General features: G+C 59.2%; 53 protein-coding genes (1 of these 53 running past the window's edge). 29 read left to right on the top strand and 24 right to left on the bottom strand.

All coding sequences use genetic code 11. The features are described 5' to 3' along the window. Positions 1-1030 carry the beginning of an alanine--tRNA ligase gene (alaS, locus tag WC811_RS18210; protein ID WP_372646805.1) on the bottom strand. Its footprint begins 1658 nt before the window's first position, so 1030 of the gene's 2688 nt are visible here — the first part of the coding sequence; the start codon lies at positions 1028-1030; its stop codon lies beyond the left edge, outside the window. A gap of 178 nt (positions 1031-1208) precedes the next feature. Further along, a complete protein-coding gene (gene recA, locus WC811_RS18205) occupies positions 1209-2342 on the bottom strand; it encodes a recombinase RecA (RefSeq protein WP_372647130.1) in 1134 nt (377 codons plus the stop codon). Between the two features lie 212 nt (positions 2343-2554). Between recA and WC811_RS18200 the strand changes: the two genes are divergently transcribed. The 4 genes from WC811_RS18200 to WC811_RS18185 all read left to right on the top strand — a co-directional run bounded on the left by WC811_RS18200 (position 2555) and on the right by WC811_RS18185 (position 5166). Next, the gene (locus WC811_RS18200; protein WP_372646804.1) at positions 2555-3082 is read left to right on the top strand and encodes a hypothetical protein; all 528 of its coding nucleotides are present in this window, start codon (positions 2555-2557) and stop codon (positions 3080-3082) included. A 171-nt stretch (positions 3083-3253) separates the two neighbouring features. Further along, a complete protein-coding gene (locus WC811_RS18195; RefSeq protein ID WP_372646803.1) occupies positions 3254-3772 on the top strand; it encodes a hypothetical protein in 519 nt (172 codons plus the stop codon). A gap of 133 nt (positions 3773-3905) precedes the next feature. Beyond that, on the top strand, positions 3906-4451 hold the full coding sequence (locus WC811_RS18190) for a hypothetical protein (RefSeq protein WP_372646802.1): 546 nt from the start codon (positions 3906-3908) through the stop codon (positions 4449-4451). A gap of 148 nt (positions 4452-4599) precedes the next feature. Next, positions 4600-5166, top strand: a complete 567-nt coding sequence (locus tag WC811_RS18185) for a formaldehyde-activating enzyme (protein ID WP_372646800.1) — start codon at positions 4600-4602, stop codon at positions 5164-5166. 148 nt (positions 5167-5314) lie between these two features. On the opposite strand, the gene WC811_RS18180 is transcribed toward WC811_RS18185, so the two are convergent. Beyond that, positions 5315-7873, bottom strand: a complete 2559-nt coding sequence (locus tag WC811_RS18180; RefSeq protein ID WP_372646799.1) for a response regulator — start codon at positions 7871-7873, stop codon at positions 5315-5317. A gap of 217 nt (positions 7874-8090) precedes the next feature. On the opposite strand from WC811_RS18180, the gene WC811_RS18175 reads away from it, so the two are divergent. Beyond that, a complete protein-coding gene (locus tag WC811_RS18175) occupies positions 8091-8474 on the top strand; it encodes a hypothetical protein (RefSeq protein ID WP_372646798.1) in 384 nt (127 codons plus the stop codon). A gap of 22 nt (positions 8475-8496) precedes the next feature. Here WC811_RS18175 and WC811_RS18170 read toward each other — a convergent pair whose 3' ends face one another. Continuing rightward, on the bottom strand, positions 8497-8682 hold the full coding sequence (locus WC811_RS18170; protein ID WP_372646796.1) for a hypothetical protein: 186 nt from the start codon (positions 8680-8682) through the stop codon (positions 8497-8499). A gap of 215 nt (positions 8683-8897) precedes the next feature. Further along, on the bottom strand, positions 8898-9317 hold the full coding sequence (gene dksA / locus WC811_RS18165) for an RNA polymerase-binding protein DksA (RefSeq protein ID WP_372647129.1): 420 nt from the start codon (positions 9315-9317) through the stop codon (positions 8898-8900). Positions 9318-10013: 696 nt separating this feature from the next. On the opposite strand from dksA, the gene WC811_RS18160 reads away from it, so the two are divergent. Together WC811_RS18160 and asnB are read left to right on the top strand one after the other, a co-directional pair. Beyond that, entirely contained in the window at positions 10014-10859 is an 846-nt protein-coding gene (locus WC811_RS18160) for an AAA family ATPase (protein WP_372646795.1), read from the top strand. A 427-nt stretch (positions 10860-11286) separates the two neighbouring features. Further along, complete coding sequence (asnB, locus tag WC811_RS18155; protein WP_372646794.1) at positions 11287-13326, top strand: asparagine synthase (glutamine-hydrolyzing); 2040 nt, start codon at positions 11287-11289, stop codon at positions 13324-13326. Positions 13327-13360: 34 nt separating this feature from the next. On the opposite strand, the gene WC811_RS18150 is transcribed toward asnB, so the two are convergent. Beyond that, positions 13361-14026 carry a TetR/AcrR family transcriptional regulator gene (locus WC811_RS18150; protein WP_372646793.1) on the bottom strand — a complete coding sequence of 222 codons (666 nt, stop codon included), beginning with the start codon at positions 14024-14026 and terminating at the stop codon, positions 13361-13363. Between the two features lie 263 nt (positions 14027-14289). Here WC811_RS18150 and WC811_RS18145 point away from each other — a divergent pair, with 263 nt between their 5' ends. The 5 genes from WC811_RS18145 (at position 14290) to WC811_RS18125 (ending at position 20017) form a co-directional block, all read left to right on the top strand. Further along, positions 14290-15510, top strand: coding sequence for an HlyD family secretion protein (locus tag WC811_RS18145; protein WP_372646792.1), 1221 nt, complete (start codon positions 14290-14292; stop codon positions 15508-15510). Between the two features lie 43 nt (positions 15511-15553). After that, the gene (locus tag WC811_RS18140; protein WP_372646791.1) at positions 15554-17104 is read left to right on the top strand and encodes a DHA2 family efflux MFS transporter permease subunit; all 1551 of its coding nucleotides are present in this window, start codon (positions 15554-15556) and stop codon (positions 17102-17104) included. Positions 17105-17322: 218 nt separating this feature from the next. After that, the gene (locus WC811_RS18135; protein WP_372646790.1) at positions 17323-18486 is read left to right on the top strand and encodes a DUF3734 domain-containing protein; all 1164 of its coding nucleotides are present in this window, start codon (positions 17323-17325) and stop codon (positions 18484-18486) included. Then, positions 18483-19226 (top strand): acetoacetate decarboxylase, encoded by a 744-nt coding sequence (locus WC811_RS18130; RefSeq protein ID WP_372646789.1) that lies wholly within the window; start codon positions 18483-18485, stop codon positions 19224-19226. The genes WC811_RS18135 and WC811_RS18130 overlap by 4 nt, the downstream gene beginning before the upstream one ends. Positions 19227-19240: 14 nt before the next feature. Further along, positions 19241-20017 (top strand): 3-hydroxybutyrate dehydrogenase, encoded by a 777-nt coding sequence (locus WC811_RS18125; RefSeq protein ID WP_372646788.1) that lies wholly within the window; start codon positions 19241-19243, stop codon positions 20015-20017. 163 nt (positions 20018-20180) lie between these two features. Here WC811_RS18125 and WC811_RS18120 read toward each other — a convergent pair whose 3' ends face one another. Continuing rightward, complete coding sequence (locus WC811_RS18120) at positions 20181-21428, bottom strand: MFS transporter (RefSeq protein WP_372646787.1); 1248 nt, start codon at positions 21426-21428, stop codon at positions 20181-20183. Positions 21429-21883: 455 nt separating this feature from the next. Between WC811_RS18120 and WC811_RS18115 the strand changes: the two genes are divergently transcribed. After that, the gene (locus WC811_RS18115) at positions 21884-23005 is read left to right on the top strand and encodes a type III polyketide synthase (protein WP_372646786.1); all 1122 of its coding nucleotides are present in this window, start codon (positions 21884-21886) and stop codon (positions 23003-23005) included. Between the two features lie 55 nt (positions 23006-23060). On the opposite strand, the gene WC811_RS18110 is transcribed toward WC811_RS18115, so the two are convergent. Further along, a complete protein-coding gene (locus WC811_RS18110; protein WP_372646785.1) occupies positions 23061-23606 on the bottom strand; it encodes an isoprenylcysteine carboxyl methyltransferase family protein in 546 nt (181 codons plus the stop codon). 368 nt (positions 23607-23974) lie between these two features. Between WC811_RS18110 and WC811_RS18105 the strand changes: the two genes are divergently transcribed. Together WC811_RS18105 and WC811_RS18100 are read left to right on the top strand one after the other, a co-directional pair. Next, complete coding sequence (locus WC811_RS18105; RefSeq protein ID WP_372646784.1) at positions 23975-27019, top strand: EAL domain-containing protein; 3045 nt, start codon at positions 23975-23977, stop codon at positions 27017-27019. 253 nt (positions 27020-27272) lie between these two features. Next, positions 27273-28250, top strand: coding sequence for a PAS domain-containing protein (locus WC811_RS18100; RefSeq protein ID WP_372646783.1), 978 nt, complete (start codon positions 27273-27275; stop codon positions 28248-28250). A 67-nt stretch (positions 28251-28317) separates the two neighbouring features. Here the strand turns inward: WC811_RS18100 and WC811_RS18095 are convergent, their stop codons facing one another. The 4 genes from WC811_RS18095 to WC811_RS18080 all read right to left on the bottom strand — a co-directional run bounded on the left by WC811_RS18095 (position 28318) and on the right by WC811_RS18080 (position 30719). Then, the gene (locus WC811_RS18095) at positions 28318-28677 is read right to left on the bottom strand and encodes a hypothetical protein (protein WP_372646782.1); all 360 of its coding nucleotides are present in this window, start codon (positions 28675-28677) and stop codon (positions 28318-28320) included. A 229-nt stretch (positions 28678-28906) separates the two neighbouring features. Further along, positions 28907-29182 (bottom strand): hypothetical protein, encoded by a 276-nt coding sequence (locus WC811_RS18090; RefSeq protein WP_372646780.1) that lies wholly within the window; start codon positions 29180-29182, stop codon positions 28907-28909. Between the two features lie 365 nt (positions 29183-29547). Next, positions 29548-29973 (bottom strand): GFA family protein, encoded by a 426-nt coding sequence (locus WC811_RS18085; protein WP_372646779.1) that lies wholly within the window; start codon positions 29971-29973, stop codon positions 29548-29550. A gap of 410 nt (positions 29974-30383) precedes the next feature. Continuing rightward, positions 30384-30719: a hypothetical protein gene (locus WC811_RS18080; RefSeq protein WP_372646778.1), complete on the bottom strand. Its 336-nt coding sequence runs from the start codon at positions 30717-30719 to the stop codon at positions 30384-30386. A 302-nt stretch (positions 30720-31021) separates the two neighbouring features. On the opposite strand from WC811_RS18080, the gene WC811_RS18075 reads away from it, so the two are divergent. Both WC811_RS18075 and WC811_RS18070 read left to right on the top strand, forming a co-directional pair. After that, entirely contained in the window at positions 31022-31291 is a 270-nt protein-coding gene (locus WC811_RS18075) for a hypothetical protein (protein ID WP_372646777.1), read from the top strand. A gap of 446 nt (positions 31292-31737) precedes the next feature. Continuing rightward, entirely contained in the window at positions 31738-32223 is a 486-nt protein-coding gene (locus WC811_RS18070; protein ID WP_372646775.1) for a hypothetical protein, read from the top strand. A 44-nt stretch (positions 32224-32267) separates the two neighbouring features. Here WC811_RS18070 and WC811_RS18065 read toward each other — a convergent pair whose 3' ends face one another. The 9 genes from WC811_RS18065 to WC811_RS18025 all read right to left on the bottom strand — a co-directional run bounded on the left by WC811_RS18065 (position 32268) and on the right by WC811_RS18025 (position 41185). After that, a complete protein-coding gene (locus WC811_RS18065; RefSeq protein ID WP_372646773.1) occupies positions 32268-33851 on the bottom strand; it encodes a DHA2 family efflux MFS transporter permease subunit in 1584 nt (527 codons plus the stop codon). Next, entirely contained in the window at positions 33823-35004 is a 1182-nt protein-coding gene (locus tag WC811_RS18060; protein ID WP_372646772.1) for an HlyD family secretion protein, read from the bottom strand. The genes WC811_RS18065 and WC811_RS18060 overlap by 29 nt, the downstream gene beginning before the upstream one ends. 47 nt (positions 35005-35051) lie before the next feature. Continuing rightward, positions 35052-35840 carry an alpha/beta hydrolase gene (locus WC811_RS18055; protein WP_372646771.1) on the bottom strand — a complete coding sequence of 263 codons (789 nt, stop codon included), beginning with the start codon at positions 35838-35840 and terminating at the stop codon, positions 35052-35054. 268 nt (positions 35841-36108) lie between these two features. Next, a complete protein-coding gene (locus WC811_RS18050) occupies positions 36109-36732 on the bottom strand; it encodes a hypothetical protein (protein WP_372646769.1) in 624 nt (207 codons plus the stop codon). Positions 36733-36810: 78 nt separating this feature from the next. Next, positions 36811-37134, bottom strand: a complete 324-nt coding sequence (csgH, locus tag WC811_RS18045; RefSeq protein WP_372646768.1) for a curli-like amyloid fiber formation chaperone CsgH — start codon at positions 37132-37134, stop codon at positions 36811-36813. A gap of 164 nt (positions 37135-37298) precedes the next feature. After that, positions 37299-39104 (bottom strand): beta strand repeat-containing protein, encoded by a 1806-nt coding sequence (locus tag WC811_RS18040; RefSeq protein ID WP_372646767.1) that lies wholly within the window; start codon positions 39102-39104, stop codon positions 37299-37301. Between the two features lie 224 nt (positions 39105-39328). Beyond that, complete coding sequence (locus WC811_RS18035) at positions 39329-40198, bottom strand: CsgG/HfaB family protein (RefSeq protein WP_372647128.1); 870 nt, start codon at positions 40196-40198, stop codon at positions 39329-39331. A gap of 56 nt (positions 40199-40254) precedes the next feature. Next, a complete protein-coding gene (locus tag WC811_RS18030; RefSeq protein ID WP_372646766.1) occupies positions 40255-40674 on the bottom strand; it encodes a curli production assembly/transport component CsgF in 420 nt (139 codons plus the stop codon). Positions 40675-40699: 25 nt separating this feature from the next. Next, positions 40700-41185 (bottom strand): hypothetical protein, encoded by a 486-nt coding sequence (locus tag WC811_RS18025; protein WP_372646765.1) that lies wholly within the window; start codon positions 41183-41185, stop codon positions 40700-40702. A 408-nt stretch (positions 41186-41593) separates the two neighbouring features. On the opposite strand from WC811_RS18025, the gene WC811_RS18020 reads away from it, so the two are divergent. Both WC811_RS18020 and WC811_RS18015 read left to right on the top strand, forming a co-directional pair. Continuing rightward, complete coding sequence (locus tag WC811_RS18020; protein ID WP_372646764.1) at positions 41594-42010, top strand: hypothetical protein; 417 nt, start codon at positions 41594-41596, stop codon at positions 42008-42010. 885 nt (positions 42011-42895) lie between these two features. Further along, positions 42896-43486 carry a hypothetical protein gene (locus tag WC811_RS18015; protein ID WP_372646763.1) on the top strand — a complete coding sequence of 197 codons (591 nt, stop codon included), beginning with the start codon at positions 42896-42898 and terminating at the stop codon, positions 43484-43486. A gap of 85 nt (positions 43487-43571) precedes the next feature. Here WC811_RS18015 and WC811_RS18010 read toward each other — a convergent pair whose 3' ends face one another. Next, complete coding sequence (locus tag WC811_RS18010) at positions 43572-43799, bottom strand: hypothetical protein (protein WP_372646762.1); 228 nt, start codon at positions 43797-43799, stop codon at positions 43572-43574. Between the two features lie 1131 nt (positions 43800-44930). Between WC811_RS18010 and WC811_RS18005 the strand changes: the two genes are divergently transcribed. Next, on the top strand, positions 44931-46052 hold the full coding sequence (locus WC811_RS18005; protein WP_372646761.1) for a class I SAM-dependent methyltransferase: 1122 nt from the start codon (positions 44931-44933) through the stop codon (positions 46050-46052). 232 nt (positions 46053-46284) lie between these two features. Here WC811_RS18005 and murJ read toward each other — a convergent pair whose 3' ends face one another. Both murJ and WC811_RS17995 read right to left on the bottom strand, forming a co-directional pair. Beyond that, a complete protein-coding gene (gene murJ, locus WC811_RS18000; RefSeq protein ID WP_372646760.1) occupies positions 46285-47805 on the bottom strand; it encodes a murein biosynthesis integral membrane protein MurJ in 1521 nt (506 codons plus the stop codon). Between the two features lie 117 nt (positions 47806-47922). Continuing rightward, a complete protein-coding gene (locus tag WC811_RS17995; protein ID WP_372646759.1) occupies positions 47923-48165 on the bottom strand; it encodes a DUF6632 domain-containing protein in 243 nt (80 codons plus the stop codon). Between the two features lie 810 nt (positions 48166-48975). Here WC811_RS17995 and ccoN point away from each other — a divergent pair. From ccoN to WC811_RS17950, 9 genes are read left to right on the top strand one after another with little or no spacing between them, the layout of a single operon-like run. Beyond that, positions 48976-50601: a cytochrome-c oxidase, cbb3-type subunit I gene (gene ccoN / locus WC811_RS17990; protein WP_372647127.1), complete on the top strand. Its 1626-nt coding sequence runs from the start codon at positions 48976-48978 to the stop codon at positions 50599-50601. 8 nt (positions 50602-50609) lie between these two features. After that, positions 50610-51344 carry a cytochrome-c oxidase, cbb3-type subunit II gene (gene ccoO / locus WC811_RS17985; protein WP_372646758.1) on the top strand — a complete coding sequence of 245 codons (735 nt, stop codon included), beginning with the start codon at positions 50610-50612 and terminating at the stop codon, positions 51342-51344. A gap of 4 nt (positions 51345-51348) precedes the next feature. Then, positions 51349-51516: a cbb3-type cytochrome c oxidase subunit 3 gene (locus tag WC811_RS17980; RefSeq protein WP_372646757.1), complete on the top strand. Its 168-nt coding sequence runs from the start codon at positions 51349-51351 to the stop codon at positions 51514-51516. A gap of 6 nt (positions 51517-51522) precedes the next feature. Continuing rightward, entirely contained in the window at positions 51523-52434 is a 912-nt protein-coding gene (gene ccoP / locus WC811_RS17975) for a cytochrome-c oxidase, cbb3-type subunit III (RefSeq protein WP_372646756.1), read from the top strand. Further along, entirely contained in the window at positions 52431-53918 is a 1488-nt protein-coding gene (gene ccoG / locus WC811_RS17970; protein WP_372646755.1) for a cytochrome c oxidase accessory protein CcoG, read from the top strand. Before ccoP ends, ccoG begins: the two co-directional genes overlap by 4 nt. After that, positions 53915-54418: a FixH family protein gene (locus tag WC811_RS17965; RefSeq protein ID WP_372646754.1), complete on the top strand. Its 504-nt coding sequence runs from the start codon at positions 53915-53917 to the stop codon at positions 54416-54418. The genes ccoG and WC811_RS17965 overlap by 4 nt, the downstream gene beginning before the upstream one ends. Continuing rightward, complete coding sequence (locus tag WC811_RS17960) at positions 54403-56637, top strand: heavy metal translocating P-type ATPase (protein ID WP_372646753.1); 2235 nt, start codon at positions 54403-54405, stop codon at positions 56635-56637. Before WC811_RS17965 ends, WC811_RS17960 begins: the two co-directional genes overlap by 16 nt. Next, positions 56634-56819, top strand: a complete 186-nt coding sequence (gene ccoS, locus WC811_RS17955; RefSeq protein ID WP_372646752.1) for a cbb3-type cytochrome oxidase assembly protein CcoS — start codon at positions 56634-56636, stop codon at positions 56817-56819. The genes WC811_RS17960 and ccoS overlap by 4 nt, the downstream gene beginning before the upstream one ends. After that, positions 56791-57501: a sulfite exporter TauE/SafE family protein gene (locus tag WC811_RS17950; RefSeq protein WP_372646750.1), complete on the top strand. Its 711-nt coding sequence runs from the start codon at positions 56791-56793 to the stop codon at positions 57499-57501. Before ccoS ends, WC811_RS17950 begins: the two co-directional genes overlap by 29 nt. Positions 57502-57671 lie beyond the last annotated feature (170 nt).

Below are 57671 nucleotides of genomic sequence, written 5' to 3'. Positions count from 1 at the left end.
CATCACCCATCTCGCGGACAAGCGCGGGAACAAGCAGGTACATTAGCGGTTCGACGCAACCGATCTGCGCGGCATAACGCATGGCGCGGCGCATGATGCGGCGCAGGACGTATCCGCGCCCTTCGTTCGACGGCAGCACGCCGTCAGCGATCAGGAAACTCGTCGATCGCAGATGGTCGGCGATGACACGGCGGGCGACGTGCACAAAATCATCGGTCGCGCTTGTCTCCTTCGCGCCGACTTTCGCCGCTTCCTGGCGAATGGCCTGAATGAGATGCACGAACAGGTCGATGTCGTAATTGTCGTGCTTGCCCTGCAGCACGGCCGCGACGCGTTCGAGACCCATGCCGGTATCGATCGACGGACGCGGCAGCGGCACGCGGTCGCCGGGAGAGCGCTGTTCAAACTGCATAAACACGAGATTCCAGATCTCGATGAAACGATCGCCGTTCTCGTCAGCCGAGCCCGGAGGCCCCCCGGCGATCTTGTCGCCGTGATCGAAGAAGATTTCCGATGACGGCCCGCATGGACCCGTGTCGCCCATCTGCCAGAAGTTATCGCTCGTCGCTATACGGATGATCTTGCTGTCGGAAAGTCCGGCTATTTTCTTCCAGAGCGCATAGGCCTCGTCATCGTTATGATAGATCGTGACCAGCAGACGCTTCTTGTCGAGACCGAAGTCTTTGGTCAGCAGGTTCCAGGCAAGCTCAATCGCGCGCTCCTTGAAGTAGTCGCCGAACGAGAAGTTGCCGAGCATTTCGAAAAAGGTGTGATGCCGCGCCGTATAGCCCACGTTGTCGAGGTCGTTGTGCTTGCCGCCGGCCCGGACGCACTTCTGTGATGTCGTCGCACGCGGCACGGCCCGCGTCTCCTGACCGGTGAAGACGTTCTTGAACTGCACCATGCCCGCATTCGTGAACATCAGCGTCGGGTCGTTGCGCGGGACGAGCGGCGACGACGGCACGATCTCGTGGCCGTTCTTACCGAAGAAGTCGAGAAACGAAGCGCGGATTTCGCTGACACCGGCCATATGCTGTTTCGTGCCTGATCTTGAGAGAAACGGTGTTCCGGACGAAGCTCCGAAACGGCTTGAGGCCGCCGTTGTAGCGGCGGCCCCGAGGCATGTCTAGGAACGGGCGCGTCTCGGAGCCGTCCTCCCGGCTGCGGCGGAACGACAGCACTCAGTCGCCGGGAACTGATAGAGAAACCTACCGCTTCGCCTTGGCGACCTTCTTGCCCGCTTCGTCGGGGAGAACGCCGTCCTCGTCGGGCTCTTCGCCGTCGTCTTCGCCCGCATCCGGATTGGCCAGCATCTTCTCGACGATAAGACCCGCGTTGGCCCGGATGGCCCGCTCGAGTTCCGCCGCGACACGCTGGTTTTCCTTGAGGTACGTCTTGGCGTTTTCGCGGCCTTGGCCGATGCGGTCGCCATTGTAGGAAAGCCACGCGCCCGATTTCTCGACAAGACCGGCCTTTACTCCAAGATCGATCAACTCACCGACCTTCGAGATACCTTCCCCGTACATGATATCGAATTCCACCTGCTTGAAAGGCGGCGCCACCTTGTTCTTGACGACCTTGACGCGCGTCTGGTTGCCGACCGACTCCTCGCGCTCCTTGATCTGGCCTATGCGACGGATGTCGAGGCGGACCGAAGCGTAGAATTTCAGCGCGTTGCCGCCCGTAGTCGTCTCGGGGTTGCCGAACATGACGCCGATCTTCATGCGGATCTGATTGATGAAGATCACCATGGTGCCGGATTTTGAGATCGCGCCGGTGAGCTTACGCAACGCTTTGCTCATGAGACGCGCCTGCATCCCCGGCTGCATATCGCCCATCTCACCTTCAAGCTCAGCCTGCGGGGTCAATGCTGCGACGCTGTCGACAACCAATACGTCTATGGCGCCCGAACGAACGAGCGTATCGGCAATTTCCAATGCCTGCTCGCCGGTATCGGGCTGCGAGATCAGCAACTCCTCAACCTTGACGCCGAGCCTCTTCGCATACGTCGGATCGAGCGCGTGCTCGGCATCGACGAATGCACAAATGCCGCCCTTCTTCTGAGCCTCTGCGATCACCTGCAATGTCAGCGTCGTCTTGCCCGACGATTCAGGTCCGTAGATCTCGATAACGCGCCCTTTCGGCAATCCCCCGATGCCGAGCGCGATATCGAGTCCGAGCGATCCGGTAGAAATGGCCTCGATATCAAGTTTTTCGTTGGCGCCGAGCCGCATAATCGACCCCTTGCCAAAGGCCTTGTCGATCTGCGCGAGTGCCTGCTCTAGCGCCTGCTTCTTATCCATCTTGCCCCCTTCGAGCACAGTCCAGTCCGGCCGTTCCATCGTCATCACCCTCAATCCCTTATGGCAAGCGCCTCACGCCATCAATTAAGGATAAATGTACTCTATTTGTTCCGAATCTGTCAATCACGTTTTGTTCTCATTATCGAGTCCGCGCAAGAAATATTCTCCCCTCACACACATGTTTCCTCCGAGACAGCGCGCAGTTGCTCGCCGGGGCAATCTTCGGGCAACCCAAGCCCAAGGAGGCATCCGTGTCCAAGTTCCTCGCGATCCTGATCTCTACCGCCCTCATCGCCACCTCGTTCGTGTCCGCCGCCGAAGCCGGTCCCGGCCGCCGCCTCGGATTCTTTCTTGGCGGCATGGCCGCTGCCAGCATGATGCAAGCGGCCCAGGAGCGTCGTCGCGAAGAAGCTTACGAGCGAGAGCGCGCACGCCAGATGGCAGCCGCCCGCGCGCAGCAGCGCGCTGCGGCAGTCGCAGCAGCCAAACGCGAACGCGCCCGCCAGATCGCTCTCCAGCAGCGCAAGGCTGCCCAGATCGCTGCCGCCGAAGCCGCACAGCAATCGACGACGACGGCCGACGCCGACAAGCCCGCGCTGAAAAAGGCTGATCGCCTGCCCTCGGCCCAGGATGACACGCCATCGACGACGGCCGATAAGGCATCGTCCGGCGAGGCCGCGAACACCACGACGGCCACCACCGAAGCCGTCACCACGACCGTGACTTGCCGCAGGTATTCCGCCGCGACCGACAGCGTGATCGAGGCGCCCTGCCAATAATTCCGGTCCGCGTTCCAAACGGCAAAGACGTTTTCGTGGCTCTCCTGTTCAACCGGGAGGGCCGCAAAACTTTTTGAAGCGCATCTGAAATTGTACTCGTGTTCCGCTCGAAACAGCGCGGCCTCCGTACCCAGCGCATGGTCCCCTCATCGCCAAGCCAAGGAGACCGCCGTGCTCAGAACAGCAACTTTCATCGCCGCGTTCGTTGCCGCCAGTGCCTTCACCTCGCTGGCGGAAGCACACGACAGGGACGACCCCTACGCCAGCCCGGGCGGCAGCCCGATTTTCATGGCGCCGCTTCGGCATGAATCGCACTGCGAGCGCGAACGTCGAGAACGCACGGAGGCAGAATTCGCGCGCATGCGCGAGGAGCAGATCGCACAGATGCAGGCTCAGAAAGCAGCAGCGGCCGCCGGCGCAGCCAAACGGCGCGCGCGCCTTATGGCTCAGCAGAAACAGCAAGCGTCGCGCGTAGCGGCCGCGAAAGCCGCAGCCGCGAGAGAACGCGCGGAGGCCGCTGAACGAGTTGCAGCCGCCCAAAAGCAAGCCGTCGCGGTCGCCGCGAAAAAGGAAGAGATAAAGCCCGTTGCCGTGCCCGTCGTGACGAAGACGGCGGCGGTCGCCTCATCGGAGACGTGCCGCAAATATTCCGCCGCTGCCGACGGCCTCATCGATGCGCCGTGTAACTAAAAGCAACGCCGATCATCACTGAACGGCGTAATCCAGCGGTACACTCTGAATATTCCGAGTACCCTGTTGCGATTGACACGTCGCTGCTGCACCAATGCTGTATTGCCGCAGCGCTGATCCGAAGGAGAAGACTGTGTTCAAAATTTCTGCCGCGATCGTCGTGGCCGTCGTGGCGGCCACAACATTCTCCTCGAACGCCGACGCTCGCGCGGGAGGCAGCTTCTACGCCAGCCCGTTCTTCAGAAATCAAGGGCGCCAACCGGCGCAAAGCGTCGACCCATCGTACGAGCGTCGCAAACGGGATGCCGCAACGGCAACAGCCAGAGCCCGCGCAAGAAAGCTCGAAGCAGCCAGAGACGCGGCCCGACAGGAAGCGGCGGCAAAACGCGCTCGCCTGCAGGCGCAGCAGAAGAAGCAAGCAGCCAAGGATGTCGCTGAAAAGAACGTAGACCCGTCCCCGCAGACCACCACGACGACGAACGTCACATCCGCCGCGAAGAAAGAGGATCGGCTGCCGGTTTCAGCGGAGAACACATCCTCAAATACGGCAGCAGTGACGTCAACGGCAGCGACCGCAAAGACCGGCTCGACGCCGGACGCATCGCCGGAACCCGCCTCCCGCGTCTGCCGCAAGTATTCCGCCGCCGCCGACGGTCTGGTCGAAATACCCTGCAACTGACGAGCGGGCGCGGAATGTCTTGCATTTCGCGACCCTGCGACGCGCCATAACCAGAACTTATAGCGCCTCGAAGGCCACTCTGGTTTATGCCCACCTCGTGCGTCGGCTTCGGCGCCGTAATAACAATCCGAGCACAAGGTGAAGAGACATGAGCATTGCATCGCGCCCCTCGGGGCGTTTCGGCATTCGCGTCGGCGAAGCCCTCGTCGCAGGCGGCCCTCCGGGAACGGCAGCCGAACCGGAAGTCGCCATCGGCGAGATGGACGGCCCCTTCGGCACCGCGTTCGCAACGCTCCTCGGCGACCAGGTGAAGGGACACAGCCGCGTCCTGTCGCTACTCAACACCGACGTCATGGTCCGCCCGCCAACAATCTGCGTCAGCAAGGTGACGGTCGAGAGCGAGCGCTACACCAACATCCTGATGGGAACGGTCCAGTACGCAACGGCGATGGGCGTGCTTGATGCGGTTCGCGCCGGTGACCTGCCGAAGGATAAGGTCGACGATCTCGGCATCATCGTATCGGTGTGGCTCGCGCCGACCATCGTGAATGTCGAAAAGCTCGATCACAAGATCCTGTTCGACATCCATCGCAAGGCGACGGCGCTCGCCATTCACAAGGCGATGAACTTCCAGCCTTCGATCGACTGGCTCCTCGAAAACCAGGACAAGATCATTCACAAGTACTTCGAGAGGGGCCTCAAGGGCGAAGTTTAAGCCCACCTTAGTCATTCTCGAATGGCCGAGCTTAGCGAGGCCATTCGGGAATCCAGCGTAAAACGCGCCGAAGGCCGATAGTGCGTCTTCGACAAGTCTTCCGCCGGATATCCGGTCTTCGCGCCGCTCGGCCGAAGATGGCGATACCTTACTTCGCCAACTCTTCCTTCACCTTCGCCGCGAGTTGCGGCAGCGAGAACGGCTTCGGCAGGAACGCGAAGTCGTCTGAGCCCATCGACTCGCGGAAAGCTTCGTTCGGGTAGCCCGAAACAAAGATCACCTTGATCGACGGATTGCGCTTGCGAAGTTCCTTGAAGAGCGCAGGCCCATCCATTTCCGGCATCACGACATCCGAGACGACGATGTCGATCTTGCCCTCATTCTCCGCCATCAAATCGAGTGCCTCGAGGCCGTCGGCGGCTTCGATCACCTGATAGCCCTGACGCTTCAGCGCCCTGACCGCGAACTGCCGGACCTCGACTTCGTCCTCGACCAGCAGCACCCGGCCGGTGCCCGTAAGGTCGGCTGCATTCAATTGCTTTTTCGTGGATATGAGTGCCGGCGATAGCGATGTCGCGACATCCTCGCTTTCCTCGACGAAGTGGCGTGGCAGAAAGACTTTGAACGTGGTGCCCTTGCCGACTTCGCTTTCGGGTTGGATGAAGCCTCCCGACTGCTTGACGATGCCGTACACCGACGCAAGGCCCAATCCGGTGCCTTTGCCGACGCCCTTCGTGGTGAAGAACGGTTCGAAGATCTTCGCCATCACTTCCGGCACCATGCCGGTGCCCGTGTCGGCAACTTCGACCAGCACGTATTCGCCGGGAGCGAAGCCGACGACGTCGCGCATCTTCTGGCTCTCACGCTCGCTCACGTTACGTGTGTTGACGCGCAACTTGCCGCCGTTAGGCATCGCATCGCGTGCGTTGCGCACGAGATTGAGAATGACTTGATAGAGCTGATCGCTGTCGGCGCGGACATACCAAAGATCGCGCTCGGCTTGGAGCTTGAGATCGATTTTCTCGCCCACCTGGGTCTTGAGCACCGGCATCATGTCGGACGCCAAGTCGCCAACATTGAAGACGGACACCTGCTGCGTCTGCTTGCGTGAGAAGCCGAGAAGCCCCTTGACCAAAGCCGCCGCGCGGTAAGCCGCCGACTGAATGTTCTTGATGTCGCGATACGCCGGGTCGCTCGGTCGATGCGTCTGCAGCAGCAGATCGGAAAAACCGATGATCGCAGTCAGCACGTTGTTGAAGTCGTGCGCGATGCCGCCCGCAAGATTGCCGACCGCTTCCATTTTTTGCGCCTGCGCGACACGGCCTTCGAGCGCTTTCTGCTCGGTCGCATCCATCACGTAGAGCGCGGCCGCGGCGCCGCCCTGAACGGCCGCGAGCGGTGACATGTAAATGCGGCGCGTAAACTGCTTGTTCTCGCCCGCCGTGATCTCGATCGGTTGAATATTGCCGCGGCCCGCGAGGGCTTCGCCCAATCCGGCGTCGATGAGCACACGCTCCTCGGACTCCGCCGTCCGGCCGAGAGCCTCTGCCGCCAGCACGTCTTGCGCCGGCTTGCCGTCGAGAACCATCCGCATAAACGCGGTGTTGCAGTTGGCGATCCGGCCTTCTGCGTCGAGCGCCGCGATACCGAACGGCGCCGATTGGAAGAACTGCGATGCGCGCACATCCTGCTGGCCGCGATCGACGAGGCCCGTGGTCTGCCGGTTGATCGCGGTAATCGTGAAACCCTGCTCCGCCTGCTCGCCGATCGGCTCGACCAACAACGTGAGCGCCACGATGCGCCCGTCCTGACGCGTGAGATCGAGATCGATAATGCGCTGATCGGCATCTTGAACAGCGGCCATATGCTTCAGCAGCCGCAGCCCCTCACCGCCCGCGAGTTCCGCGAGGCCGAGCGACCGGGCGCGCAATCCGCCCGACGGATAGCCGAGCCAATGCTCGAACGCGGCGTTGACGTACACGATCGCGCCGTCGGCTGAGACCCACATGAACCCGGCAGGCATTGCGTCGAACGCTGCGAGCGAGGCTTCGAGCCTGTCGATATGCTGCGCCTCGCGGCTCTTCTCGCTCGTCACGTCGGTGATGTGCCAGGAAACGAGGCGCTGACGCCGCGATCCGAAATCCGAAACGCCCTCGGGCGAAGAAAACGGCCGCACCATGATACGCGCCCAGGAAGACTTTCGTCCCGCCCCAAGGCGCAAGCGCACATCTTCGCGCCGGGTCTCGCCGCGCTCGGCGGCGCGCGTCAGCCGGAAGAAGGCCTGCGTCCCCGCCGCATCGCCCGACAACGACGCTTCGAGCGCTGAGAACGGCCCCGCCTCATGCGGCCCGAGAACCGTCTCGACCGCCGCGTTGGCATAAAGAATGGTGCCGTCGGCTTCCGCAATGATCTGCGGTTCGTCGCCCGCATCCATGGCGGCCTTCAGCAGATCTCCGGGCACCACGCGCGCGCCGAACCGCAAATGACCGGCTGCAAACGCAAAGAGCATAAAGGTGCCGAACATCGCGAGCAGCGCGATAACGGTCAACAGCAGGGGCTCGCCGGAACCGCTTGCGAGCAGCCCGAACAAAACTGCGCCTCCCGCAGCCGCGATAATGATCATGGGGAGGAAACCGCCGAACCCTTCCGCTGAGTTCAGCGGATCGATCGGGGCGGCATCGATCCTCAACGCCTCGCGATCCTTCATGGGCCGAGAATCTAGCTGATTCTCGAAAATCGATACGTCGGATTGGGGCATGGATATGGAACTCAAACGCAACTGCAACTGTGCCGCAACGGTGCGGCGAGATTCGATTGCATAACACTTCGCTTAAGAGGGTTAACATGCAGTCAACTCGAAGCTAATGAACGATTGACGAGCGCAAAATATCGACACGGCCGGTGAATCCGGCGGCGAGGCAAAAATGGAAAGCTATTTCTTCTGGACGTTCATGTTGGCCGTTCTGGCGGTGCTCAGCGCGGGGGGCGTGGTTTTCGTTCGCGCCTATCTGACCGGAACATCCCCGTCCGCACTCCTTTTCCGCCCCAAGGGCGAACGCCGCCTCGAAGTCGTCGATCATGCCAGCATCGACGGTAAGCGGCGGCTGGTCCTCATTCGCCGCGACGATGTCGAGCATCTGCTGCTGACGGGCGGCCCGGTCGACGTCGTCATCGAGACGGGAATTAATATCGCCGCTGCACGCCCCCAGATCGTGACGCCGGTTGAAACTCCGCCCCCGGTTCGCCGGGCACCGATTTTCAGCCAAGGCAACGAGTCCGCCCCGCTCATCGCGACGCGCGAACGATAGATCGCAGAAGGCTTTAAGGCTTTTAGCGCGCGGGCTCGACGTCGCCAAAATCGGCCATGGTCAGCTTGCTGAGATCGAGTTGAACCTTGGCGCTCGCGACGTACCCGGAGGCCAGCGTCGACAGGTCCGCGGGCGTCGTCCGCCATGCGCGCATGACGCCATTTCCATCCAAGGAGACGGCTTGGCCAATCGCACTCGCGGCGGTCATCGGTTCGGCGCCGCCTCTAACGCTCCCAAGGCCAAGCGCCGCAACCCCGGCGAAGGCAGATACAATGATTTTTACTCGAAAAGTCACGGCCCAACCTCATCGGCATCGCCCGGAAGCGATTTCCAATGTCGGACAAAACCATTAACGGGCGATGAAGGGTCGCTCCGGAATGCGACAGGCCACGCCCCGGAGCCGACTGACGATTCGCGGACGGATTATTCTTCGCGATAGACGCGCTCGCGCCGTTCGTGGCGCTCCTGCGCCTCGACGGACAGCGTCGCGATCGGACGGGCATCAAGCCGCTTTAACCCGATCGGCTCGCCCGTATCTTCGCAATAGCCGTAAGATCCGTCTTCGATCCGGCCCAGCGCCGCATCGATCTTGGCGATCAACTTGCGCTGCCGGTCACGGCTTCGCAGTTCCGTCGCCCGGTCGGTTTCCGACGTCGCACGATCGGCAAGATCGGCATGCTGCGCGGAATCTTCGTGCAGGATCGCCAGCGTCTCGCGTGTCTGCCGAAGGATTTCGTCCTTCCAGTCGAGAAGGCGCCTGCGGAAATAAGCCCGGTGCATGTCGTTCATGAAGGGTTCGCCTTCCGTAGGCTTGTAGCCCGGCGGAAGAACGATATCTGCAATCTTTACGCGAGCAGCCATCTTCTTGTTCGTACCCTCTGACTTTTTCGAAGCTGTCGCCTTCGCGACGGCCAATGTCCTCGCCGGGACTTTCTCGGCAACCATCTCAGGCACCTTCACCGGGACTTTCGCCTGCACCTTTGCAGGCCCCTGAACCTTCACAGGACTTGGTTTCTGCGGCACCGCCCTGCTAACGGCCGAAGCGGCCTTCCCCGTCGCGGCTTTCGTCGGCGTACTCTTCACGGCGGTCTTTGCCACCTTAATTCTTGCAGCGGCCAGCTTTTTTGCCTCGGCGGCCTTGGTCCCGCCCGCTGGCGACGCGCCACTCTTGGCTGATCCGCCACGTTTCACAGCGAACTTTTTAGTCGCCGCTTTCGACTTCGCGGCCCTCGTTCCGATTGCCTTGCTCATCGTCCGCCTCCCCGGAGGCTGCGTTCGCTCGAGCCGATCATCCTCCGCCGAAAGTCGCACCGCGAGTCGGCCTCGTTCGGCCGACCCTTATCTATGCGCGAGGGCCCCGGAGTCAAGCGCGAGCCACCGCCATAATAAATTTCGCGATGCGCCAGTTTATTGAACGGAAACAGCGAATTACGCCTATTTTTCGCCCACCGTGAGCAGGGCATATTCCCACAGTCTGCTGCCAAGGGGTGCGCTTCGGTCACCTTGCCCGCCGCTCCGAAGGCCTCTTAGACACAGATCATGAACTTCGAAGGTACCTCCGCATACGTCGCGACGCCCGACCTGAAGGTCGCGGTCAATGCTGCAGTCAGGCTCGAACGCCCGCTCCTTATCAAGGGGGAACCGGGAACCGGGAAGTCGGTTCTCGCCGCCGAGGTCGCAAGGGCACTCGATGCGCCGCTGATCGAATGGCACATCAAATCGACGACGAAAGCCCAGCAGGGCCTCTACGAGTACGATGCCGTCTCGCGGCTCCGCGATGGTCAGCTCGGCGACGAGCGGGTCAAGGATATCGCCAACTACATCAAGCGCGGCAAGCTCTGGGAAGCGTTCGCCGCTCCGAAGCGCACCGTGCTGCTGATCGACGAGATCGACAAAGCCGATATCGAATTCCCCAACGACCTCCTTCTCGAACTCGATCGCATGGAATTCTTCGTCTACGAGACGGGCGAAACGATCAAAGCCGAGACACGCCCGGTCGTGCTCATCACCTCCAACAACGAGAAGGAACTGCCGGACGCGTTCCTGCGCCGCTGCTTTTTCCACTTCATCAAATTCCCTGACGCTGAAACGATGCGCCAGATCGTCGAAGTACATTTTCCCGGCCTCAAAAACCGCCTCGTCAACGATGCGCTTCGCGTCTTCTACGAACTCCGCGACGTTCCCGGTTTGAAGAAAAAGCCATCGACGTCCGAGCTGCTCGACTGGCTGAAGTTGCTCCTGCACGAAGATATCGATCCAGCGCTTCTGCGCGAAAGCGATCCGAGGAAGCTCGTGCCGCCGCTCGCCGGCGCCCTGATCAAGAACGAGCAGGACGCTCACTTGCTTGAACGCCTCGCATTCGTGACGCGCCGCCGCAGCGAATGAGGCTCGATCCGTAAGGAATTTTTTGCGGTTACTGAACCCCAGTCATCGCTCGAAGATGAACAGGAGATAGTTTGCAAAAGCAACGGGCGGCCTCGCCAATCCGCGTGCGCCACGAGCACATGCGCCAAGAGCCAAGAGCACAGTTGCTGCTTTCTTTCCCTCGGCGACGCGTGTGGTAAGACATCTTCATGCTAGGCTAGGTGGTCTAGATCGTGCCTACAACGCGCGTATTTGTCGCGAACAGTAACCACCATTGAGCGCCGGACTGGCAATATAGCTTCCGACACGGCAACTGATTAATGTCGGCACCTTAAACGTGCAGCAAACGCGTCTCTCCCGTCCGGTGGTATGAGATGTCGAAAAGATACCTATATCTGGCGAGCGGAAACAGTCCGCGTGACCCTCTGCAGAACCGTTGGACGATCCCATGTGTGGCATTTTCGGAATTATCGATCTCAAGAGTCGGCGCGGTGTTCCATTATCCGTTTTAAAGCGCGCCGCCGATGCCATGGTGCATCGTGGCCCTGACGAAGCAGGCTATATTGGGCGCCCAGGTTTCGGATTCGCCGCGCGCCGCCTGAGCATTGTCGGCCTTGCCGATGGCCAGCAGCCCGTCTTCAACGAAGACAAATCGATCACCGCCATCTTCAATGGCGAAATCTACGATCACGATGACTGGCGCCAGCAGCTTCGCGGCATGGGCCACACGCTGACGACCCACTGCGATACCGAACTCTTCCCCCACATGTGGGAACAGTACGGAGAAGACATGTTCGAGAAGCTCAACGGCCAGTTCGCCGTTGCCCTCTTCGATGAACGGAAACAGAAGTTCATTCTCGCCCGCGATCGTTTCGGCATCTGCCCGCTGTTCTGGACTCGCACGACGCGCTTTGGCACCGACTGGCTTATCTTCGGCTCCGAGATCAAGACGATCCTCGCGACCGGCCTTGTCGAAGCAAAGCCTGATCGGCGCGGCATCGACGCCTTGTTCAACTTCCTTGCGGTTCCCGGTCCGTCGAGCTGCTTCGAAGGCATCAACATCCTGCCGCCAGGAAAATTCCTGACGATCTCCCGCGGTCGCTCCGGCGAAGACTCCACGATCGACGAGCGCACTTATTGGCAGATGGACTTCCCCGAAATGGGGAAAGAAACGCGTTTCGCGGACGAAGAAAAGCTCGTCAATGATTTCGAACGCGTTCTCTACGATGCGGTGAAGCGCCGTCTCCGCGCCGACGTACCCGTTGCATCCTATCTCTCGGGCGGCGTCGACTCGAGCACCGTCGTTGCGATGGCGAAAGATATCCTTGGCGCCGCGCCCGCGACGTTCACCGTCAAGATTCGCGATCCCAAACTCGACGAGACCAAGCAGGCCGCTGTCATCTCGAAGCATCTCTCCGCCGATCCCTATATCGTCGCGTGCGGGTCCGAAGATATCGTCGCGAACTATCAGCGCCTGCTCGTCGCAACGGAAGCGCCTGTCACCGACACGTCCTGCACCGCTTTGATGATGCTCGCCGGCAAAGTTCACGAGAAGGGTTTCAAGGTCGCGTTGACGGGCGAAGGCTCCGACGAATGGCTCGCGGGCTATCCCTGGTATAAATTCAACCGCGCCATCGAAGTGCTTGGCAAGGTTTCCGGCGGAAAATTGCCGTCGATGATGACGCAATATTTCCACCGTTGGCTCGGCTGCAACGACGAGGCGATGGCCTATCTCGACAAGTCCGCGGCGTCATCCGGCGGCATGCACGCATTCCAGCGATTCTACGATCTTCTCGGGCCGTCGCGCTTCCGCTTTTACAGCTCCGGCATGATGTCGAGCCTCAGCGGCCAAGATCCTTATCTCGCAATCGATCCCGATGCCGGCCGGGCCGCCAAATGGCACCCGGTCAATCGCGGCGTCTACTGGGCCGGAAAAATCCATTTGCCCGGCCAGCTTTTGAGCCTCAAGGGCGACCGCATCGCCATGAGCCAGTCCGTCGAGATGCGCTATCCGTTCCTCGACAACAACGTCTTCGACTTCCTCTCGGGCATCGATCCGAATTTGAAGTTCAAAGGCATGACGGAGAAATATCTGCTTCGCCGCGTCGCCGAGAAGTGGCTGCCGAAGTCCGTTGCGTGGCGGCCGAAGGGTATGTTCCGCGCGCCGCTCGACGGCTTCTTCCTCGACCAGCGTCTGCCCTACGTCGACGAATTATTGAGCGAAGAATCGATCAAGAAGGCGGGATACTTCGATCCCAAGGCCGTCGCCGAATGGCGCGACAAGTACAAAGATCTTTCGTGGTGGGGCTATCAGCGCCAATCGGGAGAGCTTGGCCTCGTCGCTGTTCTCGCGACGCAGCTCTGGCACCACACCTACATCGATCCGACGCTTTGCAGTCTTCCCGATTGGCGCCAGATTGCGGGTGTGCCGTCGGAGTGGAGCGACCTCGATTTCGCCGAGAGCATGTCGGAGGAAAGCGTCGCCTGATCGGCCAAGCGATAGGCGACGCTCGCAGCCTTGCTTAGGCTGCATACCCCTTGAGGAACATCGCCAGCCCCGAATTGACGTTCTTCTCGATGTCCTCGCGAGGCGGTGCGCCATTGATCACGCCGTAGAGACGGGCTTTGCATAGCCCGCCTTGGATCACCTCGCAGTATTGCGCTGCTGCGAGCCGGGTATCGGGGATGCTGAACCTGCCTGCCGCGACGTGGTGATCGAGATATATTGCAATCGCATTGATCACCCGCACCGGCCCCGCTTCGTAAAACTCCGACCCGATCTCCGGCATCCGCTCCGCAACGCTGATGACAATCCGATGCGCCGCAATGACGAACGGTGCTGCCATCGTTTCCAGCATTTCGACGCCGAACCGGTACAGCACATCCTCGACAGGTAAATTGACGTCGAGCAACGCGATTTTCTCCGCGATGTTGCGATCTCTGTGCTCGGCGCAGATCGCCGTGAACAAATGTTCCTTGTCCTGGAAGTAGACATACAGCGTCGCCTTCGACACCCGTGCCTCGCGCGCGACGTCGCTCATGCTCGTGGCGTCGAAGCCGAGTTCGGAAAAGATCCGTCCCGCGCCCTCCAAAATCTGTCGCCGCTTCGCGGGGTCAGTACCGGCTGCCGGCCGGCCGCCGCGCCGTTCCTCTTTCTGCTCCGAACGAGAGAACTGAGAACCTTCCATGAATCACATCCTACCCGACTGAACCCAGGGTTCAGCCTTAATTATGTGTAAAAAACGAACCGAACGGTTCAGTTTCAGCTTGATGTCCGCTTTTGAACGCTGTATGTCAAGCACAAATTGAACCAACCGGTTTCGTCCGGTTGTCCAAAAGCGAGGCGGGCGTTATGGGCAGAAATAACTTGAACAGCGTTCTGATAGTGCGACCCGGCGCGGCCGATGACTTCGACCCCGCAAGCGACAACGGCGAACGAGGGCATCCCGCGATGTCTAGCGTAAGAAACATTTCGCAAGTTCAGCCCGCAACGGCCGAGACAACTCCGAAATCGGAGTCGCCGGCCTTCGAGCCTGCGGTGCCGCCGGCAACAGCGCGCGAGCGGGGCGCCGAAGCACCCGCCAATGGCGCCACAACGAAAAAGGGCTCGCGCCGGAAGCCGATATTGATGGGCGTCGGCGCCGTCGTGCTGATCGCGGTCGCCTACTTCGCTTACAATTACATCACCGTCGGACGTTTTATGATCTCGACCGACGATGCCTATGTCGACGCCTACATGTCGATCATTTCGCCGAAGGTCTCAGCCATGGTCGCCGAGGTTCCCGTCATCGACAACCAGTCGGTGAAGCAGGGGCAGATCCTCGTCCATCTCGACGAAGGCGATTACCGCTTGGCGCTCGACCAAGCCCAATCGAAACTCGCGACCCAGATGGCGGTCATCAAGACCTTCGGCGCGCAAATCCGGTCGGCGGAAGCCACCGCTGCTCAAGCGCGTGCCCAGCTCGACGCGGCGAAGGCCAACGTCGTCAAGACGCAAGCCGACTTTGAGCGCACGGACGCATTGACCGCCAAGGACTACGCGTCGAAATCCTCGCTCGATGCGGCCATCGCCGCTCGCGATTCGGCCGCGGCCCAGGTGAAGGCGAATGACGCCGGCATCCAATCGGCGGACGCCAACGTCGCTCTGCTCCATGCCCAGCGCGACCAGGCCGAGAAGGTCGCCAAGGAATTGCAGGTCGCCGTGAACCAGGCCCAGCGCGACCTCTCGTTCACCACCATTCGCGCGCCGTTCGATGGCGTCATCGGCAATCGCGGCGGCGTCCAAGTCGGCGACTACGTCACACCCGGCAAACGCCTGATGGCCGTCGTGCCGCTCGATAAAATCTTTGTCGATGCCAACTACAAGGAAACCCAGCTTCCCCCGATCACGGCAGGACAGACTGCGACGGTGACGGTCGATGCACTGAACGGTGAAGAGCTGAAAGGCACGGTCGAAAGCGTTTCGCCCGCGTCCGGTTCTCAGTTCTCCCTGCTCCCCCCGGAGAACGCCACGGGCAACTTCACGAAGATCGTGCAGCGCGTGCCCGTGCGCATCACGATCCCGGCGTCCGAAGCGAAAGGCAGACTGCGTCCCGGTCTCTCCGTCGTCGTGAGCATAGATACCCGCACAACGCCGGCCGATGCCAAGACCGGCGAAACCACGCAGCAATAACGCGGGCCAACGAGCCGTTCCAAAAAAATCTAAGCGGTCGACCATGACGGACACGACGACATTTTCGGATGAACCGAGGAAACTCGAGTGGATCGGTGTCACACCGCGTCAGCTCGCGGGCTTCATCGCCATGGTCTTCGGCATGTTCATGGCGATCCTCGATATCCAGATCGTCTCGGCGTCGCTCCAGGAAATTCAAGCGGGCATATCCGCAAGCTCCGATGAAATTCCCTGGGTTCAAACGGCTTACCTCATCGCCGAGGTCGTGATGATCCCGCTGTCGGGCTTCCTCTCGCGGGTGTTCTCGACTCGTGCGCTGTTCTTTACCGCAGCGGTCGGATTTACCGCTGCGAGCGTACTCTGCGCGACGGCGACGTCCATCAACGAGATGATCGTTTATCGCGCCATTCAAGGCTTCATCGGCGGCGGCATGATCCCGAGTGTCTTCGCGGTCGCCTTCTCGCTCTTCCCGCGCTCGAAGCAGAATATCGTTTCCCCGATCATCGGACTTGTCGCGACGCTAGCGCCGACCATCGGCCCGACCGTTGGCGGCTACCTGACCGACACCTACTCCTGGCACTGGCTGTTTCTAATCAACGTCGTGCCCGGCATCATTGTCGCAACAGCCGTCTTCTTCCTGGTCGACTTCGATAAGCCCAACTACGCGCTGCTCGACCGCTTCGATTTCGTCGGCCTCATCGGCATGGCGACCTTTCTCGGCTCCCTCGAATATGTGCTTGAGGAAGGCCCGCGCTACGATTGGTTCGACGATCAAACGATCGCGACCTTCGGCGTCTTGGCTGTCGTCGGCGCCCTCGTCTTCTTTTGGCGCGCCGCGACAGCGGAAGAACCCATCGTCGAGTTGAGAGCGTTCAAGAATCGCAACTTCGCCTTTGGCTCCGCCTTCAGCTTCACCATGGGCATCGGCCTCTATGGTCTGACGTACGTCTATCCTGTCTTCCTCGGCCAGGTACGAGGTTATGACTCGCTGATGATCGGTCAGACGATGTTCATCACCGGCGTCGCCATGTTCCTGACCGCGCCGATCAGCGGCCGCCTCGCGAGCGTGATCGATCCGCGCTACATGATGTTCATCGGCTTTGCGGGCTTTGCGCTCGGCACCTACATTGCGTCATTCATCACATCCGACTGGGACTTCTGGGAGTTGCTCATCCCCCAGATCCTGCGCGGCTCGTCTCTGATGCTGTGCATGGTGCCGATCACCAATCTATCCCTCGGCACGCTCCCCCCGGAGCAAATCAAGAATGCCTCGGGCCTCTTCAATCTGACGCGCAACCTCGGCGGCGCTGTCGGGCTCGCGATGATCAATACGCTCCTCAACAAGCGGCTCGACTTGCATCTCGCACGTTTGCACGAGCAAGTCTCCTGGGGCCATCCCGTCGCCGAAGAGCGATTGGATTCCATGCAGCAGAGCTTCTCCGCCGCCATGCATTCCGACGGCGACATGGCGGCTTTGAAGAAGCTCGCGATGATCGTTCGCAATCAAGCCAACGTCCTCTCGTTCGCCGATCTCTTTCTGGTGCTGACGGTGCTCTTCCTCTCCGCTGGCTTTTTTACGCTTTTGATGCGCTAACCCTCGGCAGTCCCTGCAGGCGCCGGCGGTCACTGATAAAACCCGAAAGACCAATCGAAAAATTTCGCGATCGGCGTTACATCATGTTTAGGATGTAACGACTTTTCACCCCTTGCGTTCATCAACGATCTGCTGCATTGCAACAGAACCCGCACGAAGCTCGAAGCCCGTGAGCTTCATCGTCTCCATAGCCACCCCAAGCTTGGTAGATAAAAAACATGGCCGAGCCGAACGGCAGCGCGCGAAAAAGCACCGAGAAGAACATACTCGTGCTGCAGGGAGGTGGAGCCCTCGGCGCGTACCAAGGCGGAGCCTACGAAGCGCTATCCGCCGCTGGTCTCGAACCCGAATGGGTCGCGGGCATTTCCATTGGCGCAATCAATTCGGCGATCATCGCGGGAAATCCTCCCGAGCTGCGCGCAAAACGCCTCCGCGAATTTTGGGATCGCGTTTCAAGCCATCTTTTGCTGCCGCCGATCGCAAGCGACAATGCCTCTCGCAAGATCTTCAACGAAACGAGCGCGGCTCTCGTTGCCTCCACCGGCGCACCGGGCTTCTTCGACCCGCGTTATCCTCCCGCGATCTGGATGCCGCCGGGAACGCCGCAGGCGATCAGCATCTACGACACCAGCCCGCTGAAAAAAACGCTCCTGGAACTCGTCGATTTCGATCTGCTGAATGAAGGCAAAATGCGCTTCAGCGTCGGCGCCGTCGAAGTCGCGACCGGCAACCTGCGATATTTCGATAGCACCAACGAAACGATCATTCCCGAACACATCATGGCAAGCGGCGCGTTGCCGCCCGGCTTCCCGCCCGTCGAGATCGAGGGCACGCTCTACTGGGACGGCGGCATCGTCTCGAACACGCCGCTGCAGTATGTCCTTGATGGCAGCATTCCGCGCACCGACATGTGCATTTTCCAGCTCGATCTCTTCAGCGCCCGGGGAACCGTTCCGGAAACGCTTTTCGACGTCACGACACGCGAGAAGGAGATTCGCTACTCAAGCCGCACGCGCCTCAATACCGATTATTCCAAGCTCGTTCAGTCGCTGCGCCGCGCCGTCCGGCGGCTCGACGGAGCGCTGCCCGATGACATCAAATCGGGCGACGACTGGAAACTGCTGTCAGAATACAGCTGCAATGCCGCGATTACGATCGTCCATCTTATTCATCGCCGCGCCGTCTATTCCACGCAGTCGAACGACTATGAATTCTCCCGCTACACCGTCAACGAGCATTGGGCTTCGGGCGCGGACGACGTCGAACGCACTCTCAGCAACCCGGCTTGGATCAATCGCCAGCGGCCGGAAGACGGCGTCATGGTGCTCGATCTGACGAAAGATCTCGCCCCCCCGCCACCACCCCCGGAGACTCGCTCATGAAAATTGCGGACGTCAAGAAACGCGCCTTCGCGATGCCTTTGACAAGTCCAGCCTTTCCACCCGGCCCCTATCGCTTCATTGATCGCGAATATCTGATCATCACCTATCGCACCGACCGCGAAGCCCTCGAAAAGGTCGTGCCTGAACCCCTCACTTTCGACGAGCCAATCGTCAAATACGAATTCATTCGTATGCCGAACTCGACCGGCTTCGGCGATTACACCGAGTCCGGCCAAGTCATCCCCGTCAAGTTCAACGGCGTCGAAGGCGGCTATACCCACGCCATGTTTTTGAACGACGGCCCGCCGATCTACGGCGGTCGCGAGCTTTGGGGTTTCCCGAAGAAATTCGCCAAGCCGACCCTCGGTCCCGATATCGATACGCTCGTCGGCACGCTCGATTACGGCAGCGTCCGCATAGCGACGGGAACGATGGGCTACAAGCATAAGGCGCTCGATCCAGCAGCCGTCGCCAAGTCGTTGGCGGTGCCGAACTACCTATTGAAGATCATCCCGCACGTCGACGGCAGCCCGCGCATTCTCGAAATCGTCGACTATCGCCTCGAAGATGTGACGGTGAAGGGTGCTTGGAGTGGCCCCGGCGCACTTGATCTCCACCCGCACGCGCTCGCGCCCATCGCCGACTTGCCGGTGCGCGAAATCATCTCCGCGACCCACATCCTTGCCGATCTCACCCTCGGCCTCGGCAAAGTCGTCTACGATTACCTGGATACAAAATAATAAGGAGACGCCTCATGAAACTCGACGGCAAGGTTGCACTCGTCACCGGCGCTGCAAGCGGCATCGGCCACCAGATCGCCCGGCGTTACGTCGAAGCGGGCGGACGCGTCGTCATCGCGGACTTGAACATCGACGCCGCGACGGCCGCCGCGAAAGAGCTCGGTGGCGCCAAGGATGCGATCGCGGTCGCCATGGACGTCTCGAACGAAGACCAGGTCAACGCCGGTGTCGAGAAAGCCGCCGCCACCTTCGGCACCATCGATATCCTCGTCTCGAACGCCGGCATCCAGATCGTGCATCCGATCGAAGAGTTCCCCTTTGCCGCCTGGAAGAAGATGCTGGGTATCCACCTCGACGGAGCCTTCCTCTGCACCAAAGCGTGCGTGAAATATATGTATCCCCAGAAGTCCGGCTCGCTGATCTACATGGGCTCCGTGCACAGCCACGAAGCCTCACCACTGAAGTCGGCTTACGTCACCGCGAAGCACGGCCTCCTCGGGCTCTCACGCACGATGGCGAAGGAAGGTGCCAAGCACGGCGTCCGCTCCAACGTCATCTGCCCCGGTTTCGTGCGCACGCCCCTCGTCGACAAGCAGATCCCCGAGCAGGCGAAGGAACTCGGCATCTCTGAGGATCGCGTCATCAAGGAAGTCATGCTTGGTGACACGGTCGACGGAGAATTCACGACCGTCGACGACATCGCCGATGTCGCGCTGTTCCTCGCAGCCTTCAAAACGAATGCACTCACCGGCCAGAGCATCACCGCCAGCCACGGCTGGTATATGGGCTGACAACGCTTTGCTCGTCATCCTCGGCTGCGCGCGACATGTGTGTCGAAGGCCGGGGGTCCAGCCATAAAATTTGTCGAAGACTCAATACTGGAGCCTTCGGCACTTCTTGTGCTGGATTCCCGGACGGCCTCGCGTAGCTCCGCCGCTCGAGAATGACGAACGCTCACTCCCCCGCCGCCGGCTGATGATGCGCGACATGCCGCCCGCCGTTGGGATCGGTCGCGATTGAAATCGCCCAGAACGCCAATCCGCCGACCGCCAGCGCCGCGCCGACGAAGCCCGTCGAACTCCAGCCATAACCGTTCGCGATCGCGAGGCCCCCGAGCCAAGGGCCGATCGCATTGGCCGTATTGAACGCACTATGATTGAGCGCGGCAGCGAGCGTCTGCGCATCTTCCGCGACATCCATCAAACGCGTCTGCAGGGCGACCCCAAGTCCACCGCCGCAGCCGATCATGAACACCACCAGCGTCACCGCGTAGATATTTCCGACCGTAAATGGAAAGAGCGCGAGCGAAAACGCGCTCCAGACCAACAGCCCTCCGGTCGTCGCCATCAACGCCCGGTCGGCGAGCCACGCACAAACGAACGTCCCTATCGTCATGCCGAGTCCGAAGAAAACAAGCACGATCGGTACGACGTACGGTTCGACGTGCGTCACCTCCATCAGCGTCGACGAGAGATAAGAGTAGACGGCAAACATACCGCCGAATCCAATGGCGCCAATCGCGAGTGTCAGCCAAACCTGCGGACGCTTCAGCGCCCCCAGCTCGCGCGTCATGCTGGCGCCCTCGACTTGGTTATCCGCGGGCACGAACATCCACACGAGAAGTACGGTAAGCGCTGCCAACACGCCGACAATCCCGAACCCGACCCGCCATCCGAGCGCCTGCCCCATCCATGTCGCCGCCGGAACACCGATAATCGTCGCGATGGTCAGGCCGATCAGCACGCGCGAGGCGGCCTGCGCCCGCGCATTCGGCGGCACCATGGACGCCGCAACCAGCATTGCAACTCCGAAATATGCGCCATGCGGCAGGCCACTCAGAAACCGGAAGAAGACCATCATGCCGTAGGTCGGCGAAAACGCCGTCAACACGTTTGCGATGGCGAAGCACACCATGAGCACAAGCAACAACTTGCGCCGCGCCCACTTCGCGGCCAGCACCGCGATCAACGGCGCTCCGACCACCACACCCAACGCATAGGTGCTGATCGCGTGTCCCGCCATCGGTTCGGTGATGCCGAACGTCGACGCGAAATAGGGCAAGAGGCTCATCGATGCGAACTCGGTCGTCCCGATCGCAAAGCCGCCCATCGCCAACGCGAACAGCACGAGGCGAACCTGAGCCGGCGTCAACGCAGCGGGGGCCGCGCTGACGTTGTCGAAACCGCCGGCTTTCGCATCCATGCGCCACGTTCTCCGTCGTGCCTCGCTGCGCCGCGCAATCCGGAAACAGCTTAGTAAGTAACCGCATATGTTACGGAAAGTGTCCCACGTCGAGGCGTCGGATGGTCCGATTTCGCAGACGCGAACTGTCGCACGCTCATAGCTCGCGCATTTAAGCCCGATACGCGGCCTCCAGCGATTGCTGCGGCCGAACGCCCTCCCCTCCGATCCAAACGCTGTTCCCTGGGGAACAGCAACCGTCCCCAACGAGACCGACAAAACACCCTCCCGCTGCCGCCTCGGGTTTTGTCCGGGGAAAGAGTTGGAAACGGCCATGCACATGAGGCGATCCACTTTCGCAGCGCTTGTCTTGGCCGTCCTTTCGATCGCCGCCGTCGTTCAGCCCGCCTGGGCCGACGATCCTCCATCAGGCAATCGGAACCCAGTATTGAACCCAAACGAGATAATTCCCGATCATGACCCTTCTCCCGATCAATAAGCCGGAACTCCGGCTCGCCCGCCGACGCGCGTCCGGCGATATTCCCGTCGAGATCCTGTCGATCGCAACAGCCAATCCGCCACGACGCTTCTCGCAAGACGAAGTGCTCGCCAACGCTTCGGAAGTGTTTCCGCATTTTTCGCGGCTGAAAGGGCTGTTCGCCAACACCGGTGTCCATCACCGCCATATGTGCCAGCCGATGTCCTGGTATCGCGAACGCCATACCTGGGAAGAGCGAACCGCGGTCTATCAGAAGCACGCACTCGATCTGTTGGAAAACGTCGCCCTCGATGCCGTCGCGCGCGCCGGACTGAAGCTCTCCGACATCGACGCTTTCGTCACCAATACGATAACGGGCCTCGCGATCCCGAGCCTCGACGCGCTTCTGATGAACCGTCTGGATTTCTCACCGAACGTCGAGCGACTGCCGATCTTCGGGCTCGGCTGCGGCGGCGGCGTCGCCGGTCTCTCCCGCGCCGCCCGTCTCGCCCAAGCCCGGCCTGGCTGCAACGTCCTCTTCATCACGGTCGATCTCTGTAGCTTGTGCATCCGCCCCAACGATCCGAGCACGGCGATGTTCGTCTCGGCTGCGCTGTTCGGCGACGGAGCCGCAGGCGTCATCCTCCGCACCGCTGACGGCAACGCTGCCTCATCCGGACATGACGGAATGACCAAACCGAAGCTGGTGGCATTTGGCGAGCACACCTGGCGCGGCACCCGGCACATCATGGGATGGGATGTCAAGGACGATGGCTTCGGCGTCGTCCTGAGCCCGGAGTTGCCCGCGTTGATGCGCGCCAATCTCGCCGACGTCGCCAACCAATTCCTCGATCGCAACGACATGAAGATATCCGACTTCGGGGGATTTCTGTTTCATCCGGGCGGACGAAAGATCCTCGAAACGGCGGAATCGGTGCTTGGCCTTGATCGGGCGGAGATTGCACATTCTTGGACCGTGCTGCGCGACTTCGGCAATATGTCGTCGCCGACCGCACTGTTCGTTCTTGCGCGCGCGATCCAAGAAGGTGACAAGGGCCGCCACCTTCTCGCGGCGTTCGGCCCCGGCTTCTCAGCCTACTTCGCCGCGCTCGATCTCTAGAGCGTTTCGAGCGCGGCAGGTTCTTGTCGGAACGATTGCGCCAAGCGCCCCGCCGTCAAATCCGCGCCGCACCGTGTTCCACCTCGACGCATCGTCGCCGCTCGAACAGCCCTTCGTCTTCCAACACAATTTTATAGGCCAGGACGGCCGACCATACGGCCCCCATGATCACGCCCAGCGCGAAACATCCAAATACCATCGGCAATAGAAATGTCTCGGCGATCGTCACCGCATAATTCGGATGCCGGATAAGCCGATATGGCCCACGGCAAACAATCGGCGCTTTATCGAGAGTAAAAATCCGATGCGTCCAATAACGGCCCAGCGTGCCGATGACCCAATATCTGATAATCTGAAGCGTTAGATACACAACCGCGAGCGCCGTATAAATCGGCGCATCCGACGAAATAAGAAAATATATGCTCGCAATCCATGCGAGATGCGTTGTCGCGACCACGGGGTAATAAGAACGTCCCACCTCCCGCGCGCCTTGGGCAGTCAGTGCCCTGGTATTCCTTTGTGAATAAAGTTCTTCAAGCCCGCGTTGCAGAAGCAGCATCAGGGCAACGGCCTGCGGCCAGCCGATGGAATCTATCGTCATTCGAATTCTGCCAAATGATGTATTTCATCCCGCCGGATTGGCCATACATAAGCCTATGGCCGCGGAATCGCATCCCCTTGCCCGAACAAAAATAAATGAAAATTTACATTCAACGCCAAATGCCCCGCAATCACGGGAATTGCAGATTCGGGCATTTTGACACAATAGAACAGCCGCAACTCGCGGCGCCCGGACCATCCGCCTTGACCCAAAATTAATAAAAAAGGCCCAGCTTGATCTAAAGTCGGGTGAAGGGGATCGAGACTGCTGATTTATTTGGCAATTATCACTCCGAACCCAATCCGGGTTTCCAATTTGGAATAGGAATGCTCAGGCTCGCGGCCTGATGGGGAACGAAAGCGTTTGTCATGGCGGTAGGCGGGGCCCGGACTTTATCTCGATCCGTAAAAGTTTACGCTGCGGATAACGACGGCCTCACGATCGCAATCGTCATCGCGGCGATCTTCGGCATCGTCGCCTATTTGTCCGCCGCATTCACGCAGAACAGCGACGGAGTGGCGACCATTTGGCCCGCGAACGGACTCGTCCTTGCCGGCCTCATCCTCGCGAAGCGCCCGTGGCGACGTGACCAGATTCTGATACTCGCATTTTTCGCGAATATCGTCGCGAATATCTTCGCCCACCGCGTTTTGGCCGCCAATATCGGGTTCGCGGTTACGAATACCATTGAGATCTATGCCACGTTCCGCATTTTGCAGCTGCGGGAACAGGAACCGTTCGAATTTCGCAACGTCCATTTTCTGATATCGTTCTTGATCGCCGCCTTTGTGGGCTCGACCATTGCCTCAACAGTTGCGACCGTCGTCACCACGCTGACAATCGGAAACGCCACGCTGCATGCCTTCACCTCTTGGCTCTTCGCCGATTTGCTCGGTTTGCTGACCGTGACCCCGGCCCTAGTCCGTCTTCGCCAGGAAACACATATTCCCCGGTCTTCCGCCGCCAGCTGGGAATCTTACGTTCTGTTCGTTGCCCTCGTCCTTGCAATGCTTCTCGTTTTAGCAGTCAACCACTCGAATGTCGGATTTATCGTCCTGCCGATCCTCGTCCTGATCGCATGCCGACTCGGATCCGGCGCGACGTCAGCGGCGGCATTGTTGATGTCGGCAATCGTTCTCGCTTGCACGGCGGCTGGGTTCCCCGGCGATACACATACCCTGCCGACAGCTTGGCTCACCGACATCCAACTCATACAGCTTCGGATCCTGACTGTCTTTGTGACCGTGATGCTGATCGCCGAAACGATCGACTCTCAGGGTCGCCTGAAAGACCTGCTGTCAGCCGAGATCGCGCTTCGCGATGAACTGAATGAGCATCTCAAGGCGCAAGAACATGCGATGTCGGCACAAAAGGCCGAGGTCGAAAAAGCCCACAATCGGCTAAGGGAAGCGATCGAAATACTTCCCGAGGGCATCGTCATTCTCGACGCTGACAACCGCTATGTCGCCTGGAACAAGCGCTACGCGCAGATCTATCACCGTGCGATCGATACGCTCGTTGTCGGCGGCAGCCTCGAGGAAGCCGTCCGCATCGGATTAGAGCGCCAGATGTACCCGGAAGCCTTCGGCCGCGAACAGGCGTGGCTCGCCGAGCGCATCAAAAACCTTCGCACGCCGGCCGCCGCCCATGAGCAGCTTCTCGACGACGGACGCTGCTACCTGATCGAGGAATGCCGTACCAGCGAAGGCGGATTGATCAGTCTGCGCATCGACATCACCGATATGAAACAGCGCGAAGCCTCGATCCGGCTTCTTTTCGAGAACAATCCGCTGCCGATGTTCGTCGTCAGCCGCGATAAGATGGCGATCCTTGCCGTCAACACCGCTGCCGTCGCCCACTACGGCTATTCCCGCAAGGATTTCTCGCTCATCTCGCTGCGCCAAATCCAGGGCGCAGAATTGGTCCTGCCATTCGAGAATGGCGTCCAGAACACAACGCCCACCGACGAAGCTCAGCTCTTCAAGCATTATCGCCGCGACGGCCGTTCGATGGAAGTCGAAGTCTATGTCCGCCCCCTCGTCCACGAGGGTCACGAAGCCTTGCTGATCGCCGCCATCGACGTCACCGAACGCCGTAAGGCCGATCGGAAGGCCGCGTACATGGCGCGTCACGATGCGCTGACATCGCTCCCCAACCGCCATCTGCTCGCCGAGCGGATGCAGCTTGCGATGGCCCGCGCCAAACGCGGCGATCGAATGGCGCTGCTGCTCCTCGACCTCGATAACTTCAAGGTCGTGAACGACACCATGGGCCACGCCGCCGGCGACGAACTGTTGCAAGTCGTGGCCGACCGGCTGAAGAAAGCGCTGCGCGAGACCGATACAGTGGCGCGTCTCGGCGGCGATGAATTCGCCGTGCTGATCGTCGATCTCGATCACCCTTCGAGCGCAATCCGCCTCGCCCAGCGCCTGATCTCGATCCTCAACGAGCCGGTCCGCATCGGTCGCAAGGATGTCGTCTGCGGCGGCAGCATCGGCATCGCCATGGCGCCCGACGACAGTTGCGATCCCAACGAGCTTTTCCGCCTCGCCGACCTCGCCCTTTATGCAGCCAAGGAAGACCAGCGCGGAACCTACCGCCTCTTCGAACGCGAACTCGACGCCAAGGTGAAGGCCCGCAACCTGCTCGAAGGCGAAGTGCGTGAAGCCATCATCAACAACGATTTCGAGCTGCACTACCAGCCGATATTCAGCCTCAAAACGATGCTGCCCGTCGGCGCCGAAGCCCTTTTGCGCTGGCGCCATCCCCGGCTCGGCCTTGCTTCGCCAGCAGACTTCATTCCGATTGCCGAAGAGATCGGCATGATCGCCGATCTCGGAGCGAAGGTGCTTCGCCAAGCTTGCCTGGAAGCCATGTCGTGGCCCGAACACACCAGCGTCTCGGTCAACATCAGCGCCATCGAACTCGAAGCCGAAAGCTTCGTCGACACCGTCAAGGCCGCGCTTGCCGAGTCAGGTCTGCCAAGCCACCGGCTGACCATCGAAATCACCGAATCCATGATCATGAAAGACGTCCACTTCGTAACCGAGGTGTTGCGTCAGATCTGCGACCTCGGCGTTGAGATTGCCATGGACGATTTCGGTACCGGCTATTCCTCGCTCAGCTCGCTGACGAAAGTGCCGTTTCAGAAGATCAAGATCGACCGGTCCTTCGTCCGAGATCTCGCGGTCTCGATGGAAGCCCGAGCCATACTCGCGACGATCGTCGACCTAGCGCGCACGCTCGGGATGCGCACCACCGCCGAAGGCGTCGAAACCAACGAGCAGCTCGACATCGTCAAGGAGTACGGGTGTACTTTGGTGCAAGGCTTTTTGTTCAACCGCCCCGAACCGGCTGACGTCATCCGCAAAATTCTGCGCGCCGGCAATGAGGTCCAGCGGAACGCAGCCTGAAACGCCCGCCGATATCCCGCCCAATCCAAAACGATCTGAACACCGATCATATTTGGCAATTCGAATTGACTTGCCCAAAAAAGAGACGGATACGGATCAAACCAGCAGATTCCGTGCAACGGTCGAGTGAATCTTTTCACTGATCACTCAAACGGGTGATGCCAAACGGCGCTTGTCCTGATCAAGATTGCTGCATTGCAGCTACCTTTTACTTTTACGCATTGATATTGCATTCGTAACGAGGGGGGCGCCTTTGACAGCGGTCGATCTTGCTGCCGAACGCGGCCCCCTCAATTTTATTGGCGATGTTTACGACAGCGCCCTCGAACCGAGCCGCTGGAATGCTGTCTTGCGCGAAACCGCGAGGCTTGTCAGGGGCTGCGCCGCCGCCATCATCGCCCATGTCCCCGGCGAAGATGCACTGCGCCTTCAGGCCCATTGGAACATCGAGACGCACGTCGGACGGATCACGATTGCGGCGCCGCTGGCCGACCCGGACATGCCGATGCTCGCATCACTCGGCATGAGAGCCGGGTCTCCAGGAGAAGATATCGCCATCGTCCCGTTGACGAAAACGGTTCAAGCATCCTCTTTGCTCATGATTCTCCGCCCGGCAGGAACTGGAGCGTATTCGCAAATGGAGGCCGAGACGATCGCAACGCTGTCGCCGCACCTTCAGCAGGCTGCGGTGATCGCGGCCCTTCTTGATTTCACACCGCTCGAACGCCACTGCGCCATTGGCTGTTTCAATCCAATGCACGTCGGCATTATCCTCACAGACACGACCCGTAAAATCCTTCACGTCAACGCCGCCGCCGAGGACATGCTCGACGGCTGCACGCTTCTCTGCCTTGAGGACGAACTTGCGGCGCGTGACAGCAGAAGCAACGCGATGCTGCAGGATGCAATCGCTCGCGCGGGAAAAACGCGAGGTATCGACGCCCGCCATCGGGTTACGTCGATTGTCGTCAAAGGGCCGGGAGCCAAATCGCTGACTTTATGGGTGATGCGCGTCGAGGAAGGTATTGTCCTGCCAGTCGGCACTCTTCGTTCCGCGCGGATTGCGGTTTTCGTGCACGCTTCGGAGATGATCGACATTTCCGCGCCGGAATCGCTCCTCGACTGCAATCCTGTCCGCAGCGCCGAGAGCGGTCTTCTTACGCTTCTCAGCCACCACCCGGCGCTCGGCCATTCCCGGCCGGCGTCTCTTGCCGGCGGCGAAGCAATCTGACCGTCATCCTGCCGACGGCAGTGCGCTCGCGTCTCGACATGAGCCCGCGTCGCACACGGCGTCGGCGTTAGTCCCGGATCTGAGACGAATTCAGCACCACCGGCCCGGAATTGACTTCGATCCTGCGCGTACTGCAGTTCGCCTGAGTAATCGTCATCCGCACCCCGTCCGGCCTGACGCCTGCAACGTACCCGCCCGACTCGACAACCGACGCGACGCGTTCGCAGTCATCCCGCGCCATCCAATGCGTCTCGATTTCGCCATTCGCAAGCGTTGCGACCAGCAGCGAATTGCTGTCGAGCGCCACGGGAATTTCAAGGTTCTTTGGATGTGTCGCCGTCGTCTTATCGACGCCGGCAATGCCGCTGGCGGACGCAAGAACGACAAAAGCGAACCCGGCGAACTTCAACACTGTCGTACCGAACATGACGCAACCTCCCACAACTGGCGCGAATCCAGCACAAAGGGACGCAACAGGCCAACGCCGACGCGCGCGAAGTCCACACAAAACGAGTATTGCACAGGTCCCTGTGCAAAAACCTTCGGGTTTATGCCCTCGGCTTATGAAAGAGCCGCCGTCGCAATTCTGAGGAACAAGCAAGAAAAAGCCCCGGCCTGTTAGAACCGGGGCGATCATCAGAGAAGGCGATTAGACCTTAGTAGCAATAGCGGCGGCCGTGGCGCCAGTAGCAGTCGTCCGCTGCCGCTGCCGCACCAACGATGGCAGCGCCAACGCCGAGTGCAATCCAACTGCCGTTATGCCAATAGCCGCGACCGCGGTGGTAGCCCCGGCCGTAGCCGTGACCGTAATGTCCGTGACCGCCGTGCCAACCACCACCATGGCGGCCGCTGCGCGCATCCGCCGTCGTAGCGAACGTCGCGAGCGGCAAAGCCGCGACTAGCGCTGCAGCGAGACCGATATATTTTCTCATATTTTCCTCCATTCGGCGGGAACGGGCCGCCGCCCTGTTATCGCTAAAACGCGGGGAGCCCGATTTAGTTTCAATCCGAACCCGCGCTACCGCCGTTGGTATTCAGATTGGGCTTTCGCTCGGCAATGGCTATGAGGCTATCAGCCGCCGTGAGGCCGCGCCGATTTCCCGCCGATATTCAGGGAATATTCAGCTCTTATCAGGTCTGATCAAACTCGGATATACAAACGAATTTGCCGACGCACCCGGTGCCGCGCAGTCCGCTCCGTGTGTGCTCTCCCCATACCTGATGAGCGCCAATAAAGCGAAGAAGCGTCCACAGACGTGAACGCTTCAATCGACCACCACACATACGCCTCTGGGATTCACTCCGCGATGAGTTCACCCGAGCCGCCGAACTCCGCCGGGGAATCTTTCAGCTTCGGAAGCCCGTCCTTCATCGGCAGAACCGTCTCAGCATAATTGACATGCACGCTCGGTTCGAACGGCAACGTCGGCAGCATCGCCGAATAGACATCGACGAGGCCCAGGGGCGGATGGTTGGTCATCACATGGCCGCCGCACTTCGTGCAGTACTTTCGCTCACTAACCGGCGTCATCTGAAACATGCCGATGAGATCGGCTCCTTCGGTCACGCGCACCGCCTCCGGCTTCCAGAGCGTGAATGCATTCACGGGCGCCGCGGACCACGACCTGCACGATTTGCAATGGCAGTAGCCACTGGCCTCGGGCGCACCGGTCGCTTCGAGCTTAACCGCACCGCAAAAACACTCACCTTTATAAGTCGGCATTTCCTCAACCTCATATTTTTTCAGGCTTATCGACTTCAGAGTTCTATATGGATCGAAGTCATTCGTGTAGTCCCGCAATATCTTTGGCTGCACTGCATCGCGCGTATGATCGATTTTCGTAGTGCTCCGATTGCGATCGATCAAAGACTCTCTGATGAAACGACGCACTGCGATGCCACCTCGATCGCTCCGCCTGTCGAGCCACACACCAGCGCATTTCGCAACTGCGATCGTCTTCGAACAGCGTTTCACTAGAAGATCGGCGAGACTTTCGGCTCAGACGTAGCGCTTGGACATCGCCGCGTAATAGTCGGGCCACATTTCGCGGCTACGGCATCGCGACATACATCAACCCCGGAGACGACATGCGTATCTCAAGGCTTGCCCTAACCGCTGCACTCATCGTGTGCTCAACACAGATCGTAAGCGCCCAATCTCTTCGTCTCGACGACCGCGGCTTCAGCTTCCGCTTTGGCAAGGATGACCGGCGCGGCGACGTCGAGGGTAAGCGCGCAAGCTGCGAACTCTACTCTCGCATCGCCCAGGTCCAGGCCGAAGCCAACGACAGATTCCGTTGCGGTTTTCGCGGTCCGCAATGGAGCACCGAAGTCGGCGGCCATTTCCGCTGGTGCCGCTATGCTCCCCGTTCCGATTTGGCGCGCGATCAGATGTTCCGCTCGCAGCAACTCCAGAATTGCTTCAACCGCCTCGGTGATTTCGACGACCGTCGTTGAGATGATCGACATCGATAAAGCCGTATCCTGAGTTTTGTAATCGGCACACGGACGTTTCTTGCCGCTCGCGGATGCTTCAATTCGTATCCGCGAGCGCTCTCCATGTCATCGGCTGCGCCAATCGCGACGACGTTGAAGAGCGAAACGCACCGCACGCCATTCGTTCGCCGCACACATATGACCGACATCGCATTCATGGCGAACCGCAGGCACGGCGATAAATGCCGACTAACGGTTCCATTCAGACCCCATTCCATTCCCGCGTGTTGATATGTGGCCCGCTGCAGATCGATCCGCTGCACTGGGAGCCCCACATGATTTCCAAATTTGCTTTCTCAACCGCACTCGCTGCCTTGGCCCTGACATTTGGCGCCGGTTCCGCATCCGCGGATTGGAACCGCCCTGGGACAGGCTACGGCGCGCCGCCCTCCGCGCATCGGAACTTTGAGCCGCCACGCTATCGCGAAGACTCTGATCACTACCGGTGGCAGCGCCACGAAGGCGAGTATTGGGGCTGGCGCCATCGCCACGCTCGTTGGAGCGACGATCACGGATCGCCGCGCCGCGATTGGCGATACGACTGACGAAAACGCGGGAAAACGTCGGCGCCAAGCAGTGACTAATGGGTCCCCGCCTTGCCCCACGACTTCCAAACGGAACGTTTTTTTCCACCCGCTACGAACGCACCGGCATCTGCCGGTGCGCACTTCCCCCGCCCTCGATACGCGCGCTACGGCGCTTGGAAAACCGCGCCGTTTACCAACTGAAAAGTGGATCGCCACGCAAAATGACACAACCATCAGTATACGTCTATTCCGACCACAGACGGCATCTACCGTCGCTGCGGAGGTGACGCATCTGGGTCACAAATGAAGAAAAGCTTTCTTTATCCACCCCTTTCAGCGTCTTGACGCAAGTTATGAACAGGGGTTAATGATAAGATAGTTAACGTTGGCGTGGTTGTGCCGAGATAAAGTAGTTGAAGTTCACAAGCGTAGGTTGTGCCGTAATGCGTTGCGAGTCGCTCCTTGTGTCGTCAGTAACCGTCGCATTTTTATGCGCGGCGGCGCAGGCGTCGCCGTTAGACACTGAGTGGGCCCTCTTTAAGCCGAATGCGGCGGGCTGTGTTGCGGCCAACGCTGGCGCTCTCGACCTGAGGGTCAAGGTCAATCATTCGGGTGACGAGGAAGGACAGCTCGGCTCGGGGCTCGTTAGCGGATTTCGCGCTGGCGATACGCTGATGATCGTTCGCAAATCAAACACCGGTCATCGCGAATTGAGCTTCATCCTTTCGGCGGTCGACAGCCAGCAGATCACAACGGTTTTTTCGTTGGATGAGGCGACTCCGTCCAACTCGCAAAACCCGGTCGCCGATCAAGTTAAGTTTGTCATTCCTCCCAATGGAAGCGGCTGGGCGTTATTCAGCAACACCAGCGGGGTTGAAGACGTCGGAGAGTACAACATCGTCGTCCGGTGCGCGCCGGGCGATGCCTCAGATCCGCGACCGACATCCTAGTCAAAGAATGTCTGCGACGGATGACGCGGCTCGCTCGTTTGCGCTCATGACGCATGCGTCTTCTTCATGAAAGTCCGGACCGGCTTTGTCAGCACAACGGCGACCGCTGCGGTGAGAAGAACGACCGCCATCACATAGAACGCGTCCGAGAAGGCCATGATGAATGCCTGCTGCTGGACGAGATTGCCGAGAAGTATCTCCCCCTGATGATAAGCGCGTGCCGGGTCCGGTAGGCCATGGGCCTCGAAGTAGTGCTGCATGCGCGTCAGGAACGACTGGTCGGTGACGCTGAACGGGGTCACCGACTGGCCGATGATATTGGAATGAAACTGCTCCCGCTTGGTGATGATCGTAGCGAGCGCCGCCGTACCGATCGCCCCGCCCAGGCTCCGCAGCATATTGAAAAGCCCCGAGGCCGCGGCTGAATCCTTGGGCGAGATTTCCGACGTCGCGATGACTGAGAGCGGCGAAAGCAAGAGAGCTTGGCCGAACGCGCGCACGATGTTGGTGGTCATGAATTGGTCGCCGCCATAGTCGAAGCTGAGCGTCGCATTCATGAAACAGCTTATCGCGAACACGGCGAGGCCGACGCAAGCAATCCAACGCGCGTCGAAGCGTTTCAAAAGTGCAGGAACGAACGGAATGATGAAGAGCTGCGGCATGCCGGACCAGGCGAGCACGAGCCCGATCTGTTCGGCATTGTAACCCTGCACGGCGTCGAGATAGGCCGGCAACACATAGACAGACCCGAAAAGCGCGAAGCCGACGAGCGTGTTGGCGAATGTGCCGAGCCCAAGATTTCGCTGTGCGAGCAGTCGAAGCCGAACCGCAGGCGCCGCGCTTCTAAGCTCGATCACGATGAAGGCCGTGAGCATGACGACGGCGACGATCGAGAGGTGCACGATATAAGGCGAGCCGAACCAGTCGTCCTGGTTGCCCTCGTCGAGCACGGTCTGCAGGCAGGCAAGCCCGATGGCCATCGTGCCAATGCCGTACCAGTCACCGTCCTTCAGGAGTCCGAGCCTCATCGGCGCGTGCTCAAGCGTCGGAAACAGCAGGCTGAGCATCACCGCGCCCGGAATGACGTTGACGAAGAAGATGTACGGCCAGCCGTAATGCTCCGTCAGGTAGCCGCCGATCGTCGGTCCGATTGCGGGGCCGAAGGTGGCGGTGATCGCGAATGCCGCGAGCCCGATCGGCCGTTGTCCTTCGGGCAGTCTTGTCAGCACGGCGGTGAAGGCCATCGGGATCATGACGCCGCCGGTAAAGCCCTGGAGGCCGCGCGTGAAGATCATCGCTCCGAGGCTCGTCGCGAAGGCGCAGGAAACCGAGAACACAAGAAAGAGGAAGACGTTGGTCAGCAGGAAGCGGCGGAAGCCGAACACGCGGCTCAGATAGTCGGTTAGCGGAATCATGATGATCTCGCCGATGAGATAGGACGTGGAGATCCACGTGCCGTTGTCGCTTCCCGTACCAATGCCGCCTTCGATCTCCGGAAGCGACGAGTTCACGATCTGAATATCGAGCACCGCGATAAGAGCGCCCAGCATGCAGCCGGAGACCGCGATCCATGTTTTGAGCGACGCCCGCTCGCTGCCGTCATCGACGGTCAGGGCCGCGCTGCTCATGGCACCGGCTTTCGACCCGGGGTTGTGCGGAGATCGATTGTAGCGAGAACCGACATTCCGGGGGCCTGCCTGCGAGCGGATCGCTCGAGTCGATGGTGATCTTGACCGGGATGCGCTGGACGATCTTCGTGAAGTTGCCGGTGGCGTTGTCGGGCGGCAGCAGCGCGAACTCCTGACCGCTCGCTGGTGCGACGCTGTTGACGAAGCCGCGAACCGTGGTGTCGTCGAAGGTGTCGACCTCGAGCGTGACATGCTGCCCGGGACGAACGTCCGCAAGCTCCGTCTCCTTGAAGTTGGCGACGACGTAGGCTTCGGCAAGCGGGACGACCGCGAGGAACTCGGTGCCCGGCTGGACGTATTGCCCGACGCGCAACGTGCGATCGCCGATCACGCCATCCACCGGCGAAGTGATGGTGGTGTAGCCAAAATTGATCTTGGCCTGCTGCAGGATCGCCAGGTTCTGCGCGAGCATCGCCTTTGCCTGCGTCAACTGAGCGGTCAAGGTCGTGACCTGCTTTCGGGCCGCATCGAGCGCGGCTTCATCCTTGACTGTGGTGGCCTTCGCGGTCGCCGTCTGGGACACCGCCTGTTGTTCGTCCTGGACCGATCCGTAGCCCTCGGTGGCGAGCGCGCCATATCGCTGGTTATTCTGCGCCGCGAAGACTTCCGAAGCCTTATCGGCTTCGATCGTCGCTTGCGCCTCGGAGATGACAGCCTGCTGCTGCGAGATCTGAGCCTCGTTCGTCGCAATCGCGGCCTGTGCATTCTGAACGCCGGCCTGCGCCTGGTCGACCGCCGCCTGATAGTCCCGCTGGTCGATGATGGCGAGAACCTGTCCGGCTTTCACACGCTGGTTGTCGTTGACGAACAGCGACGCGATATTGCCCGAAACCTGCGGCGCGATGGAGACCACGTCTGCTTGCACATAGGCGTCATCGGTCGAAACCTCGAAGCGCCACTGAGTCCAATATTCCCATCCCGCGTAAGCAGCCCCAAAGACAACGACAGCAATCAGAACCACGGGAAACACGCGCCGGAGGAATGAGCGCCGCTGAACCGGCGGGTTCTCCGCCATACCGGGCCCGCCGGAAGGAGGAACTTCAGAAGGTTGCGTCGGCTTGGCGGTTTCGACGCAGATCGGAGCATTGGTCATCTGAGTCTCCCCGCGCTTGTCCCGCGCATCGTTCCTTGTTGGCGTGTCTAGTCATGAAGCGGGGTTGATTTCTCGGCGTTTCGCGCTGCGTCTTCGATCACGGCTGCCACTTCTTTCGGATGCGATTCATAGACGGAGTGGCTGGCACCCTTGATTTCCGTCGTGTGACTCTTGGCGCGCGCGTAGTACCAACGCTCAAGATCTGGGTTGATGATTTGATCATTCCCGGCAACGATTCCCCAGCTCGGCTTCGTTCTCCAGGCAGCCTCCGTCAGCGGCGTGCTGAATACGCTTGCTGCCGTCAAGACCTGAGAGCGTGACTCGAATTCGGCCTGCTCGCGCGGCAGATCGGGCGCGAAAAGTTTGGGAAGCTCCGACGGCCTGAGGTAGGTAAATCCATCTGGCGTTTTCTCGATCGCACCGGGAGTCTTGGCCAGTACACTCGGCATCTTCTTGCCAAGCTCGCCTTCGTCTTCGCCGACATCGGGAGCGTGCGCGGCGACGTACACGAGGCCAACCACGTTGGGATGCTCGCCGGCCTGCGTTACGATGGAGCCGCCATAGCTGTGCCCGACGAGAAGCGTGGGGCCATCTTGAAGATCGAGAATTCGCTTCGTTGCCGCAACATCGTCAGCAAACGACGTTTCGGGCTCCTGCACCGTCGTGACGTGGAAACCGTCTTTCTTGAGGATGTCATAGACCGGCTTCCATCCCGATCCATCGACCCAAGCGCCGTGAACCAGAACGATGTTCTTGAGCGGATCGGCGCTTGCCGAAGCGACCGAAAGAAGGGAAAAGGCGGCCGTTGCAGCCAACAAAGCTTTGATATTTTCCACGTCAATCCTCCAGCAATGATCTCGTTCGCGTGCTGGCGCGGACTATAGGTAATGCCTTCAAGCCCCTCTATTTTACCTTCGGTCGGAATGGCTATACGCTCGTCCGGGACGCTTATACTTAGGTCTATCCGGAATGGCGTCGAGAGTGGTTCTTGCGGAAGGGATTAACGGCAGGAGGCCGCAAAGCGCTTCTGACGCTCGCGCAAAATAAGCGATACCGGGACCAGCAAAATCGGCGGCCCGCGATAGAGTCTTCATACGGCGGCGATTAACGTCTCGGATTGGGGGATTGCTGCTGGATCTCCACCCGGCTTGGTTCCCAGACATGTGGCCTTGGGCGACGCGTTCCGGCTGGCTGTGCGGCCGCCTGCTGTTGAGACATCGCTTGCTGCTGCGGTAGGCGCGCCGGAATTCCCGCCGCCGCGCTTGCGTTGACGGGATCCTCGCTCGACAGCGGCTGGTCCAGACGACCGGCGCGCACGTTGACGGAAACGACGGACCCCGATGCGACGTCATAGGCGCATTCGTAACTCACGCGCACCCATGTCTTCTGCATGTCCATGAAGCGAACGGAATCACCGCGATAGCGAACGACGGCATCTGCAGGCGACGATGGCTCAGCCTGTTGAAAGATGCCGGGTGTCGGTCGCGAAATCCAATCGAAATCCGTAGGCGATTGCGCTTCAATCCTCGGCGCGCAAGCCTCGCTGGCTTTCGAGGCGTTGGCGCGGACGCAGTTCGCATCGCATCGCGGAGGCGCGGCTGCGCCGACCACAGCACCCGTGGACACGCCGTTCGGAGTTGCGACGGGAGGCGAGGTCTGCTGCGCGACGCCTGCGCTCACGCCGAGCAGGAAGAAAATCGAAGCTGACGCAGTTCTAAAAAGATTCATGGAACACTACGCTTGATCGAACCATTCATGCCCTGAGATGCGAGGGCATTCATTCGCACATTTTCGCCTGGGGTCAATTTAGAGTTTCAGGATAGCCTGCGCGTGACAGGCAATGCCGCCGCCCGATGTGGCGACCAATTCAACCGTCGCATGATCGCCATGCCGAAGGTTGATTGTCACGTTGCTGACATACGTCTCTGCTCCCGCGTTGAGACTGAAGGCGTTGCCTTGATTGATGTTGGATGCGCCGGATGGGCCCGACTTTGCCAGCAGAAAACGCACATTCCCCGTGAGGGCTGCGGAACTGGAAATAACGCCGGTCAAATGCACGGAACCTTCGTCGCCGATCTTGCGAATTTCGCAGCTGAGAGGTCCGGAAGACGCATGCACAATGACGCTCATATTCTGATCCCTGGCAAACGCTGAAATCTCGCTCGCAGACAGCGCAATAACGAATGCCGCAAAGCACCGCCCGCAATTCCCGCCTAAAATTCTAGAACGCATGTCGCAGCTCCTCGCGAAAAGGAAGAGGCGCGCACGGCGCCTCTTCCAAAGTCGAAGTCACATTAGTGCTTGATGCCCTGCACGATGTTGACGGTGTTGCCCGAGCCGACCTGGTTGTAAACGGCAGCGTTGCTATTGCCGTACTGACCGACCGTGGCCGAGTTGCCGCCTGCGCCAGACTGCTGTCCGTAGATGTAGTTGCTGTTGCCGACCTGCGTCAGGCTCGCCGTCTGCGTACCGGCGCCGCCGTACTGGCTGTTATAAATGAAGTTGCTGTCGCCGGTCTGAACCGCGGTAAGCGAGTCGGCCGTCGACTGATAGTTGGTCAACTGATTGTCCGTTCCGGTCTGGGTGATGATAGCCGTTTGGTTACCGTTGCCGCCCTGACCGTTGTAGACGTAGTTGTTGTTACCGATCTCCGCGATCGATGCAGCTTCGGTGTTGCCCGTCTGATAGTTGGTGAGGCTATTGTTATCGCCGCCCTGCGAGAGAGTAGCGTTATCTTCCAGGTTCGACTGAGACCCTGTCAGAAAGTTGTTGGTGCCGGACGTGTTGATCGACAACTGGTCGTATCCGCCGTACTGGCTGACCAAGATCCTGCTGTTGTTCGAAGGTGCCGCGCTGGACGTGCCCTGGTTGATGGAGAGGTTGTTCCAGTCAGCGAGGTAGTTGCTGTTGTCCTGAGAGATCCACAGCGTGTTGCCGTTACCCGTCTGCGAAGCATACGCAGTCTGGTAATAGCCGTTCTGGTTGTTTGTAAGCGTGTTGCTGTCACCGGTCTGCATATTGACGCCATTAGACTGCAGCGTGTGAGACGAACCCGTCTGCGTGTTGCTCAGCACGTTGCCGTTGCCGACCTGAGTACCGTTGTTCAGGTTGTTGCCGTCGCCGGACTGAACCGAGCCGAGGATGTTGCTGTTGCCGACCTGCGTGGCGTAAGCGGCGTTGGCACCGGTCTGCGTCAAGGTAATCGAGTCACCGTTGCCGCTCTGCGTAAAGTGGGCGAGGCTGTATTCGAAGCCGGGATAGGCCTCGCTCGTATTGTCCTGGTTGATCGTCACGATGCTGGAAGACGCATCCTGGCTACCGAAGATGGTGTTCGAGGTGCCCTTCTGGATCAGCGAGATCGTGCTGGCGCTGCCGGATTGCGCAGACTGCGCCCAGTTGGACGAACCGGTCTGCATCAAGGTCGTGGTCGAGCCCGTGCCGCCCGTTTGGGCGATATCCGCGTAATCGCCGCGACCTGCAACGTTGCCCTTCTGCATGATCGTGATGATGTCGTTGGACGAGGCGTCGGTCTGCGAGGCGCGCGCTTCGTTTCCGATATCGCCCTGCGTAACGCCGATCGAGTTGTTGGCGCCGCCCTGGTTGATGCTGAAAATGTTGTTGCTGCCCGTCTGCGTGAGCTTCACCGAGCTGTTGTTTGCGCTCTGATTGATGGCGTCTACGTCCGTCGGGGAAGCCTCGGGGCCAACATCGTCGCTGTACACGCCATTGCTGGTGCCGCCTTGCGAGAGCGATACGGAACTGGCGGTGCCCGACTGCGTAACGGCCGCGTTGTTGCCCGTGCCCGACTGGAACACAGAACCGGTGGAAACGCCCGTGAAGACGTTGTTGTTGCCTGACTGCGTCAGGTTGAGAGTGTTCGCCGTGCCCGTCTGGGTGATCGGCGCACCGGCTCCGGTCGTCGGATCAGTGACGGTACCTGCAGTGTTGTGGTCGCCGGTCTGGCTGAGATTGACCACACCGCTCGTGCCGGTCTGGCTGATGTTCGTCTGGTTGTTGATGTTGAAGTCATCCGCGTATGCGGCCGTCGCCAGCATGGTGGCGATGACGCTCGCCGAGGCGAGCAGAACCTGCTTATTCATAGAATAACTCCGCTGTTGGTAAGACATTTGTCCCCCACTTACAAGCGTCACGAGCACCGGGCTGAGCCCCGGAGCACTTTAACGCCCAGTGAATTACTAAATCATGTTTAGATATATTTATAAATACATTGCGATGACGGCGGAGTGACGTTGATTACCAATATTTATACTTCTTATTACTGTAAAATAAGCATCACGAATACCTTGTCCGATCTTTTCACTGATCAGCCCTCCGGCTTCTTCGGCACGCTCGAAAGTTGCACCGGCGTGGTCGCTTCGCGAGCCAGATAATCATCCAGAAGCTCGCGCCCCCTTCGCGGATCGGCGAAATTCCAGATTCCTTTCTTCGCGCCCTGCAACACGCTTGCGTAGACCGCGAGATCGATAGCCTGCCGGACCGCGAGCTGCGTCGGCTCCGTCCGGGTAATTCCGGCTTCCGCCTGCAGCAATTTGTCGACGGAAACGAATTTGTAGACGTTGGCGCGGAGAGCGAGCGAATAGACGGTCTTGGTGGTGGTGATGCTGGTCAGCATCTCGCCCGACTGCACGGATACGACGCGCATCGCAACCGTGACGGTGTCTTGCCGGTACTGGACGTCGCCGCCGATGTTAAGAAAATTGGCGCCGACGCCGCCGGTGACAACGTTGCCGTCGAAGCCGATGATGCCACCTTCGAGCAGCAAACCGGCAAAGCGCATCGGTGGGAGCGGTCGAGCATTGTCCGCTTCGAACTCTGCACGCGTCGCGCGCACGAGTTGGCGCTCCTGCAGAAGATCGTTTAGGCCGCCGCGCTCATCCACGGTGAACCAATGACCGTGTCCGGCACGTTGAAGCGCATCGACCACGAAGCCTGCGCCGCCTTGCGTCACGGCGCGCGAAAACACGGCGACGTTGTCGTTCGGCTCGTTTTTGCCGGTTAGATCCGGAAACTGATAAACGGCGATATCGAGCTTACGGCGCGGCGGCGGCAAGCTCTCGAGGTCGAGACCTGTCGGCGACGTCGGCGTCAAGATGGGCGCCTCTTCAAGAAGCTCCCGCGAAACCGGCTTCGCCGCGCATCCCGCAAGCGACAAGGCCAAACACACAACAAGCATCAACCGCACGATGTCTCCGCATTACCAAATTGCATTCAAGGTCTGATCGGAGTCGCTCAAGGCCCCGCCGGCACGGTAATGGTTGTGACGGTCGTCCCATCGTTGATGGTGAGATCGATATTGCTGCCGTCGCGCACATATGTGATCGTCGTTCCCTCAAACGAGAATGTCCCGTTCTGCGCCGCGTTTTCTCCGAAAATCGCTTGCGTGATTTTGTTTGCGAGCGATGAGTAGAGCTGGCTGGTCAATTGCTGCGCGAAGATCTGGCCGGGCGTCAGCCCGCCGCCGCCCGCGCCGCCGCCGCTGGAACCAGAAGGCAGATGCTGGTTTTGCGCCTGGGCGGAATTGAAAAGATATGATCCGTTCAAAGGGTTGCCGCCGAATGTCGGGTTGGTCGGTGTGTAGATCATGGTGCCGGCCAGCGCCGGAGCGCTGACGGCACACAAAAACGCAACCGAGAGCATGACTCGAATCACGACTGGAACTCCCCCGAACGCACTTTTACTTTCTCCCGTACTGCTGCACGGACACGGGCGCATTCGTTCCGATCACCTGAAGCTGGTAGGCGAGACCGGAGCCGACCTGAACATTGCTGATGTTGTTGTTATTGCCGACGACGCTGATGGCGCTCGTATTTGAGTTCCCGATCTGTGTCGTGTTGAGCATGTTCTGCGCGCCGTTCGCCGACAGCGTCGAGGAGTTCTGTGAGCCGCTCTGATACTGGACAGTGAGGTTTCCGTTACCGGCAAGCATTGCTGTCGCCGAGTTCATTTGCCCGATCTGAGTCACAGTCGATGCGAGAGCCGGCGAAGCCAATGCGCGTTGCTGCAACGAAGCCTGGCCGCTTTCGAGAAGATAGCCGGAGAGGTCGGTATAGGCGTTCGGAGTGCCACTGGCTTGCTGCGCGAAAACCGATGTCGATGTGCTCACAAGGAGAGCAAACATGGGCGTCGCAAGCATTTGCGCGCGCAGGCGTTTTCCGTTCATTTTCGCTTTCCCCTCGTTCCCCGAGGCGATCGCTACATGCAGTATATTTCACTATTAAGAACGATGTTCAAAACCCAATCGCGGCCAGTCCGAAAAATTTCATCGCTTTTCTTTTTGCGGCGAGAGCAGGTCCCGCCGCCATGGGCCATCGAACCTCTGCCGCCGCGGACAACAGCGATCGCGTTGTTCCGAGCGTGTGCACCTCAGACGCCAACACTCGCAGAGGAGCACAGCGCACCTTCACCGCAGATGGTTGAACTCGCGAGTGAGACCATCGGTAGCAAATCCACGCAGAGGCCCGTGCGAGAAGATTTCCCAGGAAAATTTATGCGCTGGTCGTCTTAAAGGGATTAGATATACGGCTTAGTTATTTGGTATCTTTTTCTTTCAATGTCATTGTTCGGTATAATGCGCACTCAGATCACTTTATGGACGGCCGTTCTCTGCGTTTGCCTCGCATCGCCGACGCTGGCGAACGTCGCGTGCGAAAAGGCCTACAAGGACCTGAAGCACAGAGAAGCTCTTCAACGCCATCTCCAGAACTTGGACATCGACCGTCTGCTGATGACCGGCGCGCCCGCGCGGCCGTGTAGCAAGGAACGAATTCAATTCGAGGAAAACTACGCGGCACGGGCAAAGGAAATGGCGCCCGTGGCCAAGGCATTCGTGCGCGCCTGCGGCCGCGTGGGAGACCACATGGCCGAACTGGAACTCTATTCCAATGACCGCGTGCTCCAACCTGCTCCCTCGACAGGCCGGGACGGATGTGGTGTCGCCGAATACAACGCGCGTGAATCCATGGCGCCTGGAACAATCGCACGCTGATCAAAAATCCCAGGAACACAAAGAATTGTAGGAGAGCTTTCCCTGCCGCCGGTTTGCGGCCCGGTAGCTTATATTCACGCACAGCGAGCAATAACTCCACACCGCATGCGACAATATGGTTGTTGATGCCACCGTCGTGATTTCACGCTTTCGCCCAGAACCGGCTCACAAATAGCCGGACAACAATTCCAAAACGAAAAACATTGCGGGTCCCGAGACTTGGGCAGTTTATTTTTGTTGCGGGGTAATACGTCATGTCAGCATCTGCGATCTCACCAGACGCCACGCGCCCTGATCCTGAGAAAAATCAATTGAACGATTTGATTTCTCATGTCGGATCACTCGCCGAGGATATGAGAACGACCACCATTCAAAGCGTGGGTTGGTATCTGAAGTCGGTAGAGCTCCAACAGGCATGCCTGAAGATGCGATCGCTGCAGGTTAATCTCGCTGATCGATCGCAGAGGTTATCGGGCCTGAGCGTTACGCGACGCATCCGGTTGCCGCATGCTCAGTCCTCAGGCGCGCGTCTCGGGCTCGGTCGCGGCGGGAATGGCCCGGAACGTTCTTAATTTCGGATCGCCGGCCGGTCCAAATCAAATGAACTGCGCGTCCTCCGAGCGCCCGGAGAGATGTCGAAAGTCACGCTTTTAGCGCCGAGATAGCGCGAGCCATTGGGGGTCGATCGCCTTGTCGAACTCGCCGTGAGCAGACGAAATCTCGCGCCGATGGCTGCGAGTTAGCCAAAAAATTGAATAAATCTCGCGTGTTTATTCCGTTTCCGAACTATCGGGTCTAGGCTGACGGTCGCGCGGCGCGTGACCAAATCTGGCCGCCTCGAATTTGCGAGGCGAGCTCACCGACCCCTGGTGAGGAGCAAATTGAATGTCCAAGGCATGTTTGGTCGTAGCTATCGTTGCCTCCGTGGCCGCATACGGTCCGGCGCGCGCCGATGACTGTGATGCGGTTCTCGCAGAGTTGGCCGCGACGGTCACCGGCCTCGATGTCGGCGAGCGAATTACGTCCACAGGCAATTCCGACACCGTTCAACTGAAGCATGGGGCAGCCGACGATATCAAGCTCACGTGCGCGCCTCCGGCCGCGCATCAGCCAAATCAGATCGCTGTTGTTTGGCATTCGGCGTTTCCGCCACCATCCTATTTCGATCTTCTCGCCGCAGCCGGCGCAATCGTGACAACGAACTCGACCACAACAATTCGAAAAGGTGCCCTTGCTTGTCAGAAGCACGCGCTGACAGCCGACATCGAGAATTCGGAATTTAACCTCGCCAGCGTAAACTTCAGTTGTTCTGTCACGACACGGAATGGCGGACGAACAGCGATCACCGTCTCCTCCACGCGAGATGATATCGCCTTAACCCAAAAAGCGCCGCCCGAAACCGCAACTCCCGAACTACAGACGCGCAAGAAAACGACAACCAGAAAAGAGTCCGGCGTAAAGCAATCTCGCGAATAGTATGTTCGCGAACGTGACTTGAACCGGCCGCGTGTCGCGACGGGATCATGACTGGCACCAAGCCCCGTTAATGAGTTCCTAAGACCTATTTAATTTCATCGAGTTCATCGATGATCACGAAATCCCCGCTCGGATTCTCATCACGGGCATACTTGATGGCCGCTTGGCGCGTACGAAATAATCCGCCCCTGCTTCCTGTGTGCTCATGAATCTCCCACCGACCGCTCAAATTAATCGCCAAGTGGAATATGAGCACGGCGAGATTGTTTGGAGCGCCGTGAGATCGAGAACAATCGGCTTTAAGATTGACCATCGAATGATTCCATCGAGACAAAGAGATCCCGTGCACCCCGTGCCCAAGTGAAGGTTAGGCTAACGCCGACCGGACGCTCGTAGCGAGCGCAAGCGTCCGGCCACGCAAGTTAGAAACCTCAGTGAAAGTCAGGCCAGCAATGATGAAATCACTTTGCTGGCGCTGCGCCTCGAAAGGTATTTAGAGCGTGCGTCGCACCCATCGATTCAAGACGCGGATTGGACGCCGCGCTGTCTGAGGGATGGTATGCGCTGCTAACGACACCGGCAGCAATCATCAACGCGAAAACTGCGGCTAGGTTGTAGGCCGTTCTCCTGATCGAGCTCTTGCTCCAACCCGAAAGGCCATTTGTGTAATCGTCGGTAAGTTCTATGCCTTGATAAGCCATGGCACTGTCTCCTTTGTTGTCGGAGACGTAGCGACGGACGTATTCAAATTCGAGAAGGATGAAGTAGCGACGTTATAGGAACGGTATATATGTGCCCTCGCCCTCCAACGTGCGATCCCGTCCGGCCGTCCAGTTCGATGGACAGACTGCGAGTGTCCGCGACTATCCTAAAGTGATTTTTTTATACGCTCCTTACAAAGAGCTTATCGGCGACCCATCGAATCCATACGACTCCGCGTGCAAAAACGAGCGCCTGAAAATCGGAGCGCCTCACATGCACACCCTCTACATTTTATCCGACGGCATGGATTCTATATTCCTCACGCTAGGCTTCAGAATCGCGTTTGCTTTTATTCTTGCAGCGTCCGTCGGGACGATCCTCGCAGCGCTCACGGCACGCCTCGAGTCTTATCTTGGCACCGAGACCGAAACGCCGTCATCGGCTGCCATTTCTCCGCAACGTCAAATAGTGACGCGTCTCTTTGAATACGGAGCAACGCGCGGTCTCGGCACTCTCACAAAGACTTCAACGTAAGTCAGACCGCCAGCCTCCACATAGAGAGCCCCTGCTCGGAATATTGGCGCGGCCAAATTGGCGGCGGAAATTTTGCTGTCCCGAAGAATACGGCAGGCACTTATGAGATTCATAGACGTTCGCCGCCGCACTACCGTTGAGCTTTAACGGGGTCATGACGAAGTATCCGACCCGACGGCATCCCATTCGCTGTCGAACGGAGACTGATATGATTCACCTCGACGACATCAAGCACACGAAATTCCGCCCTAAAGGCAGAACGTTCCGATCACATTCGAACGATTTCGCCGACGATCCGAAAGTCAGACGTCTCAACTCTTCTCCCGCGGAACAGGCCGCCAGCGCCTACAATCATGTCGGTGACGACTACAGCCGTTATGCGGATGGCGATGCGGACCTCGCTCAATCGACACTGTCCGCCTGTCGCTTCGCGCACGCGGATACGATCGTTTGGAAATCGCTTCAGGCGGCGCTCGATGAACTCCGCCAATCCGGGATAACGAGCGCTCGGGTGCTCGACGCAGGATGCGGGCCGGGATTCTGGTTAAAAAGGGTCGCTGATTATTCGCGCCGCATCGGACTTCATGTAAGCATCGTGGGCTTCGACATATCGAGCGCACAGCTCGAAATCGCGCGGCACGAAGCCGAGAAATATCTCGACTGTTTATCAAATGGCGCCAAGCCGGCGTTCGATTTTCGGGAACAGGATTTGTCGAGGCCGCTGCCGTGGGCTGACGGCTACTTCGATCTCGTGCTTTGCAATTACACGGTCCTCAACCATATCACCCCGCATACGTTGCCATCGGCAATTGCGGAACTGTGCCGCGTCTCGACGGGCCATCTGATCGCAACGCTGCGCGCCGTCGGCAGCACGCCCACTGTCTGTATAACCGGCATGGAGCGTGTGCGCGAATATCGCCACGATGTGGGCCGCAGCAATCTTACCTTCACCCTGAACGATGGCAGCCAGCACGCACTGCCGTTCAAGATCTATTCCGCGCAAGCACTCGAGGGGCTTTTCTCGCCGCACGCCGATGTCGTGGATATCAGGGCGATCGACATATTCGTCAGCAGATTCGCGGGGGATAAGAATTGGACATCATCGCTCCTTGACGGTCTTCCGGATCGCCCGGCAATCGTTGAGAAGCTGAAGGACATGGAGGAAAGCTTCTGTCGTCTGCCTGGATGGATCGATCACGGCACGCACGTTCTCGTGGTTGCAAAGGCCAAATCGGCGAAGGGCGAAGCTCATGTCGAGGCGCTTGATAATTGCGGCGAGACCTCGCCGATTGCCTCCTTCGCCGATTTTCTTGCGAACAGGTCTAAGTGAACGCTCGTAGGCCGTGACGAGACACAACCGTTGGCCTCCCACGGCCAAATTAGCGATCAGACGACCGGCTGCGATGCCAGGGTAGCGAGGATCGCCGCTATGGGAACGAGTGGGCTCCAGATCTCTCACGAAGGGAGACTGGGGTTCTTCGTTCGTCCACATCCCCCTATTCCCGGCCAAGCTTTTAAGGCAGCTCCCGCGAGCCGAACTTGGCCATCCTCTCGGGAACGTCTCACCTCGAAAATTTGTCGAGCGGCAAGCGACTTCGCAGCGTCAGCACAGTGAGCAAATAGCCTATCCCCGATCCGACGACTGCGGCAGCCAATGCGAACAGGTCCGAGTGAGCTCCTGGCATCCACGACGCGCCGATTTTTGCTCCGAACCAAGCGCCTGCGCCCGCGGCCAGGGTAGAAATTAGGGTAACGCCCAATGATCTGATGAAAAGGGATTCAATCGCCAATAAGCTCCGGCTACGGCCAATCCAAGTCAAGACGGCCACATTGATCCAAGCGCCGACGGCAGTTCCAAGAGCAATGCCTGCGACGCCTAGGTCGAAGCCCCAAACGAAAATGACTTTTAGAATTATATTGGAAACGATAGCCGTCACAGTCGCTATTGCGGGGGTCAGCGTGTCGTGGCGTGCATAAAATGTCGACGCCACGATGCGGACGAGCGCCATCGCGGGCAACCCGGCGCCATATGCCGCGAGCGCAGAAGCGGCAAGGTCGGCGGAATGCGCATCGAACGCTCCATGTGCAAACACGGCACGCATGATCGTATCGGGGATTGCGATGAACACTGCGGCGAACGGTAACGTCAGCAGGAGCGTCATTGCAGCAGATCGGTTTTGGGCAGTGTCCGATCCGGCACGATCGTCTTTCGCCAAGCGCTTGGACATTTCCGGCAACAGGATCGTTCCCAACGCGATGCCCAGAACGCCGAGAGGCAACTGATTGATGCGATCAGCGTAGTAGAGCGCCGTTCGACTCCCGGTCGGCAGATAGCTTGCGATGAAGAAGTCGATCAGAGGAGCAACGACCACGCTGGCGGCGCCGAATGTCACGATGCCCAACGCTTTGAAGAATTCCGCGATCTCGGGCGTCCAACGCGGCAGCTCTACGCGGAGTGATATCCCGTCTCGACGGGCGGCCCAGAGGATGAACACCAATTGCAGACACCCGCCGATCAAGACACCCCACGCGGCGGCGTACGCTGCATTTGGAAACCGCGACGACGCCAGCAAGGTACCGATCATCGCCAAATTCAGAAAGTTGGACCAAGCTGCTGCCGCCCAAAATTTTTCTAGCGCGTTCAGCATGGCGGAGAGCTGGATCGCAACCAGCGTAAGTATCAAATAAGGGAATGTGATGCGCGCCAAGCTTGCGGTAAGGGCGAGTTGATCCGACGAGTAGCCGGGAACAAAAATCGCGACGAGTTGTGGCATCGCCGCCATAGCCCCGATGAGCAAGAAAAGCTGTGCGGCGAGCTGCCAGGAAAAGACCTGGTTTGCAAAACGTCGTGCGGCTTCCGCGTTGCCTTTTGCATAGAGCGCGGCATAACGTGGAAGAAACGCGGGGTTGATTGTTCCTTCGCCAAAGATTGCTCGAAAATAGTTTGGAAAGAGAAACGCAAAAAGAAAAGCGTCCGATAAAATGCCCTTTCCGAGGATCCAAGCCATGAGGACATCACGAATAAAACCGGTTATGCGCGACAGCAGCGTGAAGCCGCCGACAGAGATCAGCTTGTTCAACATGAAAATTGCCTCGGTCGGGAAAGTGCAGAGACTGGTGTCGGGTTGCGGTCTACGCGATCCGCTATCGTTCTGTCGAATTCCGGGTCGATACCCACGAGCCGATCTTTCTTGCCTAAATTAGCCCCCTCCGGTTCTCGGCAACAAAACCCCAAGAACGATGGCGACCAGGATCAGCGCAGGAACATCTCCCATTAAATGCCCCATGTGCATCCCCGCACCAAGGGATTGTATCGTCATAATCCCGGCATGCACGATGCTGGAAACGATGGCGAAGAGGATGAGCGACCGGTTCGCGGATGGATTGGACGACGCTCGGATCAGGAAAACGCCTAATGTCGCGTAAACGCCGACGATCATCATGAAATACACTGTCGAGTTCGCAAGAAGTAGCCGACTGTTTGGGAACTCGCCTTGAGATTGTGCCTGGCGGCGGCCATCTCAACAGCGCGACAGGATTTAATGCGTTCCCTCAATTGCTGGACGCCATTCTTGCTGAGCTCGCAGCAAAAAAATGAGTGATTTGTTTGCTGCTCAATGGCAGTGGGTGTCCGCAGCGTCGACGCGGAGACAGGATTCGGGCGTGTAGATATTGCCGATTATCATATCTTTTCACGGCAGGCGCACCTTCGGGCGACCTTAATCGATTGGCGTAACAGCAATCAGCTAGATGCGTTCTAGCTGATCGGAGTCAGTGCTCCATGCTGTACTGAAAACTTTGTTGATCGGGCGCTGGTGACGCCTGCTATGCAGAGTTTGCGGACGTCGCGGCGATCTCCGGCCGTCGAACTCATCATCGAATCGGGAACGGCTGCTACTCCCTCGAGAGCCGACATGAGCCAAGCGACGCGATGGGCCAGAATCACACGCCTAAGACGTTCGCGCAGGACGCCTGTTCTCGTCCTAAAAGCGGATATCACAAGACCGGCGTCGACGGTATCCGGAAGGCTTAAGAGCACAAATCGCAAGACTTGAGAGCCCGCCCTCGGTCGCGCGGGCGGCACAGGCAAGTGTAAGTGCGACGAGCTTTGACACAAGTCAAGGCCCGGCGGCGCATCGTAGATCATGGAAATGGTCAGGCAAAAATGAGGTCCGCCATCAACGGATCGACGGATCGGATGGGGGAGGGCTATCGTGAAGGAAACCGCGAACGAGAGATACGCCCTAAGTGATATGCTGGCTCTCGGAAGCGCTCTGCTCTTTGCGATCGTCGGATTGATTTTGGCCGTTGCCGGTGTCGACGGTGGCATGCGGCTGCACGGTTTGATCCTTTGCGCGGCGAGCGCGGCGGCGGGCGTTTATATTCTTTCCCATCCGACCGACATTCGGAACGAAAAAGCATCAGGCTATTTCGACGGACCAGTTCGTGCCGCGACGATCGCGTGCGTGCTTTGGGGCGTCGTCGGATTTCTTGTCGGCGACGTGCTCGCTTGGCAACTCGCCTTCCCAGCCCTCAATTTCGATTTGCCCTGGACCAATTTCGGTCGGTTAAGGCCGGTGCATACGTCCGCCGTCATCTTTGCATTCGGCGGCAATGCCCTGATCGCGACGTCTCTCTATGTTGTGCAGAGAACGTGCCGAGCGCGCCTCCCAGGCAGATGGGCTCCGTGGTTCGTCGTGTGGGGATATCAGCTTTTCATCGTCCTCGCCGCATCCGGCTATGTTCTCGGCATTACCCAAGGAAAAGAATATGCCGAACCCGAATGGTACGTCGATGTCTGGCTGACGATCGTTTGGGTTACCTATTTATTGGTCTTCCTCGGCACGCTCAGAAAGCGCGAAGAACCGCACATCTACGTCGCGAACTGGTTCTATCTCGCCTTCATCGTGACGATCGCGATGCTGCACATCATCAACAATCTCGCGCTGCCCGTGACGCTTCTCGGCTCGGAGAGCTATCCGCTATTCCCTGGCGTTCAAGGCGCAATGACTCAGTGGTGGTACGGTCATAACGCTGTCGGCTTCCTCCTGACGGCGGGCTTTCTCGGCATCATGTATTACTTTATTCCAAAGCGCGCCGAGCGGCCGGTCTATTCCTATCGCCTGTCGATCGTCCACTTCTGGTCGCTGATTTTCCTCTACATCTGGGCCGGACCGCACCATCTCCATTACACGGCCCTGCCGGAGTGGGCGCAAACCCTCGGCATGACATTCTCGATCATGCTGTGGATGCCGTCGTGGGGCGGCATGATCAATGGCCTGATGACTCTCTCTGGCGCCTGGGATCGACTCAGAACCGACGCCGTCATTCGTTTGCTCGTCGTGTCCGTCGCCTTCTACGGCATGTCGACGTTCGAAGGGCCGCTGATGTCGATCAAGGCGGTGAATTCCCTTTCTCACTATACGGACTGGACAATTGGCCACGTGCATTCCGGCGCGCTCGGGTGGGTCGGCATGATCTCCTTCGGCGCCGTCTATTGCATGGTTCCGTGGCTCTGGAAGCGCGAAGGTCTCTATTCGATGCGCCTCGTCGAATGGCACTTCTGGCTCGCGATGATCGGCATCGTTCTCTATATCTCATCGATGTGGGTCGCCGGCATCACGCAGGGCCTGATGTGGCGCGCCTACGACCATCTCGGCTTCCTCAAATATTCATTCATCGAGACCGTCGAAGCGCTTCATTGGCCGTACATAATCCGCGCAACGGGCGGCGCGCTCTTCCTGCTCGGCGGTCTGATCATGGCCTACAATGTTTGGCGCACCATTAGGGGTGACCAACCCGTCGACCTTAAAAATCAGCCCCCCGTAGCGGCTGCACCCGAACTCCGCCCCGGCATCGTTGCCGTTCCGGCTGAATGAGGGAAGCCATGAACCACGCTATCTTCGAAAAGAACTCGCTCATTCTCTTAATCGCCACTTTGATCGTCGTCTCGATCGGCGGCATCATCGAGATCGCGCCTCTCTTCATGCTACAGTCCACGATCGAGAAGGTGGAAGGCATGCGCCCTTATTCGCCGTTAGAGCTTGCCGGCCGTGATATCTACGTGCGCGAAGGCTGTTACAATTGCCACAGCCAGATGATCCGTTCGTTGCGGGACGAGATCGAGCGCTACGGACATTACTCGCTCGCCGCCGAGAGCATGTACGATCATCCCTTCCAGTGGGGATCAAAACGGAACGGTCCTGATCTCGCTCGGGTCGGCGGTAAGTATTCCGATGCTTGGCATGTCGAACATATGCGCGATCCCCGCTCTGTCGTACCTGCTTCGATCATGCCCGGCTACCCCTTCCTGGAAAAGACGCCGCTCAACTACGCAAATATCGGCGATCGCATGAAGACGTTGCAACGTGTCGGCGTGCCTTACACCGACGAGATGATCGCCGATGCCAAAACTGATTTACTCGCGCAAATCTCTCTCGACGCAAGCTCTGCGAAGGCCTTGATCCAACGATATCCTAAGGCACAGGCCAGGAGGTTCGACGGCCAGCTTGGCGACGACGTGCCGCCAAGTGAACTCGATGCTGTCGTCGCTTATCTGCAGATGCTCGGCACGCTCGTCGACTTCACGAAATTCGATGCCAGCGGTCCCAATCTCAGGTGAGATCATGACCTACGACGAAGCACAGGTTCTATCGCAACTCGTCTCGATGGCGATCTTCATGGCCCTCATGGTCGCGGCTTTCGTTTACGCGTTTCGCTCGTCGAACAAATCTACGTTCGAGCACGTGGCGAAGGCAGCGATCGATCAGGACGACAAAATAGAAAAGCAGTGACAACCAATGGCCAGCCAAAAGCGCGTTGATGAGGTAACCGGCGCCGAGACCACAGGGCATGTGTGGGACGGCGACCTGACGGAACTCAACAAGTCCTTACCGCGATGGTGGTTGTACACCTTCTATGCCTGCATCGCTTGGGCATTTGCCTACTGGCTCGTCTATCCGGCTTGGCCGACCTTGACCGGTTATACGAAAGGATTCCTCGGTTACAGCCAACGCGGCGAAGTTGCGAAAGACGTCGCTGCGGCAAAGTCAGCGCAGAACAGCTATCGCGCTGCGATTGCGGCAATGCCCATAGCCGACATTAAAAAAAATCCTGAGCTGTTCGAATTCGCTCGAGACGGCGGCGCCGCTATTTTCGGTGACAACTGTGCTCCTTGTCACGGTCGTGGCGCGCAGGGCGCCGTTGGGTATCCCAATCTCAACGATGACGATTGGCTTTGGGCCGGCGATCTTGAAAGTATTCAAACGACTATTAGTTACGGCGCCAGGTCCGGCGATCCCAAGACTCATGACACGGCCATGCCGCGGTTCGGTCTCGATAAAATTCTTGAACCGCCCCAGATCAGCGATATCGCCAATTATGCACGCTCACTCTCACACATCAATGTCGATACCGCGGCCGCTTCACGAGGTGCTCCCCTATTCGCGGACAATTGTGCGGCATGTCATGGGGATGACGGCAAAGGAAACACCGAAGTTGGTGCGCCGAATTTGACCGATGGCATCTGGCTCTATGGCAGCAGCCAGGAAATGGTGATGCGAAGCATTGAAACCGGTCGCGGAGGAATGATGCCTGCGTGGACCGGCCGTCTCGATCCCGTCTCGATCAAGTTGGTCGCGCTCTATGTTCATTCACTTGGAGGCGGCCAACCCGAACCTGAAAAGACCGCGCCGGCAGAGGCTCCCAAATGACGATGGCGGGTGGGCATAACAAGTTCATTGCGGATGGTGGCGGCGCCGAAGCCAAGGCCAGCAGCGAACGGGTTGAGACGAGCATCTACGCCTCGCATAAGAAGATATATCCAAAGGAAGCCCACGGAACCTTCCGCAACATCAAATGGGCCGTCACCGCGAGCACGCTCGGCCTCTACTACATACTGCCATGGATCAGATGGGATCGCGGGCCGGGCCTGCCCAATCAAGCGTTTCTTCTCGACTTTGCCAACCAACGCCTGCTGTTCGGGTCGATCGAGATTTGGGCGCAGGAATTCTATTATGTAACGGGCGCGCTCGTATTATCGGCGCTAATGCTTTTTCTGGTGACAGCAATCGCTGGGCGCATGTGGTGTGGGTACGCCTGCCCACAGACGGTCTGGACCGATCTGATGATCGCAGTTGAGCGTTTTTGGCAGGGCGATCGCAATGCCCGCCTACGTCTCGATCAGAGCGGCTGGTCATTTGAAAAACTCTGGAAGAAAACCGCCACTCATATTTCGTGGCTACTGATCGCTTTCGCTACCGGCGGCGCTCTTGTCTTTTACTTTCGCGATGCGCCGACCCTCGCTATCGAGTTCGCCACCGGAACTGCTCCTCTCATCGCGTACGCCTTTCTGGGAATCTTCGCCCTTACGACGTATCTACTCGGCGGCTTGGCGCGAGAGCAGGTCTGCGTTTACATGTGCCCCTGGCCGCGCATCCAAGGTGCGATGCTCGACCATGATTCCCTCTTCATCTCCTATCGTGATGTCCGCGGCGAACCCCGCGGCTCGCACAAGCGCGAAGAAAGCTGGGAAGGGAGGGGTGACTGCATAGACTGCAAAGCTTGCATTGCCGTCTGCCCTACGGGTATCGACATCCGCGACGGCGCGCAGCTCGAGTGCATACAATGTGCGCTATGCATTGATGCCTGCAACGAGATCATGGATCGCATAGGCCGTCCGCGCGAGCTGATCGCCTATACGACGGCCGCAAACCTCGAAAACGCCACCAAAGGCCCTCGCGACGGTTGGCGGATCGTACGGCCGCGAACGATCCTCTATTCAATTCTGATTACGGCCATCGGTGGCCTAATGGTCTGGTCGCTGCTCCACCGCGCAGATACGCTGGTTAGCGTTGCGCCCGACCGCAATCCGCTGTTCGTCACGTTGAGCGATGGCGGTCTACGCAACGGCTACACCGTGAAAATTACCAACAAGCTGCAGATGACGCGGCATTTCCGGATCGGCATTTCAGGCCTCACAGGTGCCCACCTCAAGTTTGTCGAGTTCGATAACCAGGATCCCGTGCTTGATGTTGCCCCCGCGGAAGTTCGCGCGGTGAAGTTCTTCGTTTCTTTGACGCCTTCAGCGCGGAAAAACCTCAAGTCAGACGCGACTCCCACGATGATCACCGTGACAGACATTGCGGATGGTAAATCAACTTCGCGTTCGACGACGTTCAGCGGGCCCACGCCATGAAACAAGCAATTTCTGTACGAGGCGGTGTTAACGGTTGGCATGTGCTGTTCGGCATGATGGCTTTCTTTTTGATCGTCACCGCAGTTAACGGTGTGATGATTTATGATGCCATTTCGACATTCGGTGGCGACACGCCGGACGCCTACCGGACGGGCCTGCAATACAATCAGCGCATCGCCGAAGAACGCCGGCAGGATGAGCTCGGCTGGACGGAATCCACAAATTTCGACGGCCCGACCGGAATGTTCAGTGTCACGCTTAAAGATCATGACGGTCACGGCGTCGAGGACTTGCAAATCACCGGAACTATAGGCCGCCCGGCAACGGATATTGCCGATCATAATCTAGTCCTCACCGCTGCAGGCGGCGGGACCTATTCGACGGTCGTGCCTAATCTGTCGGAAGGCTCGTGGGATATTTCTCTGACTGCCAGCCAAGGCGACGCCTCGCGTCGAAGCGTTGTCTACCGAGCAAAGGCGCGGCTATGGAAGCAACCTTGATTGCTCCACCGACGCTAAAAGAAAACGCGTCGCTGCAAGATGCCACGAAAGACCTCGAAACGGTCACGCTGTCCGTCCCGGAAATCGTTTGCGGAAACTGCATTCGTACCGTGGAGACGGCCCTAAGAAACATTCGAGGGGTTTCGGCAGCGCGCGCCAACCTCGCTCTCCGCCGCGTGACGGTGACGCTCTGCCGCCGAAACGATAATGCAAGTCCCGACGTGCCGGATCTCGTCGCGGCATTGAAGAACGTCGGCTACACGGCCGCGGAAGTCGTCGAGGGCGCGGAGACGACAGCTTCTCACGGGCGCACGAGTGAGCTTATTCCGCGGCTCGGCGTTGCTGGCTTCGCGGCGGCCAACATCATGCTGCTGTCGGTATCGGTTTGGTCGGGCGAAGCGTCCGACATGGACAACTCGGTACGCGACCTCTTTCACTGGGTGTCAGCACTCATAGCGTTGCCGGCCATCGCCTATGCCGGACAACCATTTTTTCGTTCGGCCTTCTCCGCTTTGCAAGCTCACCGCCTCAACATGGATGTTCCGATATCTCTCGGCATCCTCCTCGCGACCGCGATGAGCCTATTCCAGACGATACGCGGGGGCGAGCAGGTCTATTTCGATGCCGCGATAACGCTCGTCTTCTTTCTTCTGATTGGCCGGTCGCTCGATGAAAGCATGCGCGTACGCGCTAGAGGCGCTGCGGAAAATCTGCTGAGTCTCCGTGCCATGAGCGCGACTGTGGTTTCGGAAGACGGGTCGGTGCGGTCGCTTCCCGCGCGCGCGCTCTCGCCGGGGATGCGGGTAGCGATTGCCGCCGGGGAACGTATACCTGCAGACGGCACCGTTGCCTCGGGCCGCAGTGAAATCGACGAGAGTTTGATAACCGGCGAGACCGTACCTCGCTACGTAGCGGCCGGCGCTCACGTTCACGCCGGCACAGTCAACGGCAGTGGGACTTTGCACATTCTTGTCACCATCGCCGACGAGAACACACTGCTCGCAGAAATCGGTCGCCTGATGCTCGCGGCCGAGCAGAGCAGGGGCCGCTACGTGCGGCTCGCTGACAGAGCCGCTCAAATCTATGCGCCTGCCGTTCATGTGCTCGGGCTGTTGACCTTCGCGGCCTGGATGCTCTCTGGAAGCGGTTGGGAACTCTCGGTCACTCATGCCATCGCGGTGTTGATCATTACATGCCCGTGTGCTCTGGCGCTGGCGGTGCCTGCAGTGCAGGTCGCTGCTATGAGCCGGCTGTTGAGCCGCGGCGTCATCGTAAAGGCGGCCGATGGTCTCGAACGAATGGGCGAGATCGACAGCGTCGTGTTCGACAAGACGGGCACCCTCACACTCGAGGAGGTTGTACTGGTCGACGATCAGAACATCGATGCCAGGCTTCTGGCCCGTGTTGCTTCGCTCGCAGTTACGAGCCGGCATCCCTATGCGCAAGCCATCGTTCGTGCCGCACGTGACCGTGCGATCGTCGTTGACGCCGTCGAAGGCGTTCAGGAAATCCCCGGCTTCGGACTCTCATATATCGATGAGGGACGAGAGCAACGACTCGGGTCCGCGCAGTGGGTCGGCGCTGGCGCCGATCAGAATGCCGAGGCTTCTCTCTGGTACAAGTCGACCGATGAAACACCGGTTGGATTCCGCTTTATCGATATCATTCGGCCCGATGCGAGAGAAACTGTCGAAGCCCTGCGCGACGCCGGCTACTCCGTCGAATTGCTGTCCGGCGACCGGCCTCAGGCCGTTGCGCGTGCCGCGGCTGCGAGCTTGATCACGGATTGGCAAGGCGCGTTGAGCCCCTCGGAGAAGCTCGAGCGCATCGGCGAACTGCGATCAAAAGGTCACAAGACGCTGATGGTGGGCGATGGGCTGAACGACGCGCCGGCGCTGGCGGCAGGATATGCCTCAATGTCACCCGCGTCCGCGGTCGACATCAGCCAGGCGGCCGCAGACGCAGTGTTTCAAGGCGATCGCCTTGGCTCGGTCGTCGAGACGCTGAAGGTCGCTCAGGCTGCACGCCGAATGGCACTACAGAATTTTGCAATTGCAATTGCATATAACGCGATCTTTGTTCCGATGGCGATGCTCGGGCAGGTGACGCCGCTGGTTGCGGCGCTGGCCATGTCAACATCGTCAATCGTCGTGACGGCGAATGCGATCCGCCTCAGGACAAAGAAGCTCCGCTTGAAGCCCGTCAGGAGGTACGAATGACCTCTCTCGCATGGCTCATTCCTGCAGCGTTGACGCTCGGACTCGTTGGGCTCGGCGGCTTTCTCTGGGCGCTCCGCAGCGGTCAACTCGAAGATCTCGAGGGCGCGGGCTGGCGAGCGATCGAGGACGGTGAGCCCGCGAGCACGAATGCGAATGAAGAGTCTGCGGATCGCCATGCTTGAATCGGTGCTCATATCAGGAATCGCATATGGACTCGCGAGCGCGTTGCATTGCGCTGCGATGTGCGGTGGAATTGCCTGTGGTGCGTTGCTGTTGTTAGACGCGCCGACCGCCGGAGAGCGATATTGGCAATTGGGCCTGATGCAGGCAGGCCGCGTCACGACCTACGCAACGATGGGTGCAGTTGGCGGCGCGATCGGCGCCGGACTTGCGGCGCCGCGGGGAGGAATAAGCTTCGAGGTTATGCAATGGGGCGCCGCCATCTCGCTGATGTGGACCGGGCTCGTACTAGGGGGCGTGTTGCCGCGCCTTTCCTTCCTAGATCGCGGAGCTTCCTATCTTGCCCGAGCGTTCGACATAATCGCCGTGCCACTTCGAAAAAGGAGGACTGCCGGACCATTTGCATTGGGCATCGCGTGGGGACTCAATGCTTGTCCGATGCTCTACGGGGCGGTGTTCTTTTCCTCACTTACCGGCTCCGCACTCCACGGATTTTTTTTCATGACCGGGTTCGGATTTGGCACGTTACCGGCCGTCTTCGCTGCTGCAAGCGGGTTGACATTTTTCCGCACGATAAACGCCACGGGGCAGGTTCGGTTAGCGGCCGGCATGGGCTTAGTTATCGCGGGGTTTGCGAGCATCTACGTGCCCTGGCCGACCATCCAAGGATTTTGCCTGCGTTGACACCGAAAGCGGCCTCAATTTAGGAATGACGAAGTTCCGCTCAGGGTCTTGGTCGTGTAAAAACGCTGCGGGGGATGATTGCCCGCAGTGGACAGGGACAGGTTTCGGTCCGAGCCACTGTCTCACGCCCTGATCGCGGCCATCAGCGGCTTGATGCCCATGATGTTCAT

Source organism: Hyphomicrobium sp., assembly GCF_041659645.1.
Taxonomy (GTDB): domain Bacteria; phylum Pseudomonadota; class Alphaproteobacteria; order Rhizobiales; family Hyphomicrobiaceae; genus Hyphomicrobium_B.
This window is presented reverse-complemented; position numbering and strand designations above follow the sequence as displayed.

Bases quoted from the DNA above. Each gene is read 5' to 3' on its own strand.
- WC811_RS17960 (WP_372646753.1), top strand. From the start codon at position 54,403: ATGGAAGCAACCTTGATTGCTCCACCGACGCTAAAAGAAAACGCGTCG.
- ccoO (WP_372646758.1), top strand. From the start codon at position 50,610: ATGAACCACGCTATCTTCGAAAAGAACTCGCTCATTCTCTTAATCGCC.
- WC811_RS18180 (WP_372646799.1), bottom strand. From the start codon at position 7,873: ATGAAGGATCGCGAGGCGTTGAGGATCGATGCCGCCCCGATCGATCCG.
- WC811_RS18080 (WP_372646778.1), bottom strand. From the start codon at position 30,719: ATGTCGATCATCTCAACGACGGTCGTCGAAATCACCGAGGCGGTTGAA.
- WC811_RS18110 (WP_372646785.1), bottom strand. From the start codon at position 23,606: ATGACGATAGATTCCATCGGCTGGCCGCAGGCCGTTGCCCTGATGCTG.
- WC811_RS18085 (WP_372646779.1), bottom strand. From the start codon at position 29,973: ATGCCGACTTATAAAGGTGAGTGTTTTTGCGGTGCGGTTAAGCTCGAA.
- WC811_RS18175 (WP_372646798.1), top strand. From the start codon at position 8,091: ATGGAAAGCTATTTCTTCTGGACGTTCATGTTGGCCGTTCTGGCGGTG.
- WC811_RS18135 (WP_372646790.1), top strand. From the start codon at position 17,323: ATGGCCGAGCCGAACGGCAGCGCGCGAAAAAGCACCGAGAAGAACATA.
- WC811_RS18150 (WP_372646793.1), bottom strand. From the start codon at position 14,026: ATGGAAGGTTCTCAGTTCTCTCGTTCGGAGCAGAAAGAGGAACGGCGC.
- WC811_RS17965 (WP_372646754.1), top strand. From the start codon at position 53,915: ATGAAACAAGCAATTTCTGTACGAGGCGGTGTTAACGGTTGGCATGTG.
- WC811_RS18075 (WP_372646777.1), top strand. From the start codon at position 31,022: ATGATTTCCAAATTTGCTTTCTCAACCGCACTCGCTGCCTTGGCCCTG.
- WC811_RS17950 (WP_372646750.1), top strand. From the start codon at position 56,791: ATGAAGAGTCTGCGGATCGCCATGCTTGAATCGGTGCTCATATCAGGA.
- WC811_RS18015 (WP_372646763.1), top strand. From the start codon at position 42,896: ATGTCCAAGGCATGTTTGGTCGTAGCTATCGTTGCCTCCGTGGCCGCA.
- ccoG (WP_372646755.1), top strand. From the start codon at position 52,431: ATGACGATGGCGGGTGGGCATAACAAGTTCATTGCGGATGGTGGCGGC.
- WC811_RS18115 (WP_372646786.1), top strand. From the start codon at position 21,884: ATGACCCTTCTCCCGATCAATAAGCCGGAACTCCGGCTCGCCCGCCGA.
- WC811_RS18040 (WP_372646767.1), bottom strand. From the start codon at position 39,104: ATGAATAAGCAGGTTCTGCTCGCCTCGGCGAGCGTCATCGCCACCATG.
- WC811_RS18050 (WP_372646769.1), bottom strand. From the start codon at position 36,732: ATGAATCTTTTTAGAACTGCGTCAGCTTCGATTTTCTTCCTGCTCGGC.
- WC811_RS18010 (WP_372646762.1), bottom strand. From the start codon at position 43,799: ATGGTCAATCTTAAAGCCGATTGTTCTCGATCTCACGGCGCTCCAAAC.
- ccoP (WP_372646756.1), top strand. From the start codon at position 51,523: ATGGCCAGCCAAAAGCGCGTTGATGAGGTAACCGGCGCCGAGACCACA.
- asnB (WP_372646794.1), top strand. From the start codon at position 11,287: ATGTGTGGCATTTTCGGAATTATCGATCTCAAGAGTCGGCGCGGTGTT.
- WC811_RS18090 (WP_372646780.1), bottom strand. From the start codon at position 29,182: ATGAGAAAATATATCGGTCTCGCTGCAGCGCTAGTCGCGGCTTTGCCG.
- WC811_RS18130 (WP_372646789.1), top strand. From the start codon at position 18,483: ATGAAAATTGCGGACGTCAAGAAACGCGCCTTCGCGATGCCTTTGACA.
- WC811_RS18035 (WP_372647128.1), bottom strand. From the start codon at position 40,198: ATGCTTGTTGTGTGTTTGGCCTTGTCGCTTGCGGGATGCGCGGCGAAG.
- WC811_RS18005 (WP_372646761.1), top strand. From the start codon at position 44,931: ATGATTCACCTCGACGACATCAAGCACACGAAATTCCGCCCTAAAGGC.
- WC811_RS18140 (WP_372646791.1), top strand. From the start codon at position 15,554: ATGACGGACACGACGACATTTTCGGATGAACCGAGGAAACTCGAGTGG.
- ccoS (WP_372646752.1), top strand. From the start codon at position 56,634: ATGACCTCTCTCGCATGGCTCATTCCTGCAGCGTTGACGCTCGGACTC.
- WC811_RS18065 (WP_372646773.1), bottom strand. From the start codon at position 33,851: ATGAGCAGCGCGGCCCTGACCGTCGATGACGGCAGCGAGCGGGCGTCG.
- WC811_RS18185 (WP_372646800.1), top strand. From the start codon at position 4,600: ATGAGCATTGCATCGCGCCCCTCGGGGCGTTTCGGCATTCGCGTCGGC.
- WC811_RS18125 (WP_372646788.1), top strand. From the start codon at position 19,241: ATGAAACTCGACGGCAAGGTTGCACTCGTCACCGGCGCTGCAAGCGGC.
- WC811_RS18170 (WP_372646796.1), bottom strand. From the start codon at position 8,682: ATGACCGCCGCGAGTGCGATTGGCCAAGCCGTCTCCTTGGATGGAAAT.
- csgH (WP_372646768.1), bottom strand. From the start codon at position 37,134: ATGAGCGTCATTGTGCATGCGTCTTCCGGACCTCTCAGCTGCGAAATT.
- WC811_RS17995 (WP_372646759.1), bottom strand. From the start codon at position 48,165: ATGATGATCGTCGGCGTTTACGCGACATTAGGCGTTTTCCTGATCCGA.
- recA (WP_372647130.1), bottom strand. From the start codon at position 2,342: ATGGAACGGCCGGACTGGACTGTGCTCGAAGGGGGCAAGATGGATAAG.
- murJ (WP_372646760.1), bottom strand. From the start codon at position 47,805: ATGTTGAACAAGCTGATCTCTGTCGGCGGCTTCACGCTGCTGTCGCGC.
- WC811_RS18020 (WP_372646764.1), top strand. From the start codon at position 41,594: ATGCGCACTCAGATCACTTTATGGACGGCCGTTCTCTGCGTTTGCCTC.
- WC811_RS18095 (WP_372646782.1), bottom strand. From the start codon at position 28,677: ATGTTCGGTACGACAGTGTTGAAGTTCGCCGGGTTCGCTTTTGTCGTT.
- WC811_RS18025 (WP_372646765.1), bottom strand. From the start codon at position 41,185: ATGAACGGAAAACGCCTGCGCGCGCAAATGCTTGCGACGCCCATGTTT.
- WC811_RS18145 (WP_372646792.1), top strand. From the start codon at position 14,290: ATGTCTAGCGTAAGAAACATTTCGCAAGTTCAGCCCGCAACGGCCGAG.
- WC811_RS18060 (WP_372646772.1), bottom strand. From the start codon at position 35,004: ATGACCAATGCTCCGATCTGCGTCGAAACCGCCAAGCCGACGCAACCT.
- WC811_RS17980 (WP_372646757.1), top strand. From the start codon at position 51,349: ATGACCTACGACGAAGCACAGGTTCTATCGCAACTCGTCTCGATGGCG.
- ccoN (WP_372647127.1), top strand. From the start codon at position 48,976: ATGCTGGCTCTCGGAAGCGCTCTGCTCTTTGCGATCGTCGGATTGATT.
- WC811_RS18160 (WP_372646795.1), top strand. From the start codon at position 10,014: ATGAACTTCGAAGGTACCTCCGCATACGTCGCGACGCCCGACCTGAAG.
- WC811_RS18120 (WP_372646787.1), bottom strand. From the start codon at position 21,428: ATGGATGCGAAAGCCGGCGGTTTCGACAACGTCAGCGCGGCCCCCGCT.
- WC811_RS18105 (WP_372646784.1), top strand. From the start codon at position 23,975: ATGGCGGTAGGCGGGGCCCGGACTTTATCTCGATCCGTAAAAGTTTAC.